The sequence below is a fragment of the Grimontia indica genome, from assembly GCF_000333895.2.
Lineage (GTDB): Bacteria > Pseudomonadota > Gammaproteobacteria > Enterobacterales > Vibrionaceae > Enterovibrio > Enterovibrio indicus.
This window is the reverse complement of the sequence record NZ_ANFM02000012.1, coordinates 1-57,275: the sequence shown is the minus strand read 5'-3', so window position 1 is coordinate 57,275 and position 57,275 is coordinate 1. Positions and strand designations below refer to the sequence as shown.

General features: G+C 49.9%; 59 protein-coding genes (1 of these 59 running past the window's edge). 19 read left to right on the top strand and 40 right to left on the bottom strand.

Features of this window, described 5'->3' with window-relative positions:
* Positions 1-539 carry the 3' portion of a BON domain-containing protein gene (locus D515_RS06945; RefSeq protein WP_002537346.1) on the top strand. The gene continues 10 nt to the left of window position 1, outside the view, so only the last 539 of its 549 coding nucleotides appear in the window; the start codon falls outside the window, past its left edge; the stop codon is at positions 537-539.
* 40 nt (positions 540-579) lie between these two features.
* Here the strand turns inward: D515_RS06945 and sspB are convergent, their stop codons facing one another.
* The 8 genes from sspB to zapE form a co-directional block, all read right to left on the bottom strand.
* On the bottom strand, positions 580-1,062 hold the full coding sequence (sspB, locus tag D515_RS06940; RefSeq protein ID WP_002537345.1) for a ClpXP protease specificity-enhancing factor: 483 nt from the start codon (positions 1,060-1,062) through the stop codon (positions 580-582).
* Positions 1,062-1,697: a stringent starvation protein SspA gene (sspA, locus tag D515_RS06935; RefSeq protein ID WP_002537343.1), complete on the bottom strand. Its 636-nt coding sequence runs from the start codon at positions 1,695-1,697 to the stop codon at positions 1,062-1,064. The genes sspB and sspA overlap by 1 nt, the downstream gene beginning before the upstream one ends.
* Positions 1,698-1,783: 86 nt before the next feature.
* Positions 1,784-2,521 carry a cytochrome c1 gene (locus D515_RS06930; protein ID WP_002537340.1) on the bottom strand — a complete coding sequence of 246 codons (738 nt, stop codon included), beginning with the start codon at positions 2,519-2,521 and terminating at the stop codon, positions 1,784-1,786.
* Positions 2,518-3,783 (bottom strand): cytochrome b, encoded by a 1,266-nt coding sequence (locus D515_RS06925; protein ID WP_002537338.1) that lies wholly within the window; start codon positions 3,781-3,783, stop codon positions 2,518-2,520. Before D515_RS06925 ends, D515_RS06930 begins: the two co-directional genes overlap by 4 nt.
* The gene (petA, locus tag D515_RS06920; protein WP_002537336.1) at positions 3,783-4,373 is read right to left on the bottom strand and encodes a ubiquinol-cytochrome c reductase iron-sulfur subunit; all 591 of its coding nucleotides are present in this window, start codon (positions 4,371-4,373) and stop codon (positions 3,783-3,785) included. The genes D515_RS06925 and petA overlap by 1 nt, the downstream gene beginning before the upstream one ends.
* Positions 4,374-4,765: 392 nt before the next feature.
* Positions 4,766-5,155 (bottom strand): 30S ribosomal protein S9, encoded by a 390-nt coding sequence (gene rpsI / locus D515_RS06915; protein ID WP_002537334.1) that lies wholly within the window; start codon positions 5,153-5,155, stop codon positions 4,766-4,768.
* 12 nt (positions 5,156-5,167) lie between these two features.
* Complete coding sequence (gene rplM / locus D515_RS06910) at positions 5,168-5,596, bottom strand: 50S ribosomal protein L13 (RefSeq protein ID WP_002537332.1); 429 nt, start codon at positions 5,594-5,596, stop codon at positions 5,168-5,170.
* Between the two features lie 233 nt (positions 5,597-5,829).
* The gene (zapE, locus tag D515_RS06905; protein ID WP_002537331.1) at positions 5,830-6,933 is read right to left on the bottom strand and encodes a cell division protein ZapE; all 1,104 of its coding nucleotides are present in this window, start codon (positions 6,931-6,933) and stop codon (positions 5,830-5,832) included.
* A 181-nt stretch (positions 6,934-7,114) separates the two neighbouring features.
* Here zapE and zapG point away from each other — a divergent pair, with 181 nt between their 5' ends.
* The 3 genes from zapG to degS all read left to right on the top strand — a co-directional run bounded on the left by zapG (position 7,115) and on the right by degS (position 10,189).
* Positions 7,115-7,528, top strand: a complete 414-nt coding sequence (gene zapG, locus D515_RS06900) for a Z-ring associated protein ZapG (protein WP_002537329.1) — start codon at positions 7,115-7,117, stop codon at positions 7,526-7,528.
* Positions 7,529-7,615: 87 nt separating this feature from the next.
* Positions 7,616-8,983: a Do family serine endopeptidase gene (locus tag D515_RS06895; protein ID WP_002537327.1), complete on the top strand. Its 1,368-nt coding sequence runs from the start codon at positions 7,616-7,618 to the stop codon at positions 8,981-8,983.
* Between the two features lie 141 nt (positions 8,984-9,124).
* Positions 9,125-10,189: an outer membrane-stress sensor serine endopeptidase DegS gene (gene degS, locus D515_RS06890; RefSeq protein WP_002537324.1), complete on the top strand. Its 1,065-nt coding sequence runs from the start codon at positions 9,125-9,127 to the stop codon at positions 10,187-10,189.
* Between the two features lie 78 nt (positions 10,190-10,267).
* On the opposite strand, the gene murA is transcribed toward degS, so the two are convergent.
* The 7 genes from murA to mlaF are packed head-to-tail and all read right to left on the bottom strand — an operon-like array spanning position 10,268 to position 14,831.
* Entirely contained in the window at positions 10,268-11,524 is a 1,257-nt protein-coding gene (murA, locus tag D515_RS06885; protein WP_002537322.1) for a UDP-N-acetylglucosamine 1-carboxyvinyltransferase, read from the bottom strand.
* Between the two features lie 16 nt (positions 11,525-11,540).
* Entirely contained in the window at positions 11,541-11,798 is a 258-nt protein-coding gene (ibaG, locus tag D515_RS06880; RefSeq protein ID WP_002537320.1) for a BolA family iron metabolism protein IbaG, read from the bottom strand.
* A gap of 2 nt (positions 11,799-11,800) precedes the next feature.
* Positions 11,801-12,124, bottom strand: a complete 324-nt coding sequence (locus tag D515_RS06875; protein ID WP_002537318.1) for an STAS domain-containing protein — start codon at positions 12,122-12,124, stop codon at positions 11,801-11,803.
* Complete coding sequence (locus D515_RS06870) at positions 12,121-12,768, bottom strand: ABC transporter substrate-binding protein (RefSeq protein ID WP_002537316.1); 648 nt, start codon at positions 12,766-12,768, stop codon at positions 12,121-12,123. Before D515_RS06870 ends, D515_RS06875 begins: the two co-directional genes overlap by 4 nt.
* A gap of 5 nt (positions 12,769-12,773) precedes the next feature.
* Positions 12,774-13,250: an outer membrane lipid asymmetry maintenance protein MlaD gene (gene mlaD / locus D515_RS06865; RefSeq protein ID WP_002537314.1), complete on the bottom strand. Its 477-nt coding sequence runs from the start codon at positions 13,248-13,250 to the stop codon at positions 12,774-12,776.
* Between the two features lie 4 nt (positions 13,251-13,254).
* Complete coding sequence (gene mlaE, locus D515_RS06860) at positions 13,255-14,025, bottom strand: lipid asymmetry maintenance ABC transporter permease subunit MlaE (RefSeq protein WP_192815500.1); 771 nt, start codon at positions 14,023-14,025, stop codon at positions 13,255-13,257.
* A gap of 8 nt (positions 14,026-14,033) precedes the next feature.
* Positions 14,034-14,831: a phospholipid ABC transporter ATP-binding protein MlaF gene (gene mlaF, locus D515_RS06855; RefSeq protein WP_002537312.1), complete on the bottom strand. Its 798-nt coding sequence runs from the start codon at positions 14,829-14,831 to the stop codon at positions 14,034-14,036.
* A 399-nt stretch (positions 14,832-15,230) separates the two neighbouring features.
* On the opposite strand from mlaF, the gene D515_RS06850 reads away from it, so the two are divergent.
* From D515_RS06850 to D515_RS06790, 13 genes are all read left to right on the top strand, one after another.
* Complete coding sequence (locus D515_RS06850) at positions 15,231-16,193, top strand: calcium/sodium antiporter (protein ID WP_002537311.1); 963 nt, start codon at positions 15,231-15,233, stop codon at positions 16,191-16,193.
* A gap of 5 nt (positions 16,194-16,198) precedes the next feature.
* A complete protein-coding gene (kdsD, locus tag D515_RS06845; RefSeq protein ID WP_420835369.1) occupies positions 16,199-17,170 on the top strand; it encodes an arabinose-5-phosphate isomerase KdsD in 972 nt (323 codons plus the stop codon).
* Positions 17,170-17,727 (top strand): 3-deoxy-manno-octulosonate-8-phosphatase KdsC, encoded by a 558-nt coding sequence (gene kdsC, locus D515_RS06840; protein WP_002537309.1) that lies wholly within the window; start codon positions 17,170-17,172, stop codon positions 17,725-17,727. The genes kdsD and kdsC overlap by 1 nt, the downstream gene beginning before the upstream one ends.
* Positions 17,724-18,290 (top strand): LPS export ABC transporter periplasmic protein LptC, encoded by a 567-nt coding sequence (gene lptC, locus D515_RS06835; protein ID WP_002537308.1) that lies wholly within the window; start codon positions 17,724-17,726, stop codon positions 18,288-18,290. The genes kdsC and lptC overlap by 4 nt, the downstream gene beginning before the upstream one ends.
* Positions 18,271-18,780 (top strand): lipopolysaccharide transport periplasmic protein LptA, encoded by a 510-nt coding sequence (lptA, locus tag D515_RS06830; protein ID WP_002537307.1) that lies wholly within the window; start codon positions 18,271-18,273, stop codon positions 18,778-18,780. The genes lptC and lptA overlap by 20 nt, the downstream gene beginning before the upstream one ends.
* A gap of 6 nt (positions 18,781-18,786) precedes the next feature.
* Positions 18,787-19,512 (top strand): LPS export ABC transporter ATP-binding protein, encoded by a 726-nt coding sequence (gene lptB / locus D515_RS06825; protein ID WP_002537305.1) that lies wholly within the window; start codon positions 18,787-18,789, stop codon positions 19,510-19,512.
* Positions 19,513-19,587: 75 nt separating this feature from the next.
* A complete protein-coding gene (locus D515_RS06820; RefSeq protein WP_002537304.1) occupies positions 19,588-21,078 on the top strand; it encodes an RNA polymerase factor sigma-54 in 1,491 nt (496 codons plus the stop codon).
* Positions 21,079-21,104: 26 nt separating this feature from the next.
* Entirely contained in the window at positions 21,105-21,392 is a 288-nt protein-coding gene (hpf, locus tag D515_RS06815; RefSeq protein ID WP_002537302.1) for a ribosome hibernation promoting factor, read from the top strand.
* Between the two features lie 2 nt (positions 21,393-21,394).
* The gene (ptsN, locus tag D515_RS06810; RefSeq protein WP_002537300.1) at positions 21,395-21,838 is read left to right on the top strand and encodes a PTS IIA-like nitrogen regulatory protein PtsN; all 444 of its coding nucleotides are present in this window, start codon (positions 21,395-21,397) and stop codon (positions 21,836-21,838) included.
* A 20-nt stretch (positions 21,839-21,858) separates the two neighbouring features.
* Positions 21,859-22,710, top strand: coding sequence for an RNase adapter RapZ (gene rapZ / locus D515_RS06805; RefSeq protein WP_002537298.1), 852 nt, complete (start codon positions 21,859-21,861; stop codon positions 22,708-22,710).
* On the top strand, positions 22,707-22,982 hold the full coding sequence (locus D515_RS06800; protein WP_002537296.1) for an HPr family phosphocarrier protein: 276 nt from the start codon (positions 22,707-22,709) through the stop codon (positions 22,980-22,982). The genes rapZ and D515_RS06800 overlap by 4 nt, the downstream gene beginning before the upstream one ends.
* Positions 22,983-23,114: 132 nt before the next feature.
* Positions 23,115-24,482, top strand: coding sequence for a magnesium transporter (gene mgtE / locus D515_RS06795; RefSeq protein WP_002537294.1), 1,368 nt, complete (start codon positions 23,115-23,117; stop codon positions 24,480-24,482).
* Positions 24,483-24,717: 235 nt separating this feature from the next.
* Positions 24,718-25,770: an acyltransferase family protein gene (locus D515_RS06790; protein ID WP_002537293.1), complete on the top strand. Its 1,053-nt coding sequence runs from the start codon at positions 24,718-24,720 to the stop codon at positions 25,768-25,770.
* Positions 25,771-25,830: 60 nt separating this feature from the next.
* Here the strand turns inward: D515_RS06790 and pmbA are convergent, their stop codons facing one another.
* Positions 25,831-27,171 (bottom strand): metalloprotease PmbA, encoded by a 1,341-nt coding sequence (gene pmbA / locus D515_RS06785; RefSeq protein ID WP_002537291.1) that lies wholly within the window; start codon positions 27,169-27,171, stop codon positions 25,831-25,833.
* 137 nt (positions 27,172-27,308) lie between these two features.
* Here pmbA and yjgA point away from each other — a divergent pair, with 137 nt between their 5' ends.
* Positions 27,309-27,839 carry a ribosome biogenesis factor YjgA gene (gene yjgA / locus D515_RS06780; RefSeq protein ID WP_002537289.1) on the top strand — a complete coding sequence of 177 codons (531 nt, stop codon included), beginning with the start codon at positions 27,309-27,311 and terminating at the stop codon, positions 27,837-27,839.
* Positions 27,840-27,883: 44 nt separating this feature from the next.
* On the opposite strand, the gene tldD is transcribed toward yjgA, so the two are convergent.
* The 24 genes from tldD to csrD form a co-directional block, all read right to left on the bottom strand.
* The gene (gene tldD, locus D515_RS06775; protein ID WP_002537287.1) at positions 27,884-29,329 is read right to left on the bottom strand and encodes a metalloprotease TldD; all 1,446 of its coding nucleotides are present in this window, start codon (positions 29,327-29,329) and stop codon (positions 27,884-27,886) included.
* 81 nt (positions 29,330-29,410) lie between these two features.
* Positions 29,411-30,229: a carbon-nitrogen hydrolase family protein gene (locus D515_RS06770; protein ID WP_002537286.1), complete on the bottom strand. Its 819-nt coding sequence runs from the start codon at positions 30,227-30,229 to the stop codon at positions 29,411-29,413.
* Positions 30,230-30,232: 3 nt separating this feature from the next.
* Positions 30,233-34,108 carry a YhdP family protein gene (locus D515_RS06765; RefSeq protein ID WP_002537284.1) on the bottom strand — a complete coding sequence of 1,292 codons (3,876 nt, stop codon included), beginning with the start codon at positions 34,106-34,108 and terminating at the stop codon, positions 30,233-30,235.
* 17 nt (positions 34,109-34,125) lie between these two features.
* A complete protein-coding gene (gene rng, locus D515_RS06760; RefSeq protein ID WP_002537282.1) occupies positions 34,126-35,595 on the bottom strand; it encodes a ribonuclease G in 1,470 nt (489 codons plus the stop codon).
* Entirely contained in the window at positions 35,592-36,179 is a 588-nt protein-coding gene (locus tag D515_RS06755; RefSeq protein ID WP_002537281.1) for a Maf family protein, read from the bottom strand. Before D515_RS06755 ends, rng begins: the two co-directional genes overlap by 4 nt.
* 12 nt (positions 36,180-36,191) lie before the next feature.
* Positions 36,192-36,680, bottom strand: a complete 489-nt coding sequence (mreD, locus tag D515_RS06750) for a rod shape-determining protein MreD (RefSeq protein ID WP_039849728.1) — start codon at positions 36,678-36,680, stop codon at positions 36,192-36,194.
* On the bottom strand, positions 36,673-37,596 hold the full coding sequence (gene mreC / locus D515_RS06745; RefSeq protein ID WP_002537279.1) for a rod shape-determining protein MreC: 924 nt from the start codon (positions 37,594-37,596) through the stop codon (positions 36,673-36,675). Before mreC ends, mreD begins: the two co-directional genes overlap by 8 nt.
* 32 nt (positions 37,597-37,628) lie before the next feature.
* Positions 37,629-38,672, bottom strand: coding sequence for a rod shape-determining protein MreB (mreB, locus tag D515_RS06740; RefSeq protein WP_002537278.1), 1,044 nt, complete (start codon positions 38,670-38,672; stop codon positions 37,629-37,631).
* Between the two features lie 116 nt (positions 38,673-38,788).
* Positions 38,789-41,893, bottom strand: a complete 3,105-nt coding sequence (locus D515_RS06735; protein ID WP_039849727.1) for a DUF6701 domain-containing protein — start codon at positions 41,891-41,893, stop codon at positions 38,789-38,791.
* A complete protein-coding gene (locus D515_RS06730; RefSeq protein ID WP_039849726.1) occupies positions 41,890-42,324 on the bottom strand; it encodes a hypothetical protein in 435 nt (144 codons plus the stop codon). The genes D515_RS06735 and D515_RS06730 overlap by 4 nt, the downstream gene beginning before the upstream one ends.
* Entirely contained in the window at positions 42,314-43,060 is a 747-nt protein-coding gene (locus tag D515_RS06725; protein WP_002537272.1) for a prepilin-type N-terminal cleavage/methylation domain-containing protein, read from the bottom strand. Before D515_RS06725 ends, D515_RS06730 begins: the two co-directional genes overlap by 11 nt.
* Positions 43,060-43,665 carry a type IV pilus modification PilV family protein gene (locus D515_RS06720; protein ID WP_002537270.1) on the bottom strand — a complete coding sequence of 202 codons (606 nt, stop codon included), beginning with the start codon at positions 43,663-43,665 and terminating at the stop codon, positions 43,060-43,062. The genes D515_RS06725 and D515_RS06720 overlap by 1 nt, the downstream gene beginning before the upstream one ends.
* Positions 43,652-44,113 carry a type II secretion system protein gene (locus tag D515_RS06715; RefSeq protein WP_039849725.1) on the bottom strand — a complete coding sequence of 154 codons (462 nt, stop codon included), beginning with the start codon at positions 44,111-44,113 and terminating at the stop codon, positions 43,652-43,654. Before D515_RS06715 ends, D515_RS06720 begins: the two co-directional genes overlap by 14 nt.
* 28 nt (positions 44,114-44,141) lie before the next feature.
* Complete coding sequence (locus D515_RS06710; RefSeq protein WP_002537266.1) at positions 44,142-44,606, bottom strand: type II secretion system protein; 465 nt, start codon at positions 44,604-44,606, stop codon at positions 44,142-44,144.
* Entirely contained in the window at positions 44,603-45,208 is a 606-nt protein-coding gene (locus D515_RS06705) for a hypothetical protein (RefSeq protein ID WP_002537264.1), read from the bottom strand. The genes D515_RS06710 and D515_RS06705 overlap by 4 nt, the downstream gene beginning before the upstream one ends.
* Positions 45,209-46,426, bottom strand: coding sequence for a type II secretion system F family protein (locus D515_RS06700; RefSeq protein ID WP_002537263.1), 1,218 nt, complete (start codon positions 46,424-46,426; stop codon positions 45,209-45,211).
* Positions 46,426-48,141, bottom strand: coding sequence for a GspE/PulE family protein (locus D515_RS06695; protein WP_002537261.1), 1,716 nt, complete (start codon positions 48,139-48,141; stop codon positions 46,426-46,428). The genes D515_RS06700 and D515_RS06695 overlap by 1 nt, the downstream gene beginning before the upstream one ends.
* Positions 48,131-49,213, bottom strand: a complete 1,083-nt coding sequence (locus tag D515_RS06690) for a tetratricopeptide repeat protein (protein ID WP_002537258.1) — start codon at positions 49,211-49,213, stop codon at positions 48,131-48,133. Before D515_RS06690 ends, D515_RS06695 begins: the two co-directional genes overlap by 11 nt.
* A gap of 6 nt (positions 49,214-49,219) precedes the next feature.
* Positions 49,220-50,050, bottom strand: coding sequence for an ExeA family protein (locus D515_RS06685; RefSeq protein ID WP_002537257.1), 831 nt, complete (start codon positions 50,048-50,050; stop codon positions 49,220-49,222).
* Between the two features lie 9 nt (positions 50,051-50,059).
* Positions 50,060-51,628, bottom strand: coding sequence for a pilus (MSHA type) biogenesis protein MshL (gene mshL, locus D515_RS06680; RefSeq protein WP_051997482.1), 1,569 nt, complete (start codon positions 51,626-51,628; stop codon positions 50,060-50,062).
* A 47-nt stretch (positions 51,629-51,675) separates the two neighbouring features.
* Positions 51,676-51,999, bottom strand: coding sequence for an MSHA biogenesis protein MshK (locus D515_RS06675; RefSeq protein WP_039849724.1), 324 nt, complete (start codon positions 51,997-51,999; stop codon positions 51,676-51,678).
* Positions 51,983-52,639, bottom strand: a complete 657-nt coding sequence (gene pilO, locus D515_RS06670) for a type 4a pilus biogenesis protein PilO (RefSeq protein ID WP_002537252.1) — start codon at positions 52,637-52,639, stop codon at positions 51,983-51,985. The genes D515_RS06675 and pilO overlap by 17 nt, the downstream gene beginning before the upstream one ends.
* Positions 52,636-54,090, bottom strand: coding sequence for a type IV pilus biogenesis protein PilM (locus D515_RS06665; protein WP_002537250.1), 1,455 nt, complete (start codon positions 54,088-54,090; stop codon positions 52,636-52,638). The genes pilO and D515_RS06665 overlap by 4 nt, the downstream gene beginning before the upstream one ends.
* A 142-nt stretch (positions 54,091-54,232) precedes the next feature.
* Complete coding sequence (gene csrD / locus D515_RS06660) at positions 54,233-56,185, bottom strand: RNase E specificity factor CsrD (protein WP_002537248.1); 1,953 nt, start codon at positions 56,183-56,185, stop codon at positions 54,233-54,235.
* A 152-nt stretch (positions 56,186-56,337) separates the two neighbouring features.
* Here csrD and D515_RS06655 point away from each other — a divergent pair, with 152 nt between their 5' ends.
* Positions 56,338-57,216: a LysR family transcriptional regulator gene (locus tag D515_RS06655; protein ID WP_002537246.1), complete on the top strand. Its 879-nt coding sequence runs from the start codon at positions 56,338-56,340 to the stop codon at positions 57,214-57,216.
* Positions 57,217-57,275: the final 59 nt, after the last annotated feature.

Here is a 57,275-nt window from a genome sequence, read left to right as displayed (position 1 = left end):
CGCTTTTACTTGCAGCAGTATTGGGGTTGAGTGCCTGTTCCGCGATTTACGAGCAGGATACCCGTACCGCGAAGACGGAATGGCAAGACACACAACTAGGAATGGAAGTAGCCGGGATAGTTAATAAAGCCCCTTTTAAAGGCGATACCCGTGTTAACGCCGTTTCCTACGATGGCAAACTGCTATTGATTGGTCAGGCGAAAACCGAAGACCTCAAAAACGCTATCGTGACTAAAGTTCGAGAACTCGAAGGCGTAGAGACCATCTACGACCAAATACGCATCAAGGCGCCGTTGTCTGTGGGTGATGTGTCTAAAGACACCTGGATCACTACCAAGGTGAAATCTGCGCTCATCGGCAGTAAGAAGATCCGTAACGTGAACATCAAAGTGATCACAGAAGACAGCGAGGTCTTTTTGCTAGGCTATGTCACCCGCGAGCAAGCCGATGAAGCCACGGAAATCGCCCGTAACTTGAGTGGTGTTAAGCAGGTTATAAAAGGCTTTCAGTATTACGAGCCAAGTTCGATCAGCGAGTAAGCCAGATTCAGACATGAAAAAAGCAGCCTAGGCTGCTTTTTTATTTGACGACGGTTAGCGTCGGACGACCTTTCGGTTTCTGCGCTGGTTCTGAAGTTGGCTCATCAGTCTCCACAACAGTTTCAACGTCTTCCTGTACTTCATCGACAGCATTGAGTTCCGGTTCAGATTCAATGCGCTCCAGCTCTTCATCGTATGCTGGCTCTGGATCGAACATGGTGCCAGCACCATTTTCACGTGCATAAATTGCCATCACAGCATACATAGGCACAGTCACCAGCATCGGTCGACCACCGAATCGTGCATTGAAACTGACTTCGTCATTACCCAATTCAAGGTTGCCAACCGCACGCGGTGCAACGTTCAATACGATCTGTCCATCCTGTACGTACTCAAAAGGTACATTCACGTAGGGCATGGTTGCATCCACAACCAAGTGTGGCGTCAGATCGTTGTCGAGTAACCAGTCGTAAAACGCCCGTAACAGATACGGGCGTCGAGGCTTGAGATTGATGTCGCTCATTATTGCGCCAGACGCATCTCACGCTCAGCTTCAGTCAGAGAAGCCAGGAATGAATCACGTTCAAATACGCGCGCCATGTAAGTTTTCACTTCTTTAGCGCCAGGACCGCTCAGTTCGATGCCCATTACCGGCAAACGCCACAGCAGCGGAGCCAGGTAGCAATCAACCAAGCTAAACTCTTCGCTCATGAAGAACGGATACTCGGCAAACACAGGAGCAAGAGCCAAAAGCTCTTCACGCAATTGACGACGCGCTTTGTCGGCTTCTTCTGCATTGCCTTTTTCAATTTTCTCAGCCAGTGTGTACCAGTTACGTTCGATGCGGTACATCATCAGACGGCTGTTACCACGTGCTACCGGGTAAACCGGCATCAGCGGCGGATGTGGAAAACGCTCATCCAGGTATTCCATGATGATGTTTGCGTTATACAACGCCAACTCACGGTCAACCAGAGTCGGAACCGAGTTATACGGATTCAGATCGAGTAAATCCTCTGGCAGGTTATTTGGATCAACAAGCTCAATCTCGTATGTCACACCTTTCTCTGCCAGAACGATGCGAACCTGATGGCTATACATGTCTGATGCGTCTGAATACAACGTCATCACCGAGCGTTTATTGGCAGCAACAGCCATTAACCCCTCCAGAATGTTTCATCTATAGAAAAAACAATGGGAGCACCTGCTCCCATTGTGGATCAGCAACTCACTAGATTAACCGATCAGTGAACGTCACGCCAATACTCTTTCTTGAGCAAAATGGCTAGGATGAGGAAAATGACCATAAAGCCAATCACCCAGTAACCCATTTGCTGACGCTCAAGCTTGTTAGGCTCACCTGAGTACTCAAGGAAGTTCACCAAGTCACGGACCGCGTCATCGTACTCTTCAGGGCTCAACTCACCGTTACCCAATGATTCGATACCGATGAACTCCTGAACCTGTTCACCATCAACCAGTACCGTTTTGTACTGCTTAACAGGTGTACCTTGAAGCTCTTCCAATACGTGAGGCATACCCACGCTAGGGAACACTGAGTTGTTCACACCAAACGGACGAGAGTCATCTTGGTAGAAAGAACGCAGGTAGGTGTAAATCCAGTCTGTACCACGAACACGAGCAACCAACGTTAGGTCTGGTGCCGGGCCGCCAAAGAAGGTCGCACCATCTTCTGCGGTCATCGCATTGGTCACCAGATCACCGATTTTCGCATTGCTGTCAAAAACCAGATTTTCCAGCATCAGTTCTTTCGGGATATCCAAGTCTTCTGAGATACGCTCATAGCGCTGGTACTGAGTGGCATGACAGCCAAAACAGTAGTTCATGAAAAGCTTGGCACCGTTTTGCAATGATGCTTTATCTGACAAATCGTTGTTTGCTGCATCCAATGGAATGCTTGGACCCGCCGCCATCGCCAGAGAAGGCAGCAGAGCAAACAGCATTACTATCCACTTCTTCATTTGTAGTTCACCCTCTCCGGTAATGGTTTCGTCGCTTCGTTTTTACTGTAGAAGAACAGCGCGACGAAGAACATGAAGTAACCAAAGCTAAAGATCTGTGCCAACAGGGTATAAGTTGGGGTTGCTGGCAGCGCACCCAGAATACCCAGCGCAATGAACGAAACAGTAAACTGCGCAATGTTTGCCAGGTGGATTTTGCTGCGGTAACGGTAAGAACGTACCTTACAGCGATCCAGCCATGGCAGCAGGAACAGAACAGCGATGGAGAGGCCCATCATTACAACACCCAACAGTTTGTCAGGAACTGCACGGAGGATGGCGTAGAATGGGGTGAAGTACCACACTGGCGCAATGTGCTCTGGTGTCTTCAGCGGGTTAGCTGCTTCAAAGTTAGGTGGCTCAAGGAAGTAACCGCCCATCTCTGGATTGAAGAAGATAACGTAAGCAAACAGAATACCGAACAGACCCACACCAATCAGATCTTTCACCGTACCGTAAGGGTGGAAAGGCACAGAATCGATGATGTCGTACTTCTTGGTGTAGTACTCGTGGAATGGGAACTGGGTTTCGTAACCTTCACCTTTAGTGCCCTTAGGCAACTTGGTCTCAATACCATCCGGGTTGTTTGAACCCACTTCGTGCAGCGCCAGAATGTGCAGCACAACCAGCAGCAGAATAACGATAGGTAAAGCAACAACATGAAGCGCAAAGAAACGGTTCAGTGTTGCACCAGACAGAACGTAGTCACCACGAATCCACAATGTCAGGTCGTCACCGATAACCGGAATCGCACCAAACAGGGAAATGATTACCTGTGCGCCCCAATAAGACATCTGACCCCATGGCAGCAGGTAGCCCATGAAAGCTTCCGCCATCAGTGCCAGGAAGATCAACATACCGAAAATCCACAGAAGCTCGCGTGGCTTCTGGTACGAACCATAAATCAGACCACGGAACATGTGCAGATAAACGACCACGAAGAACGCAGAAGCACCGGTGGAGTGCATGTAGCGCAGCAGCCATCCGTATTCCACATCTCGCATAATATATTCAATTGACGCAAAAGCACCTTCTGCAGAAGGGTTATAGCTCATGGTCAGCCAAATGCCGGTTAAAAGCTGATTGACCAATACCAGCATGGCCAAAGAGCCAAACAGGTACCAGAAGTTAAAGTTTTTCGGCATTGGGTATTCAGACAAATGCTTTTTATAAGCATTCATCGCTGGAAGGCGTTTCTCGAACCAGTTAATCAAGTTTTCCATTACGCTGTCCCCTCATCTGCGCCAACCAAAATACGGTTATCGTTAAGGTACGTGTAAGGTGGAACAACCAGATTAAGTGGCGCTGGCACACTCTTAAATACACGGCCAGCCATATCAAACTTAGAGCCGTGGCAAGGGCAGAAGAAACCAGAAGAAACCCCTTCAACCTGCTCACCAAAGCTATCAGGCAGATACGTTGGCGAACAACCCAGGTGGGTACACAGACCAACAGCAACAAAAATTTCAGGTTTTACTGAACGGTAGGCGTTAACAACATATTCAGGTTGCTGTGGTTCGAGAGATTCAGGGTCGCGAAGTTGCTCACCAATCTCATTCAACGTTTCCAGCGTCTGCTCACTACGGCGAACAACCCAGACCGGCTTGCCCTGCCAAATAACCCTGACTAACTGACCTTCTTCAATCTTACTCACATCGACTTCGACCGGGGCACCGGCAGCCTTTGCTTTGGCGCTAGGGTTCCATGACTTGATAAAAGGTACAGCGACTGCTGCTGCACCCACACCACCAACCACAGCGGTTGATAGAGTCAGGAAACGGCGTCGGCCGGAATTCACTGGCGCATTGCTCATCCAACATTCTCCCATGTGCTCCCGCATGGATTCTTATAACATTCCTTATGCGTCCCTGGAGCGTACGGCTAACTCAAATTAAGTATTTTTCTCACGTAGAAACGGGTGGTTTATCTAACAAAAACCTATTAATACGTCGCCTAAATGATAAGGAAAACCCCACTTTTTGACAAGATAAAGCTACCTTTTTGTAACAAATGTGAGGTATACACCGTTTTTTTAACTAACTGCCAAAAAAGAAAAAATTTGCGGAAATGTCAAAATGAGGAAATTGGGGACAAGCGCACAGTTCGCGCATTGACGGGAGGGGTAAATGCCTGAATGAAGATAATAAAAAGCCCGGCATAAGCCAGGCTTTTTGGACCAGAATTCCCGGATAATCCGGAAGCGAATTAACGCTTAGAGAATTGTGGACGACGACGTGCTTTACGCAGACCAACTTTCTTACGTTCAACGCGACGTGCGTCACGAGTAACGAAGCCAGCTGCGCGCAGTGCAGGACGCAGAGTCTCATCGTATTCCATCAGCGCACGGGTGATACCGTGGCGGATCGCACCTGCTTGACCAGAGATACCACCACCAGCAACGGTGATGTACAGGTCCAGCTTCTCAGTCATCTCTACCAGCTCAAGAGGTTGCATAACAACCATGCGAGCGGTTGGACGACCGAAGTAGGTTTCCAGAGAACGCTTGTTGATTACGATGTTACCGCTGCCCGGCTTGATGAATACACGAGCTGCGGAGCTTTTGCGACGACCTGTGCCGTAGTATTGTTCTGCCATTTTGAAGTCCCCTTAGATGTCCAGTACTTGCGGTTGTTGTGCCGCGTGCTTGTGCTCTGCGCCCGCGTAAACTTTCAGTTTACGGTACATTGCACGACCTAGAGGACCGCGTGGTAGCATACCTTTAACAGCAAGCTCGATAACCATTTCTGGTTTCTTAGCGATCAGTTTGTCGAAGCTGATTGACTTGATGCCACCCATGAAACCAGAGTGGTGGTAGTACATCTTGTCAGTAGTTTTCGCGCCAGTTACTTTAACTTTTTCCGCGTTGATAACTACGATGTAGTCACCAGTGTCAACGTGCGGAGTGTACTCCGGCTTGTGCTTACCACGCAGACGAGATGCGATTTCAGTTGCGATACGACCCAGAGTTTTACCTTCTGCGTCTACAATGTACCAGTCGCGTTTTACAGTTTCTGGTTTAGCAACGAATGTTTTCATGCTAATAATTACCCGATAAATTTAGATTTCACTTAAGGAGCTCTCGCTCCCACTGTTAAGAGCCCATTCAGCACCCCTTCGAGTGGTGGTTCCCTCGGCCGAAGCCTTTCAACAGTAACGGTGGGTCGCAGGATTATAAGGAAGGGTGGAGAAAAAATCACCTTTTTTTCAAAAAAAGTCCTGACTTTTTCTCCATTGGATTTTTATCAATACTGTCATTACCGCAAGACTGGTTATGGAAGATGCTCCAAAGCCAAGTAATCATGGCTTTGCATCTCCTTCAAACGCGAAATGCAGCGCTTAAATTCGAATGACAAGCGCCCATCTGTGTACAGTGAATTCAAGGCGACCTCAGCGGAAATGATAAGTTTCACGTGTCTTTCGTAGAATTCATCGACCATCGCGATAAATCGACGCGCAGCATCATCCTTTGAGAGGCCCATTTGCGGTACGTTTGCCAGTAAAACCGTGTGGTAAAGGCGAGCTATCTCTATATAGTCAGATTGGCTACGCGGACTATCGCATAACGTGGCGAATTCAAAGTGAACTACCCCTTCAGCTTCACGCTCGGCGATCAGCTTTCGGTTGTTAATTTCAATTTCCAGTGATTCATGACATGGCTCGGTGGCCAGCTTATAGAAGTACTCTTTGAGGTTTTCGCCTGCAGCTTCATCTAAAGGAAAATGAAAGATCTCTGCCTGCTCCAACGTTCGTAAGCGATAATCCGTGCCCGCATCAACGTTCACCACTTCGCAATGCTGATTAATAAGGGCGATGGCAGGAAGGAATCGAGCACGTTGCAAGCCGTTTCGGTAGAGTTCATCTGGAACAATATTTGACGTTGCCACCAAACAGATCCCACGCTCAAACAAAGCTTCCATCAGCGTCCCTAATATCATCGCATCTGTAATATCAGAAACGAAAAACTCATCAAAACAAAGAATATGGGCTTCATCGGCGAGCTTATCGGCAATCTTCTGCAAAGGATCCTGCTCGCCATCAAGGAGCTTCAACTCGTGATGGACACGGTGCATAAAGCGGTGAAAGTGCATCCGCAGTTTCTTATCAAACGGCAGGCTTTCGAAGAAGGTATCAACGAGATAAGTTTTCCCACGGCCAACACCACCCCAGAAGTAAAGACCCTTTTCCGGTGCTTTCACTGGCGTTTTCTTCTTAAACAGGGATTCCAGAAAGCCTTGTTTTTCAACCGGCGCATGCGCCCTCTTTATCAGGCGATGATAAAGATCTTCCAGTTTCTCAACCGCATTGCGTTGGGAAGCATCTTCAAAAAAGTCCGGTCTTTGTAAGTCGTTATGGTATTGCTCTAGTGGTGTCATCCTTGAACCTAGCTCTCACTTGCACCCGTGGCGTTCTCAAAATCAATAGTACCATGCGTCTATCTTGGCATGTATAGTAAACCAAGAGTATTAAGGGGTTTGTAGTTTTCTTTTGATTGCCATTTCATCGGCAAAAAAACTGCAATTTATCCAACCGGTTGGAATAAGTTAAGGAGCACTTATGGCTTGGATCAACACGCTGGTATTTGTGATCATTGGTATTGTCATTGGCTTCATTATTGCCCGCCTGACAATGCGTGATAATTCTCAACAAAAAGATCTGAAAAAAGAGTTAGAGAAGTCGCGCTATGAATTGGAACAGTATCGTCAGGAGTTGGTAGACCACTTCGCGCAGAGCGCAGAGCTGCTCGACAATATCTCCCGCGATTACAGTAAGCTGTATCAACACATGGCCAACACTTCAGCAGAATTAATGCCGAATTTGCCTGAGCAGGACAATCCTTTTGCAAAACGCATCAGCAAACTGTCGGAAGTGACTGAAGAGCAAGAACCTTCTCAAGAGCCGCCTCGCGACTATTCTGATGGCGCGTCAGGTTTGCTGAAAGACCAAAAAGAAACCAGCAAAGCGAGTTAACTCGATCACAAATATCAAATAACGGGGCATTGAACTTTTTTGACCCACCCCCACTCTTAAAACGTACCTATAGAGGGGAGTGTGTTTATGAAAAAGAAGTCTTTGCTTACTTTAAGTGCGATTGCACTTGCCGTTAGTACAACCATGACAGCCTTGCCGACAACTGCAGCATTACCAGCCGCGGTTGCCGGTGAGAGTCTGCCTAGCCTTGCGCCTATGCTTGAAGCTGTGAGCCCAGCAGTCGTCAGTATTGCTGTGGAAGGCAGCCACACATCAAAACAACGCATTCCTGAATCTTTCCGTTTCTTCTTTGGCCCGGACTTTCCTTCTGAACAAGTCAGAGAGCGTCCATTCCGTGGCTTGGGATCGGGTGTCATTATTGACGCAGACAAAGGGTATGTGATCACTAACCATCATGTGATTGATGGTGCAGATAAAATCCGTGTTCAATTGCACGATGGCCGCGAATACGATGCGGAGCTTATCGGCAGCGATGGCATGTCTGACGTCGCATTACTCAAGCTGGAAAAAGCGGATGATCTGACTGAAATCAAGCTTGCTGATTCAGATGCGCTGCGTGTTGGGGATTTCGCCATTGCGATTGGTAACCCATTTGGCCTTGGTCAGACCGTCACTTCAGGCATCATTTCAGCACTGGGCCGCAGTGGTTTGAATGTCGAAAATTTTGAAAACTTCATCCAGACTGATGCGGCGATCAACAGCGGTAACTCCGGTGGCGCGCTGGTTAACCTGAATGGTGAACTGGTCGGCATTAACACCGCTATTCTTGGTCCGAACGGCGGTAATGTCGGTATTGGCTTTGCCATTCCCGTGAATATGGCGAAAAACCTCGTCGATCAGATTCTGGAATTTGGTGAAGTGAAACGCGGCGTGCTGGGCGTGCAAGGTGGCGAACTAACATCAGAGCTCGCAGAAGCATTTGGTTATGAAACAAACCATGGCGCTTTTGTCAGCCAAATCGTACCTGACTCGGCCGCAGAAAAAGCAGGTATCGAAGCCGGTGACATTATCGTTTCCGTAAACGGTAAAGAAATTCGCAGCTTCGGTGAACTTCGAGCAAAAATCGCGACGCTGGGCGCGGGCAAAGACGTGAAGCTTGGCATTATTCGTGACGGTAAAGAGAAAATAGTTACCGCTAAGCTGAAAGAAGCCAGCCTTGCCAAAGCCAATGCTGAAACCCTGCATGAAGCGCTCAAAGGCGCTGAGCTGGAAAACTATAAAGAAGGCAAAGTGTCCGGGGTTCGCGTTTCAAGTGTCGAAAAAGACTCTATCGCCGCCCGCTATGGCTTAAAGCAGGACGACGTGATAGTGGGGCTGAACCGAAACAAGGTGAAAAACCTTGGCGATCTGCGCAAGCAACTTGAGAGCAAACCGTCTGTGTTGGCGCTTAACATTCTGCGCGGCGAATCTACCATGTATCTGGTGATCCGCTAAGCAAACGCTTTACTCAAAGTGTTTCAAATCAGGAGCCTGACAGTGTCAGGCTCTTTCTTTATTCGGCCTTGTCAGCTACTCATACAGACCATTCAGTGGTATTCTCAATGCTTTATATTTCGCTGCTTTATGGGGAATTGCATGCTGGCTTTTTTAGCACGTTCTGTGGTGTACGGCGTTTTGGTCGCTGCTGTGCTGCTTATTGCCATTCCTTCGTTACGAAGTTCCCAGCTGTTGCCTGAAGCGACACTTGCCACGTTTGAAGCCAACAACAACCTGATTTCCTATAACTATGCCGTCCGACGTGCCTCCCCTGCCGTTGTGAATATCTACACCCGCCGTTATAGCGCCGAAAACCGCTTGCAGCTCAATGCCGAAGGGCTTGGATCCGGCGTCATTATGAGCGATAAAGGCTACATTGTGACCAACTACCATGTAGTCGCCAGAGCTGACCAAATCATTGTTGCGTTGCAGGATGGCCGTATCAGTACTGCGCAACTGGTAGGTAAAGATCAACGTACCGACTTGGCGGTATTGAAGATTGAGCTAGATAGCCTGCCTGTGATCCCATTTAACGATAGCTATGAACCTGCCGTCGGTGACGTGGTACTTGCTATAGGAAACCCCTACAACCTTGGTCAAACGACGACCTTCGGCATCATCTCCGCAACAGGTCGTGCGGGAATGAGCTTTAACCGCCAGCAGGACTTCCTGCAAACCGATGCGGCGATCAACAAAGGTAACTCTGGCGGAGCCTTGGTCAACAGCCGGGGCGAGTTAGTCGGTATCAATACCGCATCATTCCAGCAAGCCACCGATGTAGATACCTATGGCATTTCTTTTGCTATTCCTTACTCCCTCACATTGAAGATTATGCAGAAACTGATCGCTGATGGTCGGGTTATCCGCGGCTACATTGGTGTGGAAGGACGCGAAGTGAACCCTGTAATGGCAAGACTTCTTGATGCGGAACAATTAAGCGGCGTGATGGTGGGAAGCATGGACCCGAATGGGCCTGCGGAAAAATCGGGACTTAAGGTCAATGACTTGATAATCGCGATAAATGAAAAGCCTGTTAGCAGTGTCCGCAATGCCCTGGATATCGTGGTTGATATCCGCCCTGGCACAAAAGTCCCTTTCAAGGTGATCAGAAACGGTCAACCTATTGATGTCATAGTCACGATTGGCGAAGAAAAACTTCAGTAGACACACTACCCACCAGTTCAAAAAAACAAAAAAGGCCACTTCTTAAGTGGCCTTCTCTTCATCTATTGCTATCAGCAATTAGTCACTGAAACGTTCAATGCTGACACCCAGCTTTTTAAGCTTATCTTCGATGTGCTCGTAACCACGATCGATATGATAAATACGGTCAACGATAGTTTCACCTTTTGCAATCGCACCAGCAATCACAAGGCTCGCAGAAGCACGCAGGTCAGTTGCCATCACCTGAGCACCACTCAGACCATCGCAATCACCACAAACCACAGTGTTACCTTCGATTTCAGCGTGAGCCCCCATGCGTTGCAGCTCTGGCACATGCATGAAACGGTTCTCAAAAATCGTTTCTGTGATGATACCGGTGCCTTTCGCCATCAGGTTGAGCAGTGTAAATTGCGCCTGCATATCGGTTGGGAAACCCGGATGTGGAGCCGTACGGATATTCACTGCTTTCAGCTCGCGATCTGTCATGTCCAGCGAAATCCAGTCTTCACCACTTTCCACTAGTGCACCTGCTTCTTCCAGCTTAGCCAGCACCGCTTCCATCAATTTTGGTGAGGTGTTATGACACATCACCTTACCGCCAGATACCGCCGCTCCGACTAAGAATGTGCCAGTTTCAATACGGTCAGCAACCACTTCATGATAACCACCGCCCAAGCGCTCAACACCTTCAATTGTGATAGCGTCAGTACCTGCACCAGTGATTTTCGCACCCAGTGTGTTCAGGAACTTCGCACAGTCCACAATCTCAGGTTCACGCGCTGCATTTTCAATCACTGTGGTACCTTCTGCCAGCGTTGCCGCAGACATGATGGTCACTGTTGCGCCAACACTGACTTTATCCATAACGATGTGCGCACCTTGCAGGCGGCCATCAACATGGGCTTTCACGTAACCTTCGTCCAGTGTAATGGTCGCGCCAAGTTGCTCCAGACCATGAATATGCAGGTCAACCGGACGTGCGCCGATGGCACAACCGCCCGGCAATGACACTTCACCTTTACCAAAACGAGCAACCAGTGGGCCTAACGCCCAAATAGATGCACGCATGGTTTTCACCAGATCGTAAGGTGCACAGAATTCGTTAATGTTACTGGCATCAACGTGAACAGAACCGTTGCGGGATACTTTGGCACCCAAACGTGATAACAACTCCATGGTAGTGTCGATATCACGCAATTTAGGAACGTTCGCGACTTCTACAGGCTCTTCAGCCAGCAGCGCGGCAAACAAAATAGGCAGTGCCGCATTCTTGGCACCTGAAATTGTGACTTCACCACGCAGTGGGCCACCACCGTGGACACGGAATTTTTGCATGCTGTTCCTCGTGAACTTATAGCGGTTGCATCAGTTTTTTGTCGCGCGCCCACTCAGTTGGGGTCAGCGCTTTGATGCTAAGAGCATGGATTGCATTGGTTCTGATGTGTTCCATCAGTGGGCCATAAATAGTCTGCTGTTTCTTCACGCGTGACATGCCATCGAACATATCGCCAACTGCGATCACTTCGAAGTGACTGCCGTCACCTTTAACATGGATTTCTTCCAGCGTTAGAGCTTGCTCTAGAATGGCTTTGATTTCAGTAGGTTCCACAACTATTCCCCGTCAACCGATGCACTTTCATCAGTAAAAAGACTTTCCACGTTGCTCAGCTGCAGCAAGACGCTAAGCTGCGAAGGAGTGTTACTCAACATCAGGATTTGTTGTCTGTCGTTGAGTTCTTGCTGCAAGTGGAGCAACATTGCCATACCCGCCGAATCGACACGTTTTAACGAAGACAGATCGAGTACAACCTGCTTGTCTGACGGCAGCCAATCGGCGCGGCGGCTCCAAAATGCTGGAACTGTGTCACGATCAAGCTCTCCTGACAAGCAGTAATGCCCATTTGTGAGTTGCTGAAGTGATAATGCTTCACTCACGATGCGCTCTCATCACGGGTAATAGGCGCTTTCGCGCGTTCAATCAGTTGTTTGGCGACGTCTTCGATGCCATTACGACGAAGTTCACCGCTCCATTCGCTGGTTTTGGTGTCCAGCATACTCACACCTTCAACCTGTACATCAAAGCCTTGCCACTCTTCCGTTTTGCCGTTTTTACGCAGGGCAAAATCCAGACGGATTGGTGGGCGGGCTTTGTCCAGAATATCAACGCGGACAGACACCACTTTACGTTTGGCATCTATTTTCTTAGCTGGTTCCACATTGATTTCCTGATCGGTATATTGCGTCAGGATCTGGGCATACGATGCTACGAGATAGTCATAGAAAGCATCAGTGAAAAGGTCTCGCTCTTCTTTGCTGGCTTTACGCGCCTGTGGGCCCAACACTTTCAGTGCGGCGTAACGGACATTGATATATGGCATCAACTCCTCTTTGACCACAACGCGCAAAAGCTCTGGGTTTTCGATGTACTGATCTTTATCGGCTTTCAAGCGACTAAACGCGTTTTCCGCCACGCTATTGATCAGAAGATAAGGATCTTTCGCATCAATTTGGCCCGCAAAAGAGACCGATGAAATCGCAACAGTCAGCGCTGCGAAAAGCGTAACAAACCACTTTTTCATGACTTTTACTCCTCAGACCCACCGACGCTGTAAAGGAACTGACCAATCAAGTCCTCCAACACCATCGCTGAGCGTGTATCTTCCAACAAGTCGCCATCCTGAAGGACATCAATATCCTCATCCAGAAAGCCTGGGCGAATACCAATGTACTGCTCACCCAGAAGCCCTGACGTCAGAATCGCCGCCGAGCTGGTTTCTGGGAAATAGCCATATTTGCGCTCAATGTCCATCGTCACGGTTGGAATATAATCCGGCGCCGTCAGAGCGATGTTACTAACACGACCCACCACAACGCCGCCCACTTTCACTGGGGAGCGAACCTTCAGACCACCAATGTTGTCGAAATGCGCTTCGAGTGAGTAGTGTTCAGACCGCGAAAAGCTTTTGACATCAGCGACCTGAAAAATGAGCAGCAGCACCGCGGCAATACCGGCTATGACAAATGTGCCTACCCAAAATTCTGTTTTTCGGTTTTGTTGCATTTAATTAGCTCCCAAACATCAGTGCCGTGAGGACAAAATCCAATCCCAACACTGCTAAAGACGAATGCACAACGGTACGTGTAGTGGCTCGGCTGATCCCTTCTGAAGTAGGGATCGCATCGTAACCATTAAACAAAGCAATCCAGGTCACGGTAATGGCAAACACCAGACTCTTAATAAAAGACTGTCCAATGTCGTAACCCAGCTCAACGGATGATTGCATCACCGCCCAGTAGCTGCCGTAATCAATACCTTTCCAGTCAACACCTACGAGCTGTCCGCCCCAGATGCCCACCATCATAAAAATCATTGCCAGAAGCGGCATGGAGATGACACCCGCCCAAAAACGTGGTGCAACCACACGGCGGAGCGGATCAACTGCCATCATTTCAAGGCTTGAAAGCTGTTCTGTTGCTTTCATTAAGCCGATTTCTGCCGTCAACGCTGAGCCTGCGCGGCCCGCGAATAAGAGTGCAGTCACGACCGGGCCAAGCTCCCGTAGTAGCGACAACGCTACCATTTGCCCAAGAGAACTTTCCGCGCCAAAGTCGGCCAGTACCAGATAGCCCTGTAGGCTCAATACCATGCCGATAAAGAGACCTGACACCATGATGATCGCCAGTGAGCGCACACCCACGGAATAAATCTGGGTCAGCAACAACGGGAACATTTTTCTTGGTTGAGGTTTGCCGATCAGCGCACCTAGCAGCACAAAGGTCGCACGTCCCATGGTCTGGGACACCGCCATCGCGCGGGCGCCGATTGCCTGCACCATGCTTACAATCACGAGAAAAGCTCCTGTTTGATATCTTTGGCCGGGTAACGAAACGGCACAGGACCATCAGCATCGCCTTGAAGAAACTGACTGACTCGGGGATCAGGATTGTCACGTAAAGACTGCGGAGAGCCCGATGCGATGATCTTGCCATCGGCCAGCAAATAGACATGATCCGCAATGCTCATCACTTCAGGCACATCGTGAGAGACCACAATAGAAGTCAAACCCAGTGCCTGATTGAGATTGCGGATAAGGGAAACCAAGACACCCATAGTGATCGGGTCCTGACCCACAAAGGGTTCATCGAACATAATCAGTTCGGGATCGAGTGCAATCGCACGAGCCAACGCCGCTCGCCTTGCCATACCGCCAGAAAGACTGCTTGGCATCAAGTCGGCAGCTCCTCGCAAGCCAACCGCTTCAAGCTTTAACAGCACAATGGTTTTGATCAGGGATTCTGAAAGTTCAGTGTGTTCGCGTAGTGGAAAAGCGACGTTATCGAAGACCGTCATGTCAGTGAACAGCGCGCCGGACTGGAAAAGCATGCTCATGCGCTTGCGCACATCGTAAAGCTTGCTTCTCGAAAGCGTCAGGATGTTTTGACCAGCGAATTCGATAGTGCCATTTTCTGGCTGAAGTTGCCCGCCAATCAGTCTCAACAGGGTTGTCTTACCGATACCAGACGGCCCCATGATTGCCGTTACTTTTCCAACGGGAACAGTAAGGCTGACATTGTCAAAAATCACTCTCTCGCCACGCGAAAAAGTCAGGTTGTTCACTTCAACCAGATTTGTAGTACTCATCAAGGCCCTTTGACGTTGTTATCCTTGAGCGTTAATTGCCCGATCATAGAGGTGAGACAATGGCAAAACAAGTAATTGTACACCATTCATTTGCAAAATCTTTATTAGAAAACTATCAATTCTCAGACATTCGCTGTCTTTTCCTATATGCATCCACTGGAATTAAGATCACTCATTTAGGCTAGAAACGGTCGCTCATTTTTACCTTTACTTTGTATGGTTTTTTATTATTTTGTGAATCAAGGACGAGGCTACACGCTGGAAGATACCTCATTGTCTGGCGAATAAAGAGAAGCTTGCTGAAACTCATCCGTCCTTTTCCTTCACTTTTACTCAATTAGCGGTCAAAATTGCCCTTTTGTATTGTTCTTAGCCCCAGCTAATTCTGAAGGTATCTAAATGTTTGAAGCGACCGCCATTCTCGTCGTGGGCTTGTGTTTGTTGGTATGGAGTGCTGACAGACTGGTCTACGGAGCAGCCGCTATCGCCCGTAATGTGGGCATTTCTCCACTCGTCATCGGTATGACTATTTTGGCCATGGGAAGCTCTGCGCCAGAAATGGTAGTGTCGGCAACCGCAGCATTAAGCGGGAAAACCGACACGGCAGTGGGTAATGTGCTCGGTTCAAACATTGCCAACATCGCCCTGATTTTGGGTGTAACAGCTTTGATTAAACCACTCGCTATCAGTTCCGGCATCCTCCGCCGCGAGTTACCGCTTATGTTAGGCGTGACTGTGCTGGCAGGCGCTATTTTGTGGAACAACTACCTGAGCTTTTTTGAAGGTGTGCTCCTCGCCGTGTTTTTTGCGGGCTTCCTGCTTTTGATGATGAAGTTTGGCCGTGAGAGTGGAGAAGAAGATCCTATGCTCGCTGAGCAGGAGTCTGAAATTCCTGAAGGCGTCAGTAACGTTTCCGCGGGTATCTGGGTTGTTGTTGGTCTGGTGCTTCTGATTTTCAGCGCAGACATGGTGGTTGATTCTGCCGTTATCATTGCAAAAGCCTTTGGTATGAGCGACCTGGTGATTGGTCTGACAATCGTCGCCGTCGGCACCAGCCTTCCTGAACTGGCAGCATCGATTGCCGGTGTGATGAAAGGCGAAGACGATCTGGCGGTGGGCAACATCATCGGCTCTAACATCTTCAATATTCTCGCGGTAATGGGCATTCCGGGTATACTGGCGCCATCGGCCATTAACCCGTTGGCGATGGATCGTGACTTTTATGTCATGCTCGCACTGTCTGTATTGCTGTTCCTGTTTGCAGTCGGTAAAGCGCGTACTATCAACCGCTGGGAAGGCATTGCACTTCTCGTTTGCTTCGTGGGTTACCAAGGCTACCTGTTCTCGCATCTTGCGGCATAACCGGACTGACTATGACTTTTGATTTTCGCCAAGCAGGCATTGCAACACTGAAAACTGAGCTGGACGCCATCGTCCAGCTTGAGCAGTACATCAATGAAGACTTTGATAACGCCTGCAAGCTTATTCTTGAAGCAAAAGGAAAAGTCGTTGTGATGGGCATGGGGAAATCCGGCCACATTGGTAACAAGATTGCTGCGACACTGGCAAGTACTGGCACGCCTTCTTTCTTTGTTCACCCTGGTGAAGCCAGCCATGGCGATCTGGGCATGATTGAAAAAGGTGATGTGGTTCTGGCGATTTCAAACTCCGGTGAAGCCTCGGAGATCATCACACTGTTGCCAGTGGTAAAACGCCGCGGTATTGCGCTCATCACCATGACGAGCAATCCTTCTTCAACCATGGCGCGACTGGCGCAAATCAACCTTTGTATCAAAGTACCAAAAGAAGCCTGCCCGATTGGACTTGCTCCCACTTCCAGCACCACAGCAACCCTCGTGATGGGTGATGCATTGGCGGTAGCACTGATGCAAGCCAAAGGCTTTACAGCCGACGATTTTGCCCTGTCCCATCCAGGCGGCGCATTGGGTCGCAAGCTATTGATGCGTATTGCTGATGTCATGCATTCCGGCGACAAACTGCCAAAAGTTTCGCCAAACGACTCCATCCGTGATGCGCTATTGGAAATGTCTGCCAAAGGCCTTGGCATGACCGCAGTTGTTGACGACAGCGACGCTGTGCTTGGTATTTTTACCGATGGCGATCTGCGCCGACTGCTGGATCAGCGTATCGACGTCCATACCACCGAAATCGGCGAAGTAATGGGCCAAAAGCCAACACTGATTGGCCCAGATGTACTGGCCGCTGAAGGCCTGAAGCTAATGGAAGAGAAGAAAATCAACGGATTGCTGGTCACAGATAATGACAAGCTGATTGGCGCACTGAATATGCACGATCTGCTGAAAGCTGGAGTGATGTAATGCAACCCATGACAGAAACCCTGTATGGCCCTGTATCTACTGAATTAGTGGAACGAGCCCGTGACATCAAATTGCTGATTTGCGATGTAGACGGAGTGTTCTCAGATGGCCGCATTTACATGGGTAATGATGGTGAAGAACTGAAAGCCTTCCATACCCGTGACGGCTACGGCGTAAAATCGCTGATGAATGCCGGTGTCCAAATCGCCATCATTACTGGCCGCAAATCGGCCATCGTTGAACGTCGTATGGGCGCTTTGGGCATCAAGCATATTTATCAGGGCCAGGATGACAAAGCCTCAGCTTATGAGGATCTCGTCAACCGCTTGGGCGTGCCTGCTGAGCAAACAGCCTACATCGGTGACGATCTTATTGACTGGGCGGTCATGTCTCAGGTCGGCCTGTCTGTTTGTGTGAACGACGGCCATCCCCTTTTGGCGAAACGCGCAGATTTGGTCACCCGCACGCCGGGTGGTTACGGTGCCGTGCGTGAAGTTTGTGATTTGATTCTTGAGGCGCGCGGGGAACTCGATGCGCATAAAGGACTCAGTATATGATGTTGCAACGCCTTGGTATCGTTGCCCTTCTCTCCGTCTGTGGTTATGCAGGGTACTACCTGCTAACCCAGCACTACTGGGAAGCGGAGGTACAAGTTGCACCGGATGCTGAAAAGCCCCTGTTTACGGCGGATAACATCAACTCCACCACTTACAACATGCAAGGGATCCGAAGCTACCGTATTGAATCCGTGCATGTAGAGAACTATCAGCAACTCGACGAGACCCACTTTAACGAGCCTGTACTTTGGACATATAGTAACGGGGAAGAGGAAGAGTGGCGTGTCAGTTCCGAATTTGCGGTTCTTGAAGATACTAAAACCCTGGTGATGACGGGTCGGGTCAGGATTTTTAACCTGTTACCAGACGCTCAAATCAAAGTTGTCACCACTGAAGAACTTACTCTGGATCTCGTCACCCGTGATTTCTGGTCAGACACAGAAACTGAAATTACCGGTGTGGGTCTGCAAACCCGTGGCGAGAGAGTAAAAGGCAATTTTGGCTCCCACCAAATGGAACTGATTGACCAAGTGAAGAGCAGGTATGAACAACAAAAGAACTAAATTTTTTGCCATGGTATTGATGCTGTTGTCAGGCACTGCGATGGCGCTGTCAACAGATTCCGAGCAGCCAATCTATATTGATTCCGACTCGCAAAACCTCGACCTAAACACCAACACCGTGATTTTCACGGGCAATGTTTATCTGCGTCAGGGCTCTATCCGTCTGAATGCTGACAAAGTTGTCGTGACCCGCCCAAGTGGCGAGGAAGGTGTGGAAGTGATCGATGCCTACGGTAAGCCGGCCACTTTCGAACAGACCATGGATGATGGCAAAAAAATCAATGGTGAAGCGTTCGACCTTCGTTATGAAACCGGCAAAAGCTTCCTGACCATGAAGCGCAATGCCGTGTTGACTCAGGAAGGTGGTAACCAGGTAGAAGGCCAGAAGATCACCTACAACATCGACAAACAATTGCTGGTTGCAGAAAGTGATGACAGCAGTCGCGTCACGACCGTGTTGCAGCCACAGTCAAAACAAGAGAAGAACTAACTCTGCATGGCTATTCTCACCGCTAAAAATCTCGCTAAAAGCTATAACGGCCGTAAGGTTGTTACTGATGTTAGTCTTGAAGTGAAGTCCGGCGAAATCGTAGGACTGCTTGGCCCAAACGGCGCCGGTAAAACCACCTCTTTCTACATGATTGTTGGCCTGGTTGCGCGCGATGAAGGCATTATCAAAATCGACGATTTGGATATCAGTATCCAGCCAATGCACAACCGTTCCCGCATGGGTATCGGTTATCTGCCTCAAGAAGCGTCTATTTTCCGCAAACTCAGCGTTTACGATAACCTGATGGCCGTATTGCAAACCCGTTCGGATTTGACCAAAGAAGAGCGTCAGGACAAAGCAGAAGATTTGCTGGATGAGTTTAACATCCAGCACATCCGCAACAGCATGGGCATGGCGCTGTCTGGTGGTGAACGCCGCCGCGTGGAAATCGCACGAGCATTGGCAGCTAATCCGAAGTTTATTCTTCTTGATGAGCCATTTGCGGGTGTTGACCCAATCTCGGTCATTGATATCAAGAAGATCATTGAGCATCTCCGCGATCGCGGTCTTGGGGTATTAATCACCGATCACAACGTACGTGAGACACTCAGTGTTTGTGAACACGCCTATATTGTTAGCCAAGGGCACTTGATTGCCCACGGCACACCTGATGAAGTGCTCAACGACGAGCACGTAAAACGAGTCTATCTCGGAGACCAGTTCAGGCTATAGTTATAGGAGAACGGTTGGCGAATCGCTCCTGTATATGCACTGATAATAGATAAAAGGAAAGGTGCCAGTATAACTATGAAACCCTCGCTTCAGCTCAAGCTTGGCCAACAACTTGCAATGACGCCCCAGCTGCAACAGGCAATTCGCCTGCTTCAGCTGTCGACGCTTGATTTGCAACAGGAGATCCAGGAAGCGCTGGAAGCTAATCCACTCCTCGAGCAAGACGAAAACGCCGATAACAATATCGACGGCGATAGCGCGCAGGAGTTTGAGGGTGAAGAGAAAGTCAGCGCCTCCGCGTCAGAGTCAGAAACAGATGGCCCTGACACCATGGACAGCTCTGATGCCATGGGTCAGCAGGAAATGCATGACGACTTACCTGTCGACACCACCTGGGATGATTTTTATAGTGCCAATACTGGCAGCACAGGCATTTCCATCGGTGATGACACACCCGTCTATCAAGGCGAAACCACCGAAACCCTCTACGATTACCTCAACTGGCAGCTCCAACTTACCCCATTTACCGAAGTCGACCTCGCCATTGCCACCGCCATTATTGATGCGGTAGACGACAAAGGCTATCTCACCGTTTCTGCGGAAGATATTCTTGAAAGCCTTGGTGCAGAAGAAGGTGAAGTGGAACTCGATGAAGTCGAAGCCGTACTCAAGCGTGTTCAGCAGTTTGACCCGCTGGGTGTCGCTTCCCGATCCCTTCAAGAGTGTTTGCTGATCCAACTGGCTGCGTTTGCCGAAGATACGCCTTGGCTGGCAGAGGCAAGAATGGTACTTCGTGAGCACATGAATCTGCTCGCGAACCGCGACTATCGCCAATTAATGAAAGACACCAAGCTTCGCGAGCCTGAACTCAAAGAAGTGATGCGTCTTATCCATAGTCTGGAGCCACGTCCGGGTAACCTCATCGTTACCAATGAAGCGGAATACGTGATTCCTGACGTTTCCGTGTTTAAAGACCGTGGCAAGTGGGTGGTGCAAATCAACCCGGATGCCGTGCCACGTCTGAAGGTTAACCAGCAGTATGCGGCACTCACCAAAAACGGTTGCAGCGCTGCCGACAGCCAATTTATCCGAAGCCATTTGCAAGACGCCAAGTGGCTGATCAAAAGTCTCGAAAGTCGCAACGAAACGCTACTGAAAGTGGCGCGTTGTATTGTTGAGCATCAACAGGATTTCTTCGAATACGGCGAGGAAGCCATGAAGCCGATGGTTCTGAACGACATCGCGCTGGCCGTGGACATGCATGAGTCCACCATCTCCCGTGTTACCACACAGAAATATATGCACACACCACGTGGCATATTTGAATTGAAGTACTTCTTCTCAAGCCATGTCAGCACAGACAATGGCGGTGAATGCAGCTCTACGGCAATCCGCGCGCTGGTGAAAAAATTGGTGGCGGCTGAAAATCCGGCCAAACCACTCAGCGACAGCAAGATTGCCACACTGCTGGCGGAGCAAGGGATCCAGGTCGCGCGACGAACGATAGCAAAATATCGTGAGTCTCTGGGTATTGCACCGTCCAATCAGCGCAAGCGCCTTATCTAGGCGTCTCAACCAAAAGGAAGATGTTTATGCAAATCAATCTCACCGGTCACCACGTTGAAATTACCGACGCTCTGCGAGACTACGTGACAACCAAGTTTGATAAGCTTGAGCGCTTTTTTGATCACATCAATAACGTTCATGTAGTGCTTAACGTCGAAAAACTGCAGCAGATTGCCGAAGCGACCCTGCATGTGAATAACGGCGAAATTCACGCAAAAGCCGACTCAGAAAACATGTATGCGGCGATCGATTCGCTGACCGATAAGCTGATTAAACAGTTAACCAAACACAAAGAAAAGATGAATCACCATTAATCATGGAACTCAAAGACGTACTCAAATTGGACTGCACCAAAAGTGCAGTCCTTTGTTCAAGTAAGAAACGTGCACTTGAAGTGATTAGCGAACTGGCTGCCAGCCAATTGGATCAAAACCCGCAAAAGCTGTTCGAGTGTATGCTTGGCCGAGAGAAAATGGGCAGTACGGGCATAGGGAATGGAATTGCCATTCCCCATGGCCGTATCTTCAACAGTGACCATGCCGTTGGTGTTCTGGTCCAATGTGCAGAGCCTATCGAGTTTGATGCTATCGACAACCAACCTGTTGATCTGCTGTTTGCCCTGCTGGTACCGGATGACCAGTGTAAGGAGCACCTCAAAACACTTTCATTGATTGCGCAGAAGCTCGGTGACAAGCAGGTTTGCCGCCAACTTCGCAATGCAAGTTCTGACCAAGAGCTCTACGATATAATTACAGGATAAGCAGTTCAGGGACGCGCATCATGCAGCTTAAAATTGTCAGCGGCCGTTCAGGCTCCGGAAAGTCCGTTGCGCTTCGCGTACTGGAGGATCTGGGCTATTACTGCGTTGATAACCTTCCAGTTAACTTATTGCCGCAGTTTATCGCCGCGCAGAACGATCAAGACAGCCTTATCGCTGTCAGTATCGATATCCGCAATATGCCAGCCGATCCTGACGAAATTGCGCAGACACTGGCGAAACTGCCAAACGACGTCGACATTGATATTTTCTTCCTCGATGCTGACGACTCAGAGCTCGTTAAACGTTTCAGTGAGACCCGACGCCTTCATCCTCTAAGCCGCGATAACCTCTCCCTCGAGCAAGCTATTGAGCGTGAAAAGCAACTGCTGACCCCACTCAAAGAGCGCGCCGACAAAGTCATCAACACCTCCAAACACTCAGTGCATGATTTAAGCGAAGCCGTTCGCTCATTGGTACTGGGCCGCACCAACCGTGATTTGGTGATGGTGTTTGAGTCTTTTGGTTTCAAACACGGTTTGCCATCAGATGCCGACTATGTGTTCGATGTTCGTTTTCTACCTAATCCGCATTGGGAACCGGCACTTCGACCACTCACAGGACTGGATGAACCAGTGAAAATGTTCCTCGCAGGCGAGCAGGACGTCGCCATGCTGATTGCGCAAGTCAAAAGCTTCCTTGAGTCCTGGCTGCCCGCGCTGGAAAACAACAATCGCAGCTACCTGACGGTTGCTATCGGCTGTACCGGCGGTCAGCACCGTTCCGTGTATATCGCGCAATACCTTGCCGATTACTTCGCTGCGACAGGCCATCAGGTTCAAGTCCGCCACCGCACTCTCGAAGGACAAGTATGAGTCAACTCAGCAAGGACGTATTGATCCGCAACCGTCTAGGGCTGCATGCCCGCGCTGCAGTTAAACTGGTCGAATTAGCACAAAGCTTTGATGCACAGGTGATGTTGACCAAAGATGAACAAACCGTCACCGCAGACAGCGTGATGGGCATTCTTCTTCTTGACTCCAGTCAGGGCGAACAAATCACAGTTTCAGCAGAGGGTTCCGAAGCGCAGCAGGCTTTTGATGCCATTACTGCGCTCATTGAAGCAGGCTTTGACGAGGAGAACTAACCCTTCTCCTTCGTTCCCACAGAAACATTTTCTCATTTCCCACTCTTTTCCTTCTTAAACGCCAAAGACAGCTTTGGTTGTTTGCGTTAATATTCATGTCATTGCGTCACCCGCCGTCATACGGACACTCCCATGGCAGAGAATTACGAAGTAGAACAACCTAGCCAAACGCACCAAACGCTGCAGGAAGTAAGTCGCGCCCTCGAAAACGGCATGTTTGTTCATGTCCGTCGCATGCTCGAAGACATGGAACCCGAGGATATTGCGCACCTACTGGAAGCATCTCCACCGAAGAGCCGTCTGGTTCTTTGGCAGTTGACCGATCCTGAAGAGCAAGGCGAGATCCTCGAAGAGCTTTCTGAGGATGTGAAAGACGGCATCATGGTGCGAATGCAGCCTGAGCAGCTTGCCGCTGCGACGGAAGGCATGGATACCGATGATGTGGCTTACCTGCTTCGAAGCCTGCCCGATAACGTCTCTCAGGACGTCCTTTCACAGATGGACGCGCAGGACCGAGCACGCGTTGAACAGGCGCTCGCTTATCCGGAAGAAACCGCCGGCGGGATGATGAACATCGACGTGGTGACCATCCGCTCGGATGTCACCGTTGACGTCGTATTGCGCTATCTGCGTATGCGCGGTGAGCTGCCGGAAGCCACCGATGCCCTTTATGTTGTCGATGAGAACAGCCGCCTGATCGGTGAACTGCCTATCACCACATTGCTCACCTCACAGCCCGACACTGAAGTGCTGGAAGTAATGGAAGACGTGGATGATGCGATTCCCGTCGACATGAGTGACAGCGATGTTGCCAGCCTTTTCGAGCGACGTAACTGGGTATCTGCTCCGGTTGTTGATGAAAACCACCAACTCGTTGGCCGTATCACCATCGATGACGTGGTAGACATCATTCGTGAAGATGCGGAGCACTCAATGATGAGTATGGCGGGTCTGGATGACGAAGAAGACACCTTCGCTCCTGTATTGAAATCTGCCCGCAGCCGAAGCATTTGGTTGGGCGCTAACGTGCTTGCTGCGCTTGCTGCTGCCTCTGTCTCTAACCTTTTCGAAAACACTCTCGATCAGATGGCAGCCATTGCGGTCTTAATGACTATCGTTCCTTCCATGGGCGGTGTTGCCGGTAACCAAACAGTCGCCTTGGTTATCCGAGGTCTCGCTGTTGGTCACATTGGTGATTCCAATACCCGGTGGCTTCTAAACAAAGAAGCTTTGGTTGGCCTTCTAAATGGTGTGCTCTGGGCCTGTATCATCGGCGGAGTGGTCGTGCTTTGGAAAGGTAACTTGATGCTGGGTGGTATCATTGCTGCTGCCATGTTGACCAATCTAGTGGTTGCGGGTGTCGCAGGTGTGACCGTCCCGATATTGCTCAAGAAGATGAAAGTCGACCCAGCACTCGCTGGAGGAATGGCACTGACGACCATCACAGATATGGTTGGACTCTCAGTATTTTTAGGACTGGCAACGCTGTTCCTTGTTTAAGTTGCAACAGTTTGTTCACAAAGACCTCCTTCGGGAGGTTTTTTGTCACAAGTTTAACCAACTCATCTCTAAATAAATGAAGCTCTCCCCATAAATAAAACTTATACACTTTTTTAATTTTAAAACTGCAAAAAGTTCATGCTGTTTATTTTTTACGAACAATTAAAAATTAGGCTCCATTAATAACTTATCAAAAGTGAAGTATCCAGCCCTAGTGCTGGAGAAGGAGTTTATTATGTTCTTACAATCCATCCACAACTATAGGGCTGTTGCAATCATCGCGATTGTGATGAGTCATGCTTATGTTTATGGTTTTGAAGACACGACTGGATTGCTCTCAGTCATTAAAAATATATTAACTGGTGGTACCGCACTTTTTGTTTTTATCTCTGGTTACATGTTTCATCATATCTTCTATAAGAGATATCAGTACAGATCATTTATGAAAGGGAAGTTTGAAAGAATTATCGTCCCATATCTCATTCTTACTTCGCTCGCTATACCACTGGTTTATGTCATCAAGTCAGGCTTCTTCGCCCCTGATGCGGACTACTACAGAATTGTATTTTTCTCTCCAGATGACAGCGCATTTTCGACGACCATTAAATATTACCTAACAGGAAGAATGCTGACTGCTTATTGGTATATTCCATTTGCTATTCTTTTATTTCTCGTTTCTCCACTTCATTTTAAATTTATTGAGCTATCCCGACGCACTCAAATCATAATCATTGCCTTATTCTCTGTTGTTTCCATTTTTCTACACCGCTCTTATGAGAACATTAACCCTATACAGATGTTGGTTTACTTCACGCCATTTTACTTAGCTGGTATCTACATTTCACTTTACCGTGAAGAAATCAATAAAAACTGTGGTATGAAATCACTGGCTCTTCTCACCGTTGCCGTTTTATTGGCATTTTACCAATATACTCAGGGACACGAAGGGAGCTACTCAAAAAGTGTTTTCGAATATGCTGGTATGGACATTATGTTTATCCAGAAAATGTTTTTATCTATTGGGCTTTATTTCTTACTGGAAACCTTCGTTTTCAAAACCAAATTAACGGACCTGATATCCGATACCAGCTTTGCGATTTTCTTTATCCACCCATGGGTATTGACCACCATTAAAAGGCTACCATTCCTGAATCACCCGGAATCAACGAATATTCCGTACTATCTGGTCACATGTTGTGCTGTCATCACCCTAAGCATGTTGATTGCCATTGCCTTGAACAAACTCCTGACAGGCAAAGTGAAGTCCCGCTATATCATTGGCTATTAACCAACAAAAAAGCCACCGGACTAAGGTGGCTTTATTCTCTCAGCATGTTCAGCGATGCGCTTACTCGCCGCCGACTTTCATTGATTCAATCAGGATTGAGCCGGTCTGGATTTGACTTCGGAACTCCGTATCTGCACCCACTGCCACAATCTGCTTGTACATATCCGCCAGATTACCTGCGATCGTGATTTCACTGACCGGATATTGGATTTCACCATTCTCGACCCAGAAGCCCGCTGCACCACGTGAGTAATCGCCAGTCACGATATTCACACCTTGCCCCATCAACTCGGTCACCATAAGGCCGGTACCCAGTTCTTTCAGCATTTGCTCAAATGACTGGCCAGTGTTTTTCACAAACCAGTTGTGAATACCACCAGCGTGGCCTGTCGGCTGCATGTTCAGCTTACGGGCCGCATAGCTGGTTGCCAGATAGGTTTGCAGCTCACCGCCTTTAATAATATCGAGATCACGAGTCACCAGACCTTCGCTGTCAAACGGTGCACTCGCCATACCTTTCAAAATGTGTGGACGCTCGTTGATCTCAAACCAATCAGGCAGGATCTGATGACCCAGCTTATCCAACAGGAAGGAAGATTTGCGGTAGAGATTGGAACCGCTGATCCCCATTACCAAATGACCAAGCAAGCCGGTTGCCACATCCGCAGCAAACATCACCGGGAACTGCCCTGTTGCCAAGCGGCGCGGTTCCATGCGGGAGAGAGTGCGCTTAGCTGCCTCAATACCCACTTTTTCTGGCGCCCATAGTTCATCTTTGTCACGGGAAACGGTATAGCTGTAATCACGCTCCATACCTTTGCTGTCTTCCGCAATCACGCTGCAGCTGATGCTGTGACGACTGGAGGCATAGCTACCCAGCATGCCATGGCTGTTGCCATAGACGCGCACACCGTAGTGGCTGTCATAGCTCGCACCATCGCTGAATTTGATGCGCTTGTCGTGATCCAGCGCAGCACGCTCAGCAGCAATCGCTTTTTCTGCAGCATGATCCGGCTCTGGCTCATCCGGGTGGAACAGATCCAGATCCGGATAATCAAACGCCATCAGCTCTTTCGGGCCAGGGCCTGAGAACGGGTCTTCCGAGGTATAGTTGGCGATATCTAAAGCCGCTTCAACGGTTTGAGCTATCGCCTTTTCAGATAAATCAGAGGTAGAAGCACTGCCCTTACGGTTGCCGCGATAAACAGTAATACCCAGCGCGCCATCGCTGTTGAACTCGACGTTTTCCACTTCGCACATGCGGGTCGATACACTGATGCCCGTGGTTTTGGTGATTGCTACCTCTGCCGCATCCGCTTTCTTGCCCGCCAACTCCAGCGCACGGGTCACCGCCGCTTCCAGCTCAGTACGTTGCTGAGCAACCTGTTGTTTCACGTCCATAAGGTCTTAAATTAATGAGTGTTGCTGATAAGCATACCACTCGAAAGGGCCGCAATGCTTAAAAAACACCAGCAAAATTCGACATTCTTGATAAGATACGCCGTTATCGAAACCGTCAAACAACCTCGGGAAGAATTATGGGCCGTAAGAACAAACGTGAGCCTTGGGAAGAGGAAGAAGAGATCATTTGGGTCAGCAAGACCGAAATGAAACGTGACATGGAAGAACTGCAGAAGCTGGGCGAAGAGCTGGTTGCTTTAAAACCTTCTGTATTGGCAAAGTTTCCGCTGGACGACGATTTGCGTGCAGCCATTTCTGACGCGCAACGCTTTGATAAAGAAGCCAAGCGCCGTCAAATGCAGTTTATCGGCAAACTGATGCGCGCACGCGATCCTGAGCCTATTCAGGCTGCTTTGGATTTGCTGCGCAACAAGCACAGCCAACAGTCGATTGAGCTGCACAAAATGGAAAAGCTTCGTGATCGCGTCGTCGCAGAAGGTGATGCTGCCATTAACGATGTAGTGGCACAGTACCCAAGTGCTGACCGTCAAAAACTGCGTCAACTAGCCCGTCAGGCGAAGAAAGAGCAGGAAGGCAACAAGCCGCCAAAAGCTTACCGCGAAATCTTCCAGATGCTGAAAACGCTGAAAGCAGAGTCTGAAGACTAAAAAAGCCGGGGTTACCCGGCTTTTTTGTATTTCATCCGCAGCAATTATTCGGTGCCACCGACCGTCATCGCATCCAGCTTAAGAGTTGGCTGACCCACACCAACCGCCACACTTTGACCTGCTTTACCACATACGCCAACACCACGGTCCAGCTTCAGGTCGTTACCGACCATAGACACCTGCTGCATGGCTTCAATACCACTGCCAATAAGCGTCGCGCCTTTTACTGGCGTCGTCACTTTACCGTTTTCGATGAGGTAGGCTTCACTGGTAGAGAACACGAATTTGCCAGAGGTGATATCCACCTGACCGCCGCCAAAGTTAGGGGCATAAAGGCCATATTCCACGCTACTGATGATGTCTTCCGGCGTGCTTTCACCGGCCAGCATGTAAGTGTTGGTCATACGTGGCATTGGCAAATGTGCGTAGGACTCACGACGGCCATTGCCCGTTGGCGCCACACCCATCAGGTGAGCGTTATGTTTGTCCTGCATGTAACCTTTGAGGATGCCGTTTTCAATCAGCACGTTGTACTGTCCCGGCACACCTTCATCGTCAATATTCAGCGAGCCACGGCGATCTTGTAAGGTGCCGTCATCCACGATGGTACAAAGCGGCGAAGTCACCTGCTCATCAATCTGGCCAGTAAACACTGACGACTCTTTACGGTTAAAGTCACCTTCCAGACCGTGGCCCACCGCTTCATGTAGCAATACGCCTGGCCAACCTGCGCCCAGTACCACAGGCATGGTACCAGCCGGCGCACCTTTGGCATGAAGATTCACCAGTGCCTGTCTAACTGCTTCATCGGCATAGTTCATCGCAACGGTTTTACCGTCTTCTTCTGAGGTGAAGTAGGTATAGGCAAAGCGACCACCACCACCGGCAGAGCCGCGCTCACGGCGGCCGTCTTTTTCCACCAGTACGCTGACAGAAAAACGGACCAGCGGTCGGATATCAGCTGCGTAAGTACCGTCTGTCGCTGCAATTAATACCTGCTCATACACGCCCACAATGCTGACAGATACTTCCTGCACCAAAGGTTCTTTGGCGCGGACATAAGCATCGACTTCTTTCAGCAGTGCGATTTTCTCCTCTTTGGACATGCTCTTCAGCGGGTCAATCGCCTGATAGATCATTGGGTATTGGCGTGAAGCAAACGCAGACACTTTTAGCTTTCCGCCTTTGTCTGCGATTCCACGTGCCGCGGTCGCGCTTTGCATCAAAGCATCGGCATTGATCTGGTCTGAATAAGCAAAACCGGTTTTCTCGCCGGTGATAGCTCGGACGCCAACACCACGATCAATGTTGAATGAGCCGTCTTTGATGATCGAATCTTCAAGCACCAGCGATTCGTGCCAGCACGACTGGAAGTAAACATCACCATAGTCGATGTTTCTTGCCGCCAAATGCTCAAGCGTTTGGCTTAATTGACTTTTACTGACACCGGAAAGGTGCAGCATGGTTTCTTCCACGTGTTCCAGGCTCATGAATAAACTGCTCTTTAGCGCTAAAAAAGGAATGTCCCGCAATAAGGTGTATTGCGGGAGAGATATGGGTTCGAGACTGCGCTATTTCATCGCGCATTGCAACCGGGCATGCTGCATGACAGGCATTTTGCTCCGGATTGCACTGTTAGACGCCAAATCGACATCAGCCCATGCCGTGCCAATCTGCTCATTAAGGGTAGTGACCACCTGCCCCCAAGGGTCAACAATCATCGAATGGCCGTAAGTTTCACGCCCGCCTTGGTGACTGCCACATTGCGCTGCGGCTAACACCCAGCATTGGGTTTCAATCGCGCGGGCTCTCAGCAACACTTCCCAATGCGCCGCACCCGTGACTTTCGTAAATGCGGCTGGGACGATAATAATGTCTGCACCGCGCTGGCGAAGCGCTGAATAAAGCTGCGGGAAACGCACGTCGTAGCAGATAGAAAGCCCAAGCGTGCCAAACGGAGTGTCGACCAATACCAAGTTGTCGCCGGACTTGAAAGTATCAGACTCACGGTAACTGCGGTGATTGTCGGCAATGTCGACATCGAACATGTGCAGCTTCTCATAAGAAGCACGAAGGTTACCCGCAGCATCGTACACCAGACAAGTGGTGCTCAAGGTGCCATCGTTATTACGAATGGGGAACGACCCCATGACCAGCCAAATACCGAGTTCAAACGCCAACTGGGAAAGCTTCTTTTGCAACGGCCCATGACCCAGCACTTCAGCGTGCTTGTCATAATCTTCTTTGGTGCCAAACACCAGACAGTTTTCCGGTGTCAGTACCAGTCGCGCACCTTGCGTTTTCAGATGCTTCAGCTGGCCCTCCAGCACTTCCAGGTTTACTTCGGGATCCATCCCTGAATTCATTTGTACGACGCCAAATTTGGTCATTACTCATTGCTCCTTCTGCTGTTCCCGCAAGCGCTTGGTGGCCTGCTCAGGTAACGTCACTTCGCCTGTACTGCGCGAAACTTCCCTGACGACGGGATCATCAATGGCCCCGGTTACCTGATATCGAACCTGTGTGAACGCGTCTACGACCGGCGAAAGTACTGTGGTGACTGCCAATACATAGAGTGCGGTTTGAGGGGTGACAGCAAATGCGGTTAAAACCGGAATCCCGGAGGTCAAATCAGGCACGAATCTGACGTCCGCATTAACCTGATTTTTCGCAAGATTTGCTATCCCTCTAATAAACATATCACCTGCGAGCGCATTCATCTGGATATTATCCGTGACAATCACCCCGTTAGTGATTGAGGCACTGCCGCTGATCTCATCAAAAGCAAGACCGTCCTCAAACACACCGGTAAAGTCGAGCTGCATTTTCCGCAAGATGGAATCCAGGCTGAACAGACCAAGCAATCGGCCTGCGCCACCCACACCGCTGATGTAACCATCCTCGATTTTGGTTTCGAGCATGCCGTCCAGAGTCTCAACATTCACCGACCATGGCGCACCGTCAAAGCTGAGTTCGCCAGAGGTTTTCACTGTCGCGTCCTGAATACCGCCAGTCACGGCAAAGCGTCCCATCAGATCGCTACTGTTTTTCGCGGACACATCGAAACTCAATTCAGAATGGTTAAACCCTTTTTCTGAGATGGACCAATCACCATTGGCACGAATACGGGTACCACCGCTGTCGATGGAAAACTTCGGCATGGTGATGGTTTGACCGCGCTTAAGCAGCTGGGTTTCAACTTTGCCGACACGATATCCCTGCAGCCAGAGCTCTTTCACTGTCAAATCGGTTGAAGGGATATAATGCATCAGAGCGCGGTCGACATCATTGGCTAACCGGGTACCTTTGCGTTCACGCTCTTCTTCCGGTTGCTCTTTATCTAGGTCGATATTGAGGAATAAGTGCTCGATAGAGACAGTGAGAAATTTATCTTCATCCCACCATGCGTCACCCGCTAACTCTTCACTCCCTACCAAGACATGGAAGCCGTCGCTTTTCTTACGCGCCGCCATCGAGAAGTTATTGAATACCAACTCCCCCGCCTTCACCTGTTCGGCTTTGACATTAAGTCGTGAAGGATTGGGCAAGACGACAGGGAACGAGCCTTTCGATTCACGATGCGCAGCTTCGGCTTTTGCCACCACATCTTTCCAGGCATGGAGATCCAGAACAGGCACATCAATACTGACCGCATTCCCCGTCAGTGGCTGCAGAGAAAGTTCCCCTTCACCAATCACAGTGCGGCTTTTGGTCACTACGGGGAGCTCGCCGCTGATATCGATATTGGCTTGATACTTCACGTTTGGCAGCTCTACCTGCCCTACCAGACTTTGCGCATCACCAGAGGCTTTCATGCTCCCCTGACCTTTGATGAAAGAGGGCTTATCCAGAGGAGACGGCAAGTTAAAATCTAAGGTCGTCAGATCGGCATCGAGCTTCACGTCATAGGTAAAGCCGACATCTTTCAGTGCAATGCCAACATTCAAGTCCCATGCAGATTTCCCCTCAATGAAGGACATATCTGGCTGATCCAACGCAGCCTTGAGCTTGTCTGCTTCCCAGTTACCATCAATATCAATGTTAACCAGATAATTATCGGACTCTGTTTCACCTTTAAACCCGATATTGATGGGCTGCTTCAATAAGTTAGCTTTGAGCTTTTTCGTCCACACCACATCATTATCAAATTTGATGGTGCCGCTGACTTTCTCAAAGGTCATTTCAGGGCTAACGATGGAGACGGTGCTGTTTTTCAATGACGCCTGACCTTTTGCCAGCACATCATCCCCATTGAGCGGGATATTCAGTGAAATCTTTCCATTCACCTTTCCATCAACCTGGACATGGGTCAGTGCAGCACCGACAGAATCGACAAGCGATGTTGCCAGCATATAATCACGCAGATCAGTCCCACTTGAGGCGATATTGGCGTCAATCAAGAGCACACTGTTGTCATCGCTGAAAGAGGGGATTTCCCCTTTCAAACCGTAACCGCGGGCCCCCATCAGTCCGACGTTGGACGCATCAAGATACAGCGCATCGTTTTGGAACAGCAGATCCAGTTCCAAATCTGTCAGCGCCGGCCATTGAGTATCAAAGCTGAACTGCCCATTTTTGAGCGGCACATAAGCCTGAAAAATGCCCTGATGTTCGAGGTACGGGAAGGTTTCAAAGTCGCCATACCACACTAGCTTGGCGTGATCAGCCTGCCCTCCACGAATCGCCGCAGAGAGGTAATCGGTAAGCTCTTCATCGAGTGCCAAGGCGGGTAAATACCGCCATGTCTGGCCAGCATTGTTCAGACTGGCTTCAGCATAGAAAGCGAGCCAGGAACTGCGGTCATCAAACGGAATATCCAGACGGAACTCGCCCACTACATCCAGATGAGGCGAGCGCACAGCCACGCTGTCAGACCAGATAGTCACGCTATCTTCATGCATCTGCCAGTAGCCAACCACATTACCCTGTTCAATGTTGAGCGGTGCCTGAAAGAAGTCGCCATACGGCAGGATGTCGTCAGTCATTGCCAGCGTGACCTTGCCGTTTTGACCCACACCTGCCACAGTCAAATCCAGTTTGTGCACTTCCGGCAAGTAGGTCCAATGCTTGAAGCCAACGTTTTTCAAGACTGCAGAGTAGTGAACCTCACCGCCTTTTTGTTGCTCAATGCGAATATCCTGCGCCATGCCTTTCGGCGCCAATTCATTGATGGCGTTTTCCACCCCTTTGGGCAGCGCGACCAACTCTCGAAGGGGGAGCAACAACTGCACGTCAAAGTAGCCAAGGTTCACCCGCCAAGCGTCATCGTTGATATCTGCTCGCAGGTTCGGCTCTGGCCAGAGTTTGCCATCGGTTTTAATCGCGAAGTTATCAGTGGCGATATGCCAACCATCGCCGGATTGCTCGACCAGAAGCTGTCCGCGCTGAATATTGACCGATTGCGTACTGCTGCCCTGGCTTTGTAGTGCTGGAGCATTCGGGAACCACGCGATATCACTGTTATTCACACTGATAAGTGCAGAACGGGCTTCGCCTTTTTCTACTGTCAGCCAGGCTTCACCGCCGACTTTTGCCATCGCCAGCGATACGTCTGGGTTAACGAATTTGCTGATCCAGCTTTTCAGCGAGACATCGTCCGCCTTAACGTAAAACTCACCATCGAGTGAACCTAGCCCGTTGTTTTCAGTAAACACCCCTTGAACATAAAGCTTATTGAGTGATGTCCCCTGAACACTCACCACACCTTGAACATGGTGAGTCCCTGTGCGGTTGTCCCAAAGCAGGGAGTTAATATCAATGGTTTTGCGCTCTTCAGACGGCGACAGCAGGGTCACTTTGGCGTCGTGAATAGCAAACTGACCCAGCCCGACCAGAAACAGACGCTCCAGCTGAGATTTCAGACTCTCATTACTTTTGTTGTCACGCTCTGGAAGTTGAGTGAGATCGACGTTAAGCCCGGTGATCGTCACGTTAGAGAACGTCGGCTCCCGGCGCTGTAATGTCGCCCAAAGATCGAACTGCATGTCGATGCTTTCAGCCGTCAGAATTTCCAGATGGGAAGTTTCAGTAGAAAGTGTCAGATCGTGCAAAGACAAAGAAGGCACCAGATAACGCCAGTGCCCTTTGAAGGTAGAAAAGTCGATGGTAAAGCCAGAGGTATCACTTGCCCAACGCTGTATCGGCGCTTTAGCCGCATCCAAGTTGGGCAATACAACACGCATGGCCGCGGTAAATACCGCAGCACTAACCAGTAAAACAACGAGTAGCCATTTCACCGTCACTGCTAAGCGTTGAGCAAATTTCGCCATGAAAAGAACGGTCTCGCTTACATCATCACTACATCAAACTGCTCTTGGGTATACAGCGGCTCTACATGCACTTTTACTTGTTTACCAATGAAGACTTCAAGCTCCGCTACTGCGTGTGATTCTTCACCTTCCAGCGCTTCGCCCACAGACGGTGACGCATACACCACAAACTTGTCGGCATCATACGCACGGTTCACCCGGGTAATTTCGCGTAAAATTTCGTAGCAAACCGTTTCCACCGTCTTCACTGAACCACGACCTTCACAGGTTGGACATTGGCCACACAATACGTGCTCAATGCTTTCGCGCGTGCGCTTACGGGTCATCTCCACCAAACCAAGTTGAGTGAAGCCATTGATATTGGTTTTCACACGATCTTTCGACAACGCCTGCTCAAGTGACTGCAATACACGCTGGCGGTGTTCTTCCGAGCTCATATCGATAAAGTCGATGATGATAATGCCGCCGAGGTTACGAAGGCGAAGTTGTCGCGCGATGGCACGGGTAGCTTCAGTGTTGGTGTTGAAGATGGTCTCTTCAAGGTTACGTCGACCCACAAACGCGCCGGTGTTGATATCCACCGTGGTCATGGCTTCGGTTTGGTCGATAATCAGGTAGCCACCAGATTTCAGCTCCACTTTACGATCAAGTGAGCGCTGAATTTCATTCTCGGTGTCATACATATCGAAGATGGGCTGCTCGCCGGTGTAGAGCTCAAGTTTGTCAGACAGTTCTGGCACAAACTCTTCAGTAAACTCCCGAAGCGCTTCCATTGCCGTACGGGAATCGACACGGATAATGTTGAGCTCAGTACCGACAAAATCACGCAAAATACGCTGGGCCAAACCCAATTCACCATAAAGCATCGACTTGGAAGGACGCTTGGCACGACGCTCCAGCACCTTGTTCCAAAGACGTTTTAGAAAAGCCGCATCCTGAGCCATCTCCTGATCAGACGCGCCTTCTGCCGCGGTGCGGATAATAAAGCCGCCTAGGTCATCACAGTAGTCAGACACGATATTCTTCAGGCGCTCGCGCTCTTCTTCACTTTCAATGCGCTGAGACACGCCCACATGTGCTGCGCCTGGCATAAACACCAAGTAGCGGGAAGGTAAGGTGATGTCCGTAGTCAGGCGCGCGCCTTTGGTACCCAGCGGGTCTTTCACCACCTGCACCACAATATCCTGCCCCTGGCGAACCAGCTCAGAAATATCGCGTACCTGAAATTGCTGCTTTTCGTTTTCAGCCACACATTCAGTGTGAGGAACAATGTCAGAGGCGTGCAGGAATGCTGCTTTATCAAGACCAATATCGACGAAAGCCGCCTGCATACCTGGCAGTACACGGCTCACTTTGCCTTTATAGATGTTGCCAACAATGCCGCGCTTCGCTTCGCGCTCAATATGCACTTCCTGCAGATTACCCGCCTCAATCATGGCGACACGGGTTTCTGAAGGCGTCACGTTAATCAATAACTCTGCGTTCATAGGTTTTTACCGCTTAATTTTTGGAATTCTTTTAACAGAGTATCTGTTTCGTAAAGTGGCAGACCGACCACAGCATGATAACTGCCGTCAATTCGGGTCACGAACCGGCCGCCAAGCCCCTGAATCGCATAGCTTCCTGCTTTGTCGCAAGGTTCGCCGCTATGCCAGTAGGTTTCGATTTCTTCGTCACTCAGGGGTTTAAACCATACATTAGTTGTGACCAGAGTGGTCAGGGAATGGTTCCGATCTGCCAACGTCACAGCCGTCATCACCTGATGTTGGCGATCAGACAGCTGGCGCAGCATGGTTAGCGACGCATCTAGGTCTGCGGGTTTTTCCATTACTTTACCGTCACAGACAACGATGGTGTCTGAGCCCAGCACTGGCAGGTCAACAGGCGCGACATTGACGCCGGCTTTTGCCTTATCGAGGGATAAACGGCGGACATAGTCCGCCGCTTGTTCATGAGGCTGGCGCTGTTCTTCAACGTCAACACGTAAAATCTCAAACTGGACAGAGAGTTGTTCCAGCAGCGCCTTTCTTCGAGGTGAGGCAGACGCGAGATAAAGTTGAAGATCTGCCATGGTTTCTCCAGATTACTTAATCGAAAACTGACGGCGCACCCGTCGTAGCAGCAAAAACAGCCAAGGCCATAATAAGAAGTTAAGCAAACCCGCCCATAGCTGCGCTGGGTCGAACTGGACATTGGACACCAAGTACTCCGCCCAAAACTCTAGCACTTTTCCTGCCAACGTCAGCAAAGACAAGAGTGCTGCCTGTTGCCAGAGCGACATATTACGCAGCATCTGGAAGTTCAGTGCGACGATATAAACCAGCACTGACATCATCAAGCCGCGCACACCGAGAGTGGAGCCCAGCATTAAATCCCAGAGCAAACCAACCACCAGCGCCGTACCGACATTCACGCGGTGTGGCAGCGCCAGCACCCAGTAGAAAGCCACCAACAAGACCCAGGATGGGCGAAATGGCGCAAGCTCACCCGGCCACGGCGCGGCCTGAAGTATCAGTGCGATAATAAACGATAGCCAGATAAGCGCACGGCCACGCATGCTTGAATTAGCCATTGCTTACCTCTTCGGTTTGTTCTTCAGCCGTTGATGGTTGGGCATCTTCACTTGCAGGTGTTTGCCCTTCCTCTTCAACCACTTCTTCTTTCTCAACGTCAGTTGGCCACACCAGCAGCAAATATCTCAAACGGTCAAACTGCACTTCTGGCTTGGCATCGACCTGCGCAAATGGGCGTTTGTTGTCAAAAGAGAACGACGTGACTCTCGCCACCGGATAGCCTTCAGGGAATACACCACCCAAGCCAGACGTGACCAGCATGTCGCCCGGTTCAATGTCCGTGCTACTTGGAATGTTTTCCAGCTGGATATTGTCGTTGTCACCGCGACCTGAAGCGATAACACGAATATCGTTACGCACCACCTGAACTGGAATCGCATGGGTTGGGTCAGTGATAAGCAGTACACGGCTATTGTGAGCACCGACATAAGAAACTTGCCCTACGATGCCTCGCTCGTTAATCACCGGCTGGCCTTCGTAAACCCCGTTTGTGCGCCCTTTATCAATCATCACCTGATGTTTGTAAGGGTCAGAGTCTACTGCCATCACTTCTGCCACCATTTTGCGCTCATCACGCACAAACGGAGAACCCAGTAGCTCGCGCAGACGCTGATTTTCTTGCTCCAGTTGATCCAGAATCAACTGTCCGCTTCGCAGTAGCAGCACCTCTTCTTTGAGCTTGGTGTTATCAATCAACAACTGTTGGTGCGAAGTGAACTGACGGAAGACGTTATCGAGCAGGTCACGCGGCACGTTCGATGCGTATTGCAACGGCGCGACCAGCGAGTTCAGCAAATAACGGAAATTGGTGAAGGCACCCAAACGACTATCAGCCAGCATAAGGCTGGCTGATATTAAAAGAGCGAAGAACAGGCGTAATTGTAGCGATGGCCCACGGCCAAAAATTGGTTTCATTCAGTTACAACCTGTTTGTTGATGGAAGAAGATCAATCTTCGCTGAACAGATCGCCACCGTGCATGTCGATCATTTCCAGCGCTTTACCACCACCACGTGCAACACAGGTCAGCGGCTCTTCAGCAACAACAACCGGAATGCCGGTTTCTTCAGTCAGCAGACGGTCAAGGTCACGAAGCAGTGCACCACCACCAGTCAATACCATACCACGCTCAGAGATGTCAGATGCCAGCTCTGGCGGACACTGTTCCAGTGCAACCATCACAGCAGACACGATACCTGTCAGCGGCTCTTGTAACGCTTCCAGAATTTCGTTGGAATTCAGCGTAAAGCTACGTGGCACACCTTCTGCGAGGTTACGACCGCGCACTTCGATTTCACGCACTTCATCACCTGGGTAAGCAGAGCCGATTTCGTGCTTAATGCGCTCAGCCGTTGCTTCACCAATCAAGCTGCCGTAGTTACGACGCACATAGTTGATGATGGACTCGTCAAAGCGGTCACCACCGATACGTACAGAAGATGAGTAAACCACACCGTTCAGAGAGATAACGGCAACTTCCGTCGTACCACCACCGATATCGACCACCATAGAACCGGTCGCTTCAGACACCGGCAGACCTGCACCGATTGCCGCCGCCATTGGCTCGTCAATCAAATACACTTCACGCGCGCCCGCACCCAGTGCAGATTCACGGATTGCACGACGCTCAACTTGAGTAGAACCACAAGGAACTGCCACCAGCACGCGAGGACTAGGACGCATAAAGCTGTGGTCGTGAACGGTTTTGATGAAGTGCTGCAGCATCTTCTCAGTCACGTAGAAGTCAGCGATAACGCCGTCTTTCATTGGACGAATAGCTGCGATGTTTCCTGGCGTACGGCCCAGCATTTGTTTTGCTTCATGACCGACTGCCGCGACGCTTTTTGGTGAGCCTGCACGATCTTGACGAATTGCGACAACAGAAGGTTCATCCAGAACGATCCCTTGCCCTTTTACATAGATGAGAGTGTTAGCTGTTCCCAGATCGATAGACAGATCGTTAGAGAACATGCCACGAAGTTTCTTAAACATAATCTTCGGTTAATCCTGCAAGCGTTAAAATTCTTCAAATTCCGCTAAATGTACCAACGCTGACGGGGCGCGGCAAGGTGATGATCTACAAACCTGAATGAGATCTGTCTTTTTTTTCATTCCCCTGTCAATGTGATGTTTTTTTCACCTTTATAGATGACACGATCACTTCCCCGGTAAAACCCAAAGGTTCCTATCGCGCTGGGATCATCATCAAATTGCGTACCCTGCCAATTATGTTGCAACCAGGTTTGTGGTGCAGCGCTGCCGATCGCCCTATCAAGCCTCTGCCAGTAACGGAACTGCTCCCGGTTTAAATTGCCATTTTGAACCGGAGCCTTCACAACAAACTCGGAGCGGCCATTTTCGACAGTTTTCGTGTTGATGGTATTGCCTGCATCATCTTTCAGTGAAATCTTAGCCTGCTGATTAGCATCTGGACTTGAACTAAACAGCACTTCCTTTTCACCAATCGTTGTCGAGACAAATGAGGCGTTATCTCGGGTGTTGGTGACAAATCTCGAACCATCAAAGACTTCGACGGCAACAGGCATGATTTGTTCAGAAGAGAAATCATGGGTTTCAGTGAAACCTTCGATACGCATACGCCCGAACATGAATTCCTCCTTAGCAAACTCCGCACCAGCGATAGAAGATCCCTCCTCTCCTGCAGGCTTAATCACTCTTATTTCACACCCGGCTTCATTTTGAACATCGCAAAACCTGAAATCGGTACCATCTATATCTGGCTTACTCACGCCTACAGCAAAATAAAGCGGTCTAAATGGAGCTTCTGGCGCACTGTCTTTATCAACCCGCATTCGAATATTCTGAGTAAGCGACAGCTGACTTGTACCATCGTTGCCCGCTCTCCAATTCGTTTTAGAAGGACGCGTCCAACGTGAAGAGAGATCATCACCGGCAATAGGGTTGCTCGACACTGGCTTAATCACCCAGTCTTCAAAGCCTGCTTTGTAAGCATCGCCGAACAGGTGGTAATTCTTGACCGGCTTATTCCCGGCAGTCATCGCATAAACCGTGTATTGACCATCAAACGGCTGATTGAGGTAAGTAAAACCATCACCGCCACTGTCTTCACTGGCAGTGATAGCAGAAGTCAAACTGCCAGAAACAGAGAAGTGGGAGGGATAAAAACGTCCTAATGGTCTTTCACCTGGATTGACTGTCATATCGAGGTAATTTGCTGCCAGCTTTGAACGAACTCCAAATGCGCCGACTTCATCAACTGAGACATCTACAAATCGATAACGAACGTTGTTTACATCACTCGCATTATTCGTTTCTGTATGCGCAAGCGGAACGATGCCAGTTATAGCCGCATTACTTCCGTTGGCTGGCGTGACGATATAGGCAGTTTCATCTAATGTCACTGTGGCAGCAGGCGCATTTTGATGCCAAAAGCTCGGTGTTGTAGCTCGCCCACAGAAATTTGGTTTGAGCGGAACGACGCCGCCATTAGTCAGTGCGGTTCCTGTCAAATCTCCGCTTTGCCATACGACAGGTTTCAATGTAGCGGTAAATGGGTTTCCAGCTTTGACAAAAGCCTTCTGGCTCGACACATCAGAGAGTGATGGTAAACTGCCGCAAACAGCAAAAGTATATGGGCGCGCATGCAAAGAGATATCCCCATTTAATAGTCTGCTTTCAACACCTTTCGAATCTTCTTCAACTTCAGTGGGGCTATCGCTGCTGGTAGCATTTGCACTTTGGACTTCAGAGATGGGAATAGAGAGCACACCTGCATCAGAATAATTTAAGGTCAGTGCATCTTTTGCTACACCTTTGGAAAATTCCACGTCGATGGTTCGCGCACCTACAATTCCATTTACCGACGGTTTATGTGGTGCTCTTGTAGAGGTGTAGTTGGGTTGCTGATAGCTGGCATTCCCAACACTCAGTTGTTTTGTCCCATCATATTCAGGGATAGGCGTAGGGTCACAATCACCATATACCGCTTCAATGGTTAGTTTCTCTGGTTTTCCAGCCACCATTTTTAATGGCGAGGGAGAAAAGCGGAATCCGCCTGCAGTGAAAGTGTAATTGCCAGAGTCTTCGGACTCCAGTTCACCTGTCTTGTCAGACTTGAACGAGGCAACTACTTTGACGGTACCAACCGCTTTGTTTTGAAGCCAAAGTTTTCTCTGTCCGTTGTTCAGATTGACAGCCCTCACTGGACCATTGCTGCAGGTTCCATCTGCACTCGTCGCCCAGCAGGCAGTATCTAAGAAGTTAGTTGCGGAAGCAGTAAGCTCTCCTGAAATTTCACTCTGAGTTTCACCTTCATCATTGGTTATTTTGAAGGTGACAGGGATTCGGGAGCATGCATTTGTAGAGGCAAGTAGAGGGTCAATTTTAAGATTATGGCTATCGAGAAAGCCGCCAAATTTAATTATGGAACGGTTTGCAAGTTCCAGCGACTTTGCGGTAATAGCCCCATAAATAGTTGTTCCCCATGAACTTCCATCTAAGGAGCCAGCTAATTTGACAGACCCAACAGAATAGACATAGCCATGCAAAACGGAGTCTGCTCCAATGTGGGCACTATAGTGATCATTACCACTCTCTCTCTCATGCACCCAAAAAATAACGTTTTGGGAATCCCCCTGAACATTAAACTTTACATTGTTCCCTAACTTTAAACTGTTGACGTGTATTTCAATCGGCCCTGTAACCGTAGCGCTAACATACTGGTTTAAAACCAAATCACCAAAGTAGTAGACTCCAGGTTCGAAAGTGGCGGTACTGTACTGCCCCAATGTTAGTTTCGTATAGTTGGCTGTATCACTATTAAAACTATGATGCGCATATTGAGTGCCATCCAATGGATAGGTAATTTCATCTAAATTTCCCCCCTGACTCTTTGGTTTCAGGACTTTCAAGCCTTTGTCTGCCGCAAACTCTCCGGTGTTAACGCAATCATTTTGAATAGCCCCCCCAAAGGCATTGCATGTTGAGGGGTGTTGATGGAAAAGCTCTTCAAACCCTACCCGAACAGGATTTTCTTCTGGCTGGTATATTGTTGAATTTGAGTTAATTTGAAGGCAGCTCGTTGCTGGGAGCTGGTTATTCTGACCACAGTTGTTCGCATATCCAATGATGTTTGGGGCCTGCGCTGGGCCGGGGAAATAAATACCATTAGACGAAGCCCAAAGTATCGAGGTGAATAGCAGGGAACCAATTGCCAATAAGATCCTCATCATTCGAGCCCCCTAGCCCAACTCTCTTGCACTCGCACAACCTGATGCGCACCGCTACCGCATTGCCCCTTGCTCTCAATGTGATATTGCACAAACTCACCTACATCAATGGCTTCACAGGCCACTGAAACCGAACAGCCACGAAGGCCAGCAGAACTAAAACTCGTTACGACAGGTGTTTCGCTGCATGTTGCTGCAGGTAGGTTGTTAGTATCTTTGGCCAGCGGAAATAGCCTCGCCATCGCCATTTCAGTACCACTATTAGCCGCAAGCCAGGCGCGTGTACCCAATACTTCACGGGTCGTGGTATCACTTTGTGAGGTGGTGATTTGCATCAGCGCTGCACCAAGTGCCGCCAACGCAGTCATTGCGAAAACCGCAACAATGAGCATGCTGCCTTTTTGGCGTTTGGAAGATGTAGCTTTATGGTGCATTGAGAACCTGCACTTGTTGGTTGTAGACCGAAGACTCACCGGATTGGCGGAACTTGTAGGTGATATTGATTAGGTTACCGCTGGCTAAAGATGTGGTGCCCAAATTAAATCCGCTGCCGGCAGCAATGTTCATTGCCAAGGTTGTACTGTTCTGAGTGCCATTGTTGATACGACGTCGAAGCTCACCGTTTTCAAAGCAGAAATTGACCGAATTTTCGTAGATATAAAAACGACGGGAGGGTGACTCAGCAGGCCAAGGGTTAGCGGCCGTTTTTGAGGTCGTTATTGTAGTGCCTGCAACACCAGTAATGAGATAGCTGTTATCACCAATCAAGTCTGATGGTGATGATGGCAAGAACACAATGCGATGATTCCCATCATTTACCTTGTTTTGCCAATTGGTCTCTTTGGTTGAAAGCACTGCATCAAGTGTATTTTCTCCCTCCACCAACTGATGGTAGGTGCCTGTATAACGAATCGGTGTAAACACCATACAGTCTCCACCAGCATAAACAGCAAGGCTGTTTGGCACCGCATGTCGCAGCTCTCGACCTACCCGCTCAACCGCAAAACGGGCTTCAGATTGCAGGGCTTCACGGTTTCGTGATTCCACATAGCCCGATGCGCTGGATTCGATAAAACCAAAGATACCAACCGAAACAATAGCCAGAATCGTCAGGGTGACGATTAGCTCGACCAGCGTAAATCCGCGAGATCTACGGGTAAACAAAGCCATCAGAAATTACTCCGATAGGCAGTGAAGTCATACCGGCCAAAACTGCCGGTATCGACGTACAGGTCGATGCGTTTATAGAGCCTGGCGTTATTGGTGCTGTCCGCAAAAGTACTGCTGTCGTACTCGACATTGATATCGACAGTGAAGCCTTTGTAATCTGCCGACGAAGCGCCAACCAGAGCACTCAAATCACCTCTGTGGGTTCGAGTGCAGGCAGAGCTTCCTCCCCAGCACCCGATATAGTCTTCGACAGCGACAAAACCCGTCCCTGCTGAAAGTGGAGAGGAACAGGTTTGAATAGGATTCGGTGCAACAATACCCAGCGCCAAAACCGCATCAGCGTCTTCATCACAGCGCCAGCGACTGCCGTTGGGGTCGGATTCTTTATCAAACTGACGTGCCAGGATCTCATTCATCACCGCTTGCCCTAACGCTGCCGCGCGGGCTTCGTAATGCGGATTGGCAGATTTGGCGAACATAGGGAAAAGGGTGGTACTGAGCAGCACCATGGCAACGCCAAATACGACGATGCCAATCACTAATTCCACCAGCGTGTAGCCACGCTGATGGTTTGAAATTCGATAAGATTTTTCAGCTACAGGCATAGAAATAGCCCTCGCTGTTTAAGCAAATTTTGGCTTCTGCACTGCCTTGGGAGAAGGAGAACTCGCACCGCTCAGAAGTGCAAAGGCGGCCACCTACTGAATTTACCGGGCGTCCTAACAAATCAAAATAAATCGTTTGAGCGGGTGAAATTCGCACCTTTGAGTCGGACAAATCCACCACATCACTGCGGTTATCACCAAAACCACAGGCTGAGTTGCTACTGCCCCCCATTCGGGAGGCAGTAACGTGCAGGGCATTGCAGACAGAAGAAGGGCTCTCCTGCTGCATCGCCCTGAGCTGGACTTGTCTGGCGACAGATAAGCCCGTATCCCGCGCACTGGTCACTGAAAAAGCCTCAGAACCCGACAGGCGCGGAGCGGCAAACACACTAATAATGCCGAGGATCACCATGACTGTGATCAGCTCGATTAGGGTGAAACCCTTCATTTAGAGATCAACTATTTGGCTTGGAAGCTTAAGCTTCAGCACCGCAGTCTGTTCCAATTACAACAACGGTTGTAGCCTCGCTACTGGCTGTTGCAGCAGTGTACTGAACGTAGCAGTTAGGTGCGGTATCCCCTTCCCAAAACCAAGTATATTTAACTGTAGTCGCGGTTGCATCTTCAACGAGCTTCCAGTCTTTACTGCTAGTTGAGATACCATCGACAATTTTTGCCAGTTCAGTGGCCTTTGGATAACCCTCGTTTACTGCAACGGAGTTTTTAAGGACCTTATCACCACTTTCTTTTCCTTCAAGAGCTGCCTGACCATAAGTCATACTAGCTGCTGATTGGATAGCACCCTTCAAACCATTCAATGCCGCTACGCGAGCATCATCCTGAAAGTTCAAAAACTTAGGTGCCGCAGTTACCGCCAGAATACCCAGAATTACGATCACAACGATCATTTCAATCAGCGTAAAACCGCCTTGACGTTTCATTTTATTTCTCCGATTTCTCTCAAAACTTCTACGCGGCCCGATGCCGGGTAGTAAGCAAAAACATGACGCGCCGAATTTGGCGGGTCATCACTCCAAACACCGGCGCGTACCGGTCTTTCAAATCGGCAATAAGGCTGGGCTTCAATACCTTTGTCCCTTACCACTACTGCGCGAATCTTTGGCTGCGAGATTTGTTCTGCCGCAGCCTGTAATCTGTCATCCAGCCAGTAAGACTGGTCAGTAAATTGTTCCAACAAAGCACCGCAATCTTCAGCGCGTATTGCTATCAGTGTTTTTGCGCCATTTTCCAGCGCAAAAGGAAAACCTTGTTGATGGTTAACTGTTGGGCTCAATCGGAAACTGACATCTTCAACAGTAACGATATCTTTTTGTTTACTCTCATTTTTTAAAGCAGCTCGCAAATGCACATTCTTGGCCGAGCCTTCAAACGCATTGGCGAGATAACGAAACTCCACGTCATCCGCAAACTGCATCACACGCTCAAAAACCGGAATCGCTGCCATCACGACAATGCCGATAATCGTGGTGAGTAAAGCCCACTGGGCAGCACTGCTTCCCCTGAACCTAAAAATCCAGCGCATTTAGCCGCCGCGGATCAGGTCGAGCATGTTCCACATCGGTAGGAAAATACCCAACGCGAGGATCAACACCATGCCCGCCACAATCAGCAGCAGGATAGGCTCCATGCGCGCTGATAGGGTTTTCAGGTCGTAATCCACTTCGCGGTCGTAAAAGTCGCTCGCTTCCAGCAATAGGTTATCAATCTGGCCGGTTTCCTCGCCCACCTGAATCATCTGGTGCACCAGTGGCGTAAACAGTTGGCTGTCTGCCGTGACGGAGCTGAGGTTAATCCCCGACTCTATCGCCGCTTTCATCTTGTCCACTTCGCCGCCAAGAAAGTGGTTATCCAGCGCTTCACCAGACATATGCAGTGCAGTATTAAGCGGCACACCTGCACGCAGCATCAAGGCGAATGTTCGCGAGAAGCGCGACATCAAGGCTCGGTTAACCAAGTTACCGACCAGCGGAATACGCAGCTTAAATCTGTCCCACTTCACCCGGCCTTGCTCGGTGTTCTTCCACACCTGTAAGCCTGCGACCAAGCAAACGGTGCCGAAGACCAGTAGCCACCAGAAATCGACAAAGAAGCTCGATGTCGCCATCAAAATTTTGGTCGGCAGTGGTAAATCAGAGCCGAATTTGGCAAACATGCCTGCAAACTGCGGGATCACTTTGACGTTCAAAAACGCCATCGCGCCGATGATCACCATCAACACAAATGTTGGGTAACGCAGCGCCGATTTAATCCGGCGGCGGGTTTCCATTTCCTGCTCGTAATATTCAGCAAGCTGGAGCATGGCATCATCGAGACGGCCCGTGTTTTCACCGACCTGCACCAGCGAGACAAACAAATCGCTAAACACATTTTCGTGATCACGCATTGCCGCCGACATAGGACGACCGTTGGAAAGCTCATTGGCAACGCTTTCAAGCGCCGCTTTCAATGGTTTATCCGTGGTGCTTTGCGCCAAGCCTTTAATGGCACGCAGCAGCGGGACACCCGCTTTAATCAAGCTGTATGCCTGACGGCTGAAAATCACCAGCGATTCCAGTTTCACCTTTGGCTGGAACAGCGGCGCATTGGCTTTATGCGCCCGCGCCTTAGTGATTTCCAGTGACAACAACATCGCGCCAGACGCTGACACGTTGGCGATCGCATCGCTTTCGCTGGCAGCTTCAATAATCGCCGAAACACGTTTTCCGTTCGGCTTGCGCGCGGTGTAGCGATACCTCGGCATCAGGCACCTATCAACGACATCGCCGCCGCTTCAGAAAGCTTCATCGCCTCCTCCAGCGAGGTTTGTCCCTGCTTGGCAAAATCCAATGCACTGTGAACCAATGGTTTATAGCCCGCTTGTTGCTCCGCCAACGCAGAGAACAATTGAGTGTCGTTAGCGCGCAAGGCGTCCATCAATTCTGGGGTAATTTCCAGAAGCTCAAACACACCAATTCGCCCTTTGTAACCGGTAAAATTACAGCTCTGACAGCCGCGGCCTTTGTAGAAGCCATGGCCTGCCATTTCCGGGCGTGTAGTCGTCAGCCAAACCTGTTCCACATCGTCAGTGGCATGTGGCACTTTACAATCCGGACAGATACGGCGGATCAATCGCTGCGCCAGCACGGCGCGAACAGCACTCGCCACCAGATAACCCGGCGCTTCCATATCCAGAAGACGCAGCGCACTGTCGATGGCGTTATTGGTGTGCAAGGTTGAAAGTACCAGGTGACCGGTCAGTGCCGCGCGAAGACCGATTTCCACGGTTTCAAGATCACGCATCTCACCAACCAGGATGATGTCCGGGTCCTGACGAAGGAAGGTGCGCAGCGCAGAAGAAAAGCTCAGGCCAATCTTGCTTTGAATTTGCACCTGACTGATACGCGGCAGACGGTATTCCACCGGATCTTCCGCAGTCAGGATCTTTTTCCCCGGCACATTCAGTTCATTGAGCGCGCCGTAAAGCGTGGTGGTTTTACCCGAACCTGTCGGGCCGGTGACCAGAATCATGCCGTGTGGGCGGCGAAGCTGGTTTCGGAAACGCGCCAGCATTTGAGCATCCATACCGACTTCTTCCAGTTGCAGCACGCCGGCCGACTGGTTAAGAAGACGCATCACCACAGACTCTCCGTATTGCACCGGAAGCGTGGACACACGCACGTCGATGGCATTGCCACGAACATTGATGTTGAAACGGCCATCTTGTGGCAGACGCTTTTCGGAGATATCCATACCGCTCATCAGCTTTAAGCGCAGCACCAGTGCAGAAGCAATTGCACGCTCTTTCAGCAAAGTTTCATGCAGCACGCCATCAATACGCTGGCGAATTCGCAGCGCGTCAGCATCTGGTTCTATGTGAATGTCCGAGGCATTCACCTGCACTGCGTCTTCAAACAACGAGTTAATCAGTTTAACGACGGTGACTTCTTCAGATTGCTCTTCGTCTGCCCCGAAGTTTTGCTCCAACTTCACGCCATGCTCTGCCTGCAGTCGCTCGGCGAACGAGGCGATTTCGCTGGTGCGACGGTAGTAGCGATCAAATGCGTCGATCAGCGGCTGTTCTGCCGTGATCAGAAGTTCTACCTGATATTGATGAAGCTGGTTCAGCACACTTTCCTGTGAAGCCAGATCCGCAGGATCGGACATCGCCACACGAACCGTGTTACCGATACGACCAATCACCAACGCGCGAAGACGTCGGGCATGCACTTCTGGCAGCAAACTGACAGCACTTGGATCGACTTGGGTCAGACTGAGATCAATCAGTGGTACACCAAGCTGACGGGCAAGGAAGTCCAGCATCTGACTTTCGGTCAGAATGCCCATTTCCATCAGAGTATCGCCAAGCTTACGTCCGGTTTCCGACTGACGAGCCAGCGCAGCATTCAGATGTGCATCAGTGATGATGTGCTCTTCAACCAGAAGGTCGCCAAGGCGCTTTCGTAATTTAACGGCCATCTGTCGCTCCCTGTTTCAGGTTCTGGAGGTAAACCAGACGCTGGCGGGCAAAGTTCACCGACTGGTTGCTCAAACCGCCGGACTTCACCGCTTTCCCATAGGCTTTTTCGGCTTCCGCATTGGCACCGGTTTTCTCAGCAGACACACCAAGTCCCAACCACCAGCGACCGTCCATCGGCTCTTGCTCTGTCAGCCATTGATAGCTTTGCTTGGCTTCAAGATTCTTACCCAGCTTTTGTGCCAAGGCCGCGCGCATGGACACGAATCGTACCTGCTCGCCATCCAGCATATGTACCGAAGAAGACAGCACATTAAGTGCAGATTCTTCGCTGCCACTTTGCTGATACATACGCGCCAGTGTGAGTTTCAATGTCGCAGAATTCGGGTTGTCGCTGATGCCTTTACGCAGCACGCTTTCTGCCTCTCGCAATTGACTGCGACCATACAGAAGTCCCGCCAATTGGTTGGTGGCAGCAATGTGGCTCGGGTTGTATTTCACCGCATCACGCAGGAAAGCGATGGCTTTTTGTGTATCACCGACTTGGGCGCGCTTCTGCGCTTTGTCATAAGCAATATCCGCCAACTGCTCGCCAGTCAGTTCAATGGTTTCCACTGACAGGGAAGCTTCTTGTTCCACTTTTTCTTGCACCGCCGCTGCTTTAACAGTCTCAACTTTCGCCATCAGCACGGGCTCAGAGATTTGTTCTGTTGCTTTAGTTTCGGCTTTGGTTTCAAAGGTTGGCTTAACTGCAGCAACAACAGGTGTCGCCTTCATCGCCACATAGCTGACCTCACTTTTCACCACTTTCTGAGTAGGAGAAGGTAAAGCTTTTGGCGCAGGCTCCGCGAAAACAGGCTCCGGCGTCAGCATTGGCGTAGCTAATAAGGCTTTCTCGCTGCCTACTGATACCGCCCATGAAATACCTGTCGCGCCCACTAACGTCGCCACCAGTGCCAGCACTACACGTGCAAAGCGAAAGCCCCATACAGAAGGGATTGATGCAACAGCGAGGCGTTTCTCACTGTTTTGCTGCGACGAAAGGTCGCTCAACATGCGGTTTAATTCACTCATGATTTCCTACCCCCAAACGGCCTGAAGCACAGAGTGCTTGCGGGCGAGAGGTGTATCTTTAATGGCAAGGCGAACAACATGTGCGCTGACGCGGCGTTTGCCCCTGCCAAAACTCAATAACAGCGATTTATGGCAAAGCTGATGCACCAGTCGCGGAATGCCTTGACTCGCGACCCAAATGCGGCGCTTAGCCCACGTAGAGAACAGTGGCGAAGCGCCCTGTTCTTGTAATCTGTGGTCGATATAGGCTGATGTCTCAGCAAAGCTCAGCGGAGTTAACCCTGCACTAAAGCTGATGCGCTGCAAAAGCTGGCGCATATTGTGCTGGGACAGGCGTTCATCAAGCTCTGGCTGGCCAAACATAATCAGTTGAATCAGCTTACGCTGCTCGGTTTCCAGATTGCCCAGCAAGCGGATCGCTTCAAGCACTTCATCCGGCATGGCCTGCGCTTCATCACAAAGGATCACGACAGGCTTTTCATCTCGTGCAGCCACAATAGCTGCCTGTTGGATTGCTCCAAGCAACTTGTCTTCTGACATTTGCTCATCGATGCCAAGTTCATCAGCAATCAGGCGATGCAACCCTGCCACCGTATTGGCTGGGTTTGGCAGAAATACCAAGGTAAAGCTTTCGCTCAGTGCTTTGAGCACCAAACGGCACACCATGGTTTTTCCTGTACCCACTTCGCCTGTCACTTTGACCAAGCCTTCGCCCATTTCCATCGCCGACACGCAGGTATTTATCGCATCCACGTGAGAACGCACGCCGAAGAAACAGCGTGTGTCTGGGGTTAAGCTAAATGGCGCGGCATTGAGGCCAAAGTGCGACATATACATAGGGCTGGCTTAGTTTTCCGGGAACCAGTCGTTCAACAGTTGACGTGAACGGTTGATCTCTTCTTGCCAAGTTTGCTCACCCACCACAGAAGGTTGCAGCAAGATCACCAGTTCGGTTTTCTGCTTCATGCGGTTCACGTTGCGGAATAGATTGCCTAGACCCGGAATATCGCCGAGAAGTGGCACTTTAGAGACCATTTCTTCGTAGCTCGATTTCATCAAACCACCAATAACGACCACATCCCCAGATTGGGCATGGATGATAGAGTCCGATTCACGGATAGAGGTCTTAGCTAGCGGCAACACATAAGGCTGTGATGAAGTGCCAAGTTGGATAGTTTTCTCTTCCGTCACGACATCAATGACCGCAGGGTGAACATGCAGCAGTACGCCATTGTCATCGTCGATTTGTGGCGTCACATCCAGTGAAATACCCGAGAAGAACGGTGTTAATTCGATGTTCGGGCCAGAGTCTGAGTTATCGCCCGATGTGTCGCTGGAAGAAATATCCGTAACAAAGTACTCGTCACCACCGACTTTAATGACCGCTTTCTGGTTATTCGCTGCTGTTACGCGAGGGCTCGACAGCACATTTACATCGCCCTGTGTATCAAGGAAATTCAGCACAGCCTCAAAATTGCCATCCTGAATTTTGATGTTGGTTTGTCCACCGATCACATTGGAAATAAAGTCGCCGGCAAGTTCAGCTGCGTCTCGTGTAATTTCCACACCACCGCTGCCAATCGACGACGTAATATTCGACCAGTTAACACCCTGCTGATAGCCGTCGCTCAAGGTCACTTCTAGGATTTTGGCTTCCAGAATTACCTGACGTTTCAGGCGTGCTTGTGATGCATCAAGGAAACGTTTCACTTCGCGAAGCTCATTCGGGTATGCCTTCACCGTGATAAGGCTTGCTTGCGGTGAGACCACAATGCTGCGTCCATCGCCATTACCAATCATGGCCGCGACAGCGCGTTCGAGCTGCGCCCAGAAATTGCTTTCCGCGCGGGTTTCAATCACGGTTCCACCCGTTGGCACTGAGGTACGCTCAGTTTTTTTATCATCTCCGCTGCCAGAGCTGGAATCCGTTGAAACTGCACCTGTGCTGATAGAAGTCAGTGACACACCGGCGCGTTGAAGCTGTAGGTAATCCACCGCGAAGGTTTCCGTGCGCAGTACCGCCGGGAAAATCTGGATCAGGCGACCACTGATTTCGACGTTGTAGCCGTAGATATCAGAAACCACTTCCAGCGCTTCAGGCACGGTGACATCTTTCAGGGAAACGGTGACCTTCCCGCTCACTTCCGGGTGCATCACCAAATTGAAATCCGTGCCCTGAACCAAGGAACCAAAGAAGGCTTTGGCATCCACATTGTTGGCATTGATACGCAGGCGTTTTTCGGTCAACACGCCACTGCCAGAGGTGTCAGAGAAGTCCCCCATCAAATCCTGAGTGACCGCATCTGGCAATTCCGTCAATGGCTGGGAAGTGCTCTGTGCATAGGCCTCGTTCAGCGCTTCCTGTATTTCAGTTGGCTTTTGATGTCCCACGCTCTGACACGCCGACAACAGCATCGCTGCGGCGAAGGTCAGTAAACCTTTGCTCAGTAATGAATGTGTCTTCACTGTACTACCTGCTCGTTAAATACGGTCAATGCCCAACGCTTACCACCTCGGCTCAGCGTTACGCGCTCTTCATTGATTTGGCTGACAACGTAGCCATTGATGCTTTGGCCTTTCCTCACGCTCTTGCCATTCAGCACTGCTGAACAACTGCCATCGCTCGCACACAAAATGGCGTCCAGTTTTGGCAAGCGATATATCTTTTTCTTCGCGGGCTGAGAGGAAGGCGTAAAGCCTAGCGGCGCTGTCGGATCGCTCTCTGCAAAAGACGTTATCGGCAGCAACAGCGAAAACATAATCAGAACGCTATTCAGTAATTTCATTTTTGCCCCCGATAAACACGGCACTTTCACCCAGGGTGTAAACCTCAATGGTGACTTCAGCCTTCGGGTATTCCTTCACGCTGTAGTCCACGCTTTGCCAGTAGTATTTGACGGGCAAGGCTTCCAGCGCACTAAGGTAATCAACAATGTCGAAGTAACGCCCTTCCAGCGTGATTTCGACAGGATGGATGTAGTAACCCGCATCCTCAGTGTCTGTCAGTTGTTGTGGTGGCAAGGAATTCATTGATACCAGCGTCAAACGCTCAGACTGTCTCAGCACAGCCTCCATCAATGAAGACATTTGGGCAGCGGTAACCAAACCGTCCACCTTGCGCTCCATTTCGCTATCAAGGGCTGAAATCTCTTGATTGAGTGTCGCCAACTCAGCTTCAAGCTCAGTGTTCGGTGAGGTGTGCAGTTTTTCCTGCTTCAGACGATTGAGTGTCACCAAATCTTCGGTCGTGCGCTCTGACTGAAGAATCTGCGTTTCTAGCTGCACCAGCGTCTTACTTACAGGCTCAATAAAAAGGAACAAACCCAAGCCGAGAATCGCCATCCAGCCTGCCAGTGCAATCATCCACTGTTCACGCATGCTCAGTGCATCAAAAGCGTCTTTACCGCGGGTGAGTAGTGCATTCATTTCGTGCTCTCCCCACTTTCACGTTTGGATACCAGATTGAAGTTCAGGCGGTTTTTCTCATCGCGGCTCAGCGCCATTTGCTCAAAAACACGATCTGCCAATGGTGGCTGAGAATTGAATGTCTGCAGCCAAGCCGGAACAGAAGCAGGAGTGGCCGCCAGTCCGCTCAAATCGAGCGACTGTTGACTAACAGAAATAGAAGATACGGAAATATCGCGGCGAGAAAGTGAGGCCAGCGCACGGAAGGTATCTGCGTGACCTTGCTGAAGTGCAGCGTCATGCTGTTTCACCGCAGCCAACGCACGGCGCTTTGCGTCAATGGCGGCTTTTTTCTCATTCACTTCATTGGCCAGGCTTACTGATGGCAGGTGCAAAGCCATTTGCTCGTTAAGCTCATCGGAAAGACTTTGTGCGCTCTGTCGCTCGCTGTCTGCCAGTGAAAAGAATTTCTCGGCTTGCGCCAATGAAAATTGTTGGTAAGCAGCCACTAACACCACCAGCAGTGAGGTTGCGCCCCATACCAGCAGCATTTTTTCGAACGTCAGCAGCGGCGCTTTGGGCGACAGATCGTCACTGAACAGATTCACATCCGGAGAATAGTCGCGGCTTAACGCGGCCATCGCAATATGTTGATGATGGGCGCCGGTATCAAAAAGCTGCTGCGGGCGCACCGCGACAGACAAACGTGAAGACAGTTGAAACGCCAGCTCTGTATCGTCGATGCCATGAACACTAACGACCAATCCTGTCACTTGCGCGCTTTTCAGTTGTGACCGCAAATAATCGAGCGAACGCTGTACTTCCAACGCTAAGTCATCAACAACCGATGGGGGCATCATTTGCCCTTCCAGCATCACACCGCGGATCTGGCGTTGAAAACAGAGACGACCCAGATGGAAAGCAGCCAACTGCAACACGCCATGGCTATCACGACTCAGTACCATCTCGGTTTTATCCAGTTGCGTCCACTGGCGCAGCGCCACATCTTCAAGGGATACGTTAGTGAGTCGGCACTGACTTTTTTCCAGCGCTTTGCTGAACTGGATAAGTGGCAGCTTGTGGCAGACAAATGCCTGAAAACGGTTAGCCACCGGCGAGCTGAAGCCATCGGCAACAATGTCCGACGGCGAATCAGAAATGAAGTCTTTTAACTGGAATGGCAACGCCGCACGTTTGTCTTCATCAGACAAACCGGGATCATCAATCAACAGGGATTGATAGAGGCCATGCCCGAGCACAAGATGTACGTCTGCCTTGCTTATTCCGTGACGGGAAATCAGTTGGGTCGCCGCCGTCCAAGGGTCAGATTGGGTAACGGCTTGCGCGTCCAATTGCGTCTTTTCATTGTCATCCTGATACGCGATCACCACCTGTTCGGCAGACGCGACAAGGCTGACAATACCCCGTTGTTTTACAGGGGAAAATTTTGCAAAAAGAGTAGAAACTGCCATCTGCACCTAATAATTGCTCGGGAAATGTTAATAAAGTGTTTGAAGTACACTATATTCTATCAAATTTCCCGCCAAAAAATAAGTATGCGTGCGACAGTTTCATGACGCAATTGAGCATTTTATAAACAATGCTCGATCCATATCATTGTTTGCGCCAACGTTGCCTCTTGCGCGTGGCTGGACTGGAGGAGAGCTCTGGGCCAAGAAAACGTCCTTGGCCACCCATAACCCCAAGTTGTAAAAGCACTTTCCATTCCTGCTGGGATTCCACTCCCACCGCCAGCACTTGCGTTGGTGTCGGGTCACAGGCTCCCAGCATACTGCGCACGTACAACTGGTTTTCCGGACGTTGATGAATGTCTCGGATAAGGCTTCGATGGAGTTTGATGTATTTCGGTTGGATATCTTTGACGTAGTGGGTACTCACCACAGAACGGCCAGCCTGATCCACCACTACCGCACAACCCAGCGCGCGAACCATGCGAAGCGTAGGTCTGACAGCATCGAAGTGCTTGACCAGCGGCGCTTCAGAGACTTCAATTTGCAGACGGTTGAGCACGCTACGTGGCGTTTGCAGCAAGGTATCTCGCAACCAGATTTGGTATGCACGCTGGCCCAGTGATTCAGCGCAGACATTAATCGACAACACTTCACGTCCGTCGCCAGTACGAAGAAGATGAAGCGCTTTACCGACCACACGCCTATCTAACGTGCTGTTCATGCCCACCAGATCAATACCGTTCATAAAGCGAGATGCTTTGATGATGAGGCCATTTTCATCTTTGATGCGCGCAAGCAGTTCGGTATGCAACTCTTCCCCTTTAGCATCTTTCACTGCCTGTCGGTAAAGATCCGGACCACCCGCTTCAAACACACGGGTCAACAAGGTTCGCCAGCGAACACTGCCACGAGCTTCGTCTGCTACAACATCTTTTTTAAACGCATACCAACCATTGCTACCCTGAAGCACAGCGCTGCGTTTCGCCATGTCGGCCTCTTCCATCAGGCGGCCCCGGCGCTCACCGGTAGTAAAAAAGGTCATACCGAGGTGCGCCCAGTTTTCTTCTTCCAGGCATTCAGGTGGGGTCAGGCGTTCCAGTGCTTTCATTAATTGAGTAGCAAACAAACGGGCGTCTTTGGCCGACTGATGCGTGAGCAACACGGCAAATTCCGTGTCGTAGTAACGGGCAAGCACCGCGTCAGGGAAGCGGAGAATCGCATTCGACAGCACGTTGCCGACTTCTTTGACCCACTCGTCAGCGCCTTCTTTGCCCGACTCATGGACCAGAGTGTCCCAGTCGCCAATGCGGATCATCAGCACTGCACCTTGCGCGCCTTTATCTTGCAATAGGGTTTGCAGACGGTTGTCGAACATCACGCGGTTAGCTGCGCCTGTAAGTTTATCCAGGAAGGTGTTGGAGCGGATAAACGTATCAAAGCGACTGCGTTCCTGACGCGCTTCGCGAAGTTCTGCAATCATCTGGTCGAGCGCAATACTGGCCGTTGCTGGCCATTCACGTTCATCACCGGTATGCACTTCTTCCGCCCGTCCAGCCAGAATCAATCGGCCACGGTGCTCTAACAATTCAGCCCCTAAGAGCTGGGTTCGCAGCCACCTTATGCCCCATGATAACGCAAGCACAATGACGAGTACCGCAAGCGACAGCGAAGACATCGCGCCTATCGAATAGGCAAAATCCGCATACGGCGGAACCGATTTAATCACAATGTAGAAGCCGGGATTACTCGGGAGATCGTAGCGGTTCACAATCAAATCCAGCGATTTTCCTACCGTTTGGATTTGTTCGTAGTGATACAAAAGGCCGGTTTTGCTGTTAATTTCCAGCTCAACGATGTCACTGGCTTTCAATAGCTGCGGAAGCCAGAGTCCGATATTTTCGTTAGAGACAGGGTTGGCAATCGCATGGTCAATTTCGACCACCACTTTGCTGAGATAATGGGAGAGGAAGTCCGTTCCCAATTTACGAAAGCTGATTGCACCACCAATAAAAAGCACGAACATGGCACAAACAACAATAAGCGTTACAAAAGCGACCAATCGGTTGGTCAGCTTCATCCCGGCAACTTTTCTCATGTACTATCCAAATGAAGGGTTTTGCTGATCCCTTCTCAGCAAAATAAGTTCAGAAGGCCAATCGGCCTTGAATTAGTTATTATCGTTGTTCCCGTTATGAAAGTGAACGCAAAGTCGATACTCGGTTGATAAACCCCGGAATGAGTCAATAAATGGATTGGATTACCTGCGCGAAAAGTTATGTCACTGTGGTAGAGATGGGTTCGCTGGCTCAAGCTGCAACCAAACTCAACACCTCGAGTTCCGCCCTCTCCAAGCGGTTGGCCTGGCTGGAAAATCAACTTGGGGTTCAACTGTTAAAGCGCACTACCCGCACCCTGACCATGACAGATGCAGGACGATTGTTTTATCAACGTGGAAAGCTTTTGCTCGACGACTGGACGCAACTGGTCTCTGAAACCACATCCACTTATGGCGAAGTTAGCGGCGTGCTGCGAATTGGTGCCCCGCTTGCCACTGGAAGCCGGCTGTTGGTTAACAATATCGGTGAGTTTCTTGCTGCCTATCCCAATATTCAGGTGGAGCTGCACACCCTTGCGCCGGGGCAGCTCCCAGACCCAAATCTGGATGTGGTAATAACCCGGGAGTTGGCTGACTTTAACTCAGCGAGTTTTATCGCCACCAAGCTGTTTGATTTCCAGCCGCGCTTTTTTGCTTCACCGACTTATCTCGCGCAGCACCCACCGATTGTTGATCAAGAGCAGCTCTTGCATCACAACTGCCTGCTCTATGGCTCCACCAGCCACCCACAAGAGCACGAGTTTGAGCATGGTCGAAAGCTACGCCTGAGCGGAAACTTTGTCTCACCCAACCCTGAAGCCTTAGTGAACGCTGCGGTGGCTGGACTTGGCATTATTCTGGTTGGAGATGTCACGGTCAGAAAGGAGTTGGATCAGGGATTACTGGTACCCGTGCTACCGGATGTACGTCAGCCGAAAAGTGCGGCTTATGCCTATTATCCGAAGCTTGAGTACAACCACACCAAAACGCGGCTGTTCATTGATTTTCTTAAGCAGAAAGTCGGTCACTGAAAAACACTTCTAATGCCAATCACAGTAGGTAGCTGATCAGAAATAGCGCAGGAAAAATG

Excerpts from the sequence above, each read along its gene's own strand:
- sspB (WP_002537345.1), bottom strand. The coding sequence starts at position 1,062 with ATGAGCGACATCAATCTCAAGCCTCGACGCCCGTATCTGTTACGGGCG.
- sspA (WP_002537343.1), bottom strand. The coding sequence starts at position 1,697 with ATGGCTGTTGCTGCCAATAAACGCTCGGTGATGACGTTGTATTCAGAC.
- D515_RS06930 (WP_002537340.1), bottom strand. The coding sequence starts at position 2,521 with ATGAAGAAGTGGATAGTAATGCTGTTTGCTCTGCTGCCTTCTCTGGCG.
- D515_RS06925 (WP_002537338.1), bottom strand. The coding sequence starts at position 3,783 with ATGGAAAACTTGATTAACTGGTTCGAGAAACGCCTTCCAGCGATGAAT.
- petA (WP_002537336.1), bottom strand. The coding sequence starts at position 4,373 with ATGAGCAATGCGCCAGTGAATTCCGGCCGACGCCGTTTCCTGACTCTA.
- rpsI (WP_002537334.1), bottom strand. The coding sequence starts at position 5,155 with ATGGCAGAACAATACTACGGCACAGGTCGTCGCAAAAGCTCCGCAGCT.
- rplM (WP_002537332.1), bottom strand. The coding sequence starts at position 5,596 with ATGAAAACATTCGTTGCTAAACCAGAAACTGTAAAACGCGACTGGTAC.
- zapE (WP_002537331.1), bottom strand. The coding sequence starts at position 6,933 with ATGACACCACTAGAGCAATACCATAACGACTTACAAAGACCGGACTTT.
- zapG (WP_002537329.1), top strand. The coding sequence starts at position 7,115 with ATGGCTTGGATCAACACGCTGGTATTTGTGATCATTGGTATTGTCATT.
- D515_RS06895 (WP_002537327.1), top strand. The coding sequence starts at position 7,616 with ATGAAAAAGAAGTCTTTGCTTACTTTAAGTGCGATTGCACTTGCCGTT.
- degS (WP_002537324.1), top strand. The coding sequence starts at position 9,125 with ATGCTGGCTTTTTTAGCACGTTCTGTGGTGTACGGCGTTTTGGTCGCT.
- murA (WP_002537322.1), bottom strand. The coding sequence starts at position 11,524 with ATGCAAAAATTCCGTGTCCACGGTGGTGGCCCACTGCGTGGTGAAGTC.
- D515_RS06870 (WP_002537316.1), bottom strand. The coding sequence starts at position 12,768 with ATGAAAAAGTGGTTTGTTACGCTTTTCGCAGCGCTGACTGTTGCGATT.
- mlaD (WP_002537314.1), bottom strand. The coding sequence starts at position 13,250 with ATGCAACAAAACCGAAAAACAGAATTTTGGGTAGGCACATTTGTCATA.
- mlaE (WP_192815500.1), bottom strand. The coding sequence starts at position 14,025 with ATGGTGCAGGCAATCGGCGCCCGCGCGATGGCGGTGTCCCAGACCATG.
- mlaF (WP_002537312.1), bottom strand. The coding sequence starts at position 14,831 with ATGAGTACTACAAATCTGGTTGAAGTGAACAACCTGACTTTTTCGCGT.
- D515_RS06850 (WP_002537311.1), top strand. The coding sequence starts at position 15,231 with ATGTTTGAAGCGACCGCCATTCTCGTCGTGGGCTTGTGTTTGTTGGTA.
- kdsC (WP_002537309.1), top strand. The coding sequence starts at position 17,170 with ATGCAACCCATGACAGAAACCCTGTATGGCCCTGTATCTACTGAATTA.
- lptC (WP_002537308.1), top strand. The coding sequence starts at position 17,724 with ATGATGTTGCAACGCCTTGGTATCGTTGCCCTTCTCTCCGTCTGTGGT.
- lptA (WP_002537307.1), top strand. The coding sequence starts at position 18,271 with ATGAACAACAAAAGAACTAAATTTTTTGCCATGGTATTGATGCTGTTG.
- lptB (WP_002537305.1), top strand. The coding sequence starts at position 18,787 with ATGGCTATTCTCACCGCTAAAAATCTCGCTAAAAGCTATAACGGCCGT.
- D515_RS06820 (WP_002537304.1), top strand. The coding sequence starts at position 19,588 with ATGAAACCCTCGCTTCAGCTCAAGCTTGGCCAACAACTTGCAATGACG.
- hpf (WP_002537302.1), top strand. The coding sequence starts at position 21,105 with ATGCAAATCAATCTCACCGGTCACCACGTTGAAATTACCGACGCTCTG.
- ptsN (WP_002537300.1), top strand. The coding sequence starts at position 21,395 with ATGGAACTCAAAGACGTACTCAAATTGGACTGCACCAAAAGTGCAGTC.
- rapZ (WP_002537298.1), top strand. The coding sequence starts at position 21,859 with ATGCAGCTTAAAATTGTCAGCGGCCGTTCAGGCTCCGGAAAGTCCGTT.
- D515_RS06800 (WP_002537296.1), top strand. The coding sequence starts at position 22,707 with ATGAGTCAACTCAGCAAGGACGTATTGATCCGCAACCGTCTAGGGCTG.
- mgtE (WP_002537294.1), top strand. The coding sequence starts at position 23,115 with ATGGCAGAGAATTACGAAGTAGAACAACCTAGCCAAACGCACCAAACG.
- D515_RS06790 (WP_002537293.1), top strand. The coding sequence starts at position 24,718 with ATGTTCTTACAATCCATCCACAACTATAGGGCTGTTGCAATCATCGCG.
- pmbA (WP_002537291.1), bottom strand. The coding sequence starts at position 27,171 with ATGGACGTGAAACAACAGGTTGCTCAGCAACGTACTGAGCTGGAAGCG.
- yjgA (WP_002537289.1), top strand. The coding sequence starts at position 27,309 with ATGGGCCGTAAGAACAAACGTGAGCCTTGGGAAGAGGAAGAAGAGATC.
- tldD (WP_002537287.1), bottom strand. The coding sequence starts at position 29,329 with ATGAGCCTGGAACACGTGGAAGAAACCATGCTGCACCTTTCCGGTGTC.
- D515_RS06770 (WP_002537286.1), bottom strand. The coding sequence starts at position 30,229 with ATGACCAAATTTGGCGTCGTACAAATGAATTCAGGGATGGATCCCGAA.
- D515_RS06765 (WP_002537284.1), bottom strand. The coding sequence starts at position 34,108 with ATGGCGAAATTTGCTCAACGCTTAGCAGTGACGGTGAAATGGCTACTC.
- rng (WP_002537282.1), bottom strand. The coding sequence starts at position 35,595 with ATGAACGCAGAGTTATTGATTAACGTGACGCCTTCAGAAACCCGTGTC.
- D515_RS06755 (WP_002537281.1), bottom strand. The coding sequence starts at position 36,179 with ATGGCAGATCTTCAACTTTATCTCGCGTCTGCCTCACCTCGAAGAAAG.
- mreD (WP_039849728.1), bottom strand. The coding sequence starts at position 36,680 with ATGGCTAATTCAAGCATGCGTGGCCGTGCGCTTATCTGGCTATCGTTT.
- mreC (WP_002537279.1), bottom strand. The coding sequence starts at position 37,596 with ATGAAACCAATTTTTGGCCGTGGGCCATCGCTACAATTACGCCTGTTC.
- mreB (WP_002537278.1), bottom strand. The coding sequence starts at position 38,672 with ATGTTTAAGAAACTTCGTGGCATGTTCTCTAACGATCTGTCTATCGAT.
- D515_RS06735 (WP_039849727.1), bottom strand. The coding sequence starts at position 41,893 with ATGATGAGGATCTTATTGGCAATTGGTTCCCTGCTATTCACCTCGATA.
- D515_RS06730 (WP_039849726.1), bottom strand. The coding sequence starts at position 42,324 with ATGCACCATAAAGCTACATCTTCCAAACGCCAAAAAGGCAGCATGCTC.
- D515_RS06725 (WP_002537272.1), bottom strand. The coding sequence starts at position 43,060 with ATGGCTTTGTTTACCCGTAGATCTCGCGGATTTACGCTGGTCGAGCTA.
- D515_RS06720 (WP_002537270.1), bottom strand. The coding sequence starts at position 43,665 with ATGCCTGTAGCTGAAAAATCTTATCGAATTTCAAACCATCAGCGTGGC.
- D515_RS06715 (WP_039849725.1), bottom strand. The coding sequence starts at position 44,113 with ATGAAGGGTTTCACCCTAATCGAGCTGATCACAGTCATGGTGATCCTC.
- D515_RS06710 (WP_002537266.1), bottom strand. The coding sequence starts at position 44,606 with ATGAAACGTCAAGGCGGTTTTACGCTGATTGAAATGATCGTTGTGATC.
- D515_RS06705 (WP_002537264.1), bottom strand. The coding sequence starts at position 45,208 with ATGCGCTGGATTTTTAGGTTCAGGGGAAGCAGTGCTGCCCAGTGGGCT.
- D515_RS06700 (WP_002537263.1), bottom strand. The coding sequence starts at position 46,426 with ATGCCGAGGTATCGCTACACCGCGCGCAAGCCGAACGGAAAACGTGTT.
- D515_RS06695 (WP_002537261.1), bottom strand. The coding sequence starts at position 48,141 with ATGGCCGTTAAATTACGAAAGCGCCTTGGCGACCTTCTGGTTGAAGAG.
- D515_RS06690 (WP_002537258.1), bottom strand. The coding sequence starts at position 49,213 with ATGAGTGAATTAAACCGCATGTTGAGCGACCTTTCGTCGCAGCAAAAC.
- D515_RS06685 (WP_002537257.1), bottom strand. The coding sequence starts at position 50,050 with ATGTATATGTCGCACTTTGGCCTCAATGCCGCGCCATTTAGCTTAACC.
- mshL (WP_051997482.1), bottom strand. The coding sequence starts at position 51,628 with ATGCTGTTGTCGGCGTGTCAGAGCGTGGGACATCAAAAGCCAACTGAA.
- D515_RS06675 (WP_039849724.1), bottom strand. The coding sequence starts at position 51,999 with ATGAAATTACTGAATAGCGTTCTGATTATGTTTTCGCTGTTGCTGCCG.
- pilO (WP_002537252.1), bottom strand. The coding sequence starts at position 52,639 with ATGAATGCACTACTCACCCGCGGTAAAGACGCTTTTGATGCACTGAGC.
- D515_RS06665 (WP_002537250.1), bottom strand. The coding sequence starts at position 54,090 with ATGGCAGTTTCTACTCTTTTTGCAAAATTTTCCCCTGTAAAACAACGG.
- csrD (WP_002537248.1), bottom strand. The coding sequence starts at position 56,185 with ATGAGAAAAGTTGCCGGGATGAAGCTGACCAACCGATTGGTCGCTTTT.
- D515_RS06655 (WP_002537246.1), top strand. The coding sequence starts at position 56,338 with ATGGATTGGATTACCTGCGCGAAAAGTTATGTCACTGTGGTAGAGATG.